Raw genomic sequence first — 57,527 nt, forward strand, 5'->3', positions numbered from 1 at the left:
TGGTGAATATGGAACCTCAGCTACCTACCTCAGCGAAATGGCCACCAAAAAACACCGTGGATTTTATTCGAGTTTTCAATATGTAACCTTAATTGGTGGACAATTATTGGCGCTGGGCATCCAGTTGATTTTGCAGAACTGGTTGCTTACTCCGGTCCAATTACACAATTGGGGCTGGCGGATTCCCTTTTTTATTGGTGCTGTCCTCTCTTTTATTGCTTTGTATCTGCGCAGACATATAGATGAAACGGCTGCCTTTCAAGGTAAAAATGCAAAAGACAAAAAAGGAGGCATTGCTGTATTGCTGAAGTATCCGAAAGAGGTTTTTACGGTAGTGGGCTTAACATTGGGTGGAACCATCGCCTTTTATACGTTTAGTACTTATATGCAAAAGTTTCTGGTGAATACCGTTCACCTGAGTAAAGAAACTTCCACCACATTATCATTTGTTTCGTTGCTGGTTTTTGCCGTTATGCAGCCGTTGTTCGGTCTGTTATCTGATAAAATCGGGAGAAAGCCCCTGTTAATCGGTTTCGGGGTAATGGGTACTTTATGTACCTATCCCATTTTAACAGGCCTCGCTGGCGAGGCCAATACTACAATCATATTTTTATTGATGATCGGTGCCTTGATTATAGTGAGTGGCTACACAAGTATTAATGCGGTGGTTAAAGCTGAACTTTTTCCTGCCGAAATCAGGGCTTTAGGTGTGGGTTTACCTTATGCTTTAACCGTTGCCATTTTCGGCGGAACGGCAGAATATTTTGCACTTTGGTTTAAGAATATCGGTCATGAAAATTACTTTTACTGGTACGTAACCGGATGTATTTTGATTTCGCTGATTTTGTATACTACGATGAAGGATACCAAGCACCACTCTAAGATAGAGGATTAGATCTTTGTGCCATCTGTTGTTATTTCGACTGAAGTGTAGCGGTGCATATTTCCCGAATCGGTTAATAATTTTAAAACTGCTATTTTTTTGGAAAGCAGTTTCAGTGGCTTTTGGTTAAGCGCAGTCCCGCTCCCGCTTCTGCCGATGAAATATCGGCATCTCGCTTTGATCGGGGTTAGGTTGTACATGCAGCTGTAGTTAGGGAAATTAAACCCAACAGTAGCGAAAATCCAGATAGCCAAATAATCCTCGTTTTTACGAGGATTACCGAGATCTGCATTACAAACTCGGGCGATAAAAGAGTTTTACCTCCATGTTAATCTGTGCATCCGTAGCAAACTTATCCCACACCTATTTGGTTAGTAAATTATCTACAAACAAAATATTCAATTTTATATATTTACCCTTATGCAAAACCTGCCCCCTTTAGCCGAACGTATGCGCCCTCAAAACCTCGATGAATATGTAGGGCAAAAACATTTAGTTGGCGTGGGAGCGGTGTTGCGTAAGGCCATTGAAAGCAGTCAGCTGCCATCAATGATTTTTTGGGGGCCTCCGGGCGTTGGAAAAACCACTTTGGCCTATATTATTTCACAGGCTTTAGACCGGCCTTTTTTTAATTTGAGTGCCATTAACAGCGGGGTAAAAGATATCCGGGAGGTAATTGACCGTGCCGCACAGTTAAAAGATAGCTTTCTGGGTTTGCCCATTTTGTTTATAGATGAGATTCATCGTTTTAGTAAATCGCAGCAGGATAGTTTGTTAGGGGCAGTAGAAAGGGGTTTGGTTACTTTGATCGGTGCCACCACAGAGAATCCATCTTTCGAAGTTATTTCCGCTTTGCTTTCGCGTTGTCAGGTTTATATTTTAAAATCCCTTACCGAAGAAGAACTGGTCGGTTTGTTGCAAACAGCCATCAAAAAGGATGCAGTTCTTGCAGCGAAAAAAATCACTATAAAAGAGCATGAAGCCTTAATTCGTTTATCTGGTGGCGATGCGAGGAAATTATTAAACGTACTCGAAATCGCCATAAATGGTATTGGTGGCAATAAAATTGTACTCACCAATGAAAATGTGCTGGCGCATGCACAACAAAACCTGGCTTTATATGATAAAGCCGGGGAACAACATTACGATATCATTTCAGCATTCATCAAATCAATTCGTGGCAGCGACCCAAATGCTGCGGTTTATTGGTTAGCCAGGATGATTGAAGGCGGAGAAGACCCGTTGTTCATCGCCCGCAGGCTCTTGATTTTATCTTCAGAAGATATCGGTAACGCCAATCCGAATGCGCTGTTATTGGCCAATAACTGTTTTACTGCCGTAAATGTAATTGGTTATCCGGAAGCGCGGATTATTTTATCGCAGTGTGTGACTTATCTGGCCAGTTCGCCAAAAAGCAACGCGGCTTACGAGGCCATAAATAAAGCGCAGGCACTCGTTAAACAGACGGGCAATCTGCCAGTGCCTTTACATATCCGTAATGCACCCACCAAACTGATGAAAAACATCGGCTATGGAAAAGATTACCAATATTCACACGGTTATGAAGGCAATTTTTCGCCCCAGGAATACTTTCCTGAAGAATTAAGCGGTACAAAACTCTACGATCCGGGTAAAAACCCTGCAGAAGAGAAATTGCGTGAAAAATTAAGGCAAAACTGGAAAGACAAATACAAATATTAGTGTAACATTTTCTTATAAATGCATACTAATAGGTATATTAAATAAAAAATCAAACACCTAAACTAAATATGCTGAGTACTTTTTTAAGTCACCAAAGAAAATCTTTCTGGCGTTCGCGGAACCGGGGCAGTAGTATTGCTGGCCAGATTGTTTTAGGTTTCTTTATGCTTTACTTCTTTGCCATTGCTGTTGGCGTAGGTTTTGGAATGTCACATTTTCTGCCACAAATTTTCCCAAATAAAGATGTGATTTCCAGTTTCAATGGTATCATCCTTTATTATTTTGCATTCGATTTTATCATGCGTTTACAGTTTCAGGAACTGCCCACACTGAGTATTATTCCTTATCTGCATTTGAGGATTTCGCGAAGCAAAATCATCAGTTTTTTAAATGTTAAAGCACTATTTTCTGCCTTTAACCTTTGGCCGTTTTTTATTTTTCTACCTTTTTGCCTTACTAAAATTGCTCCGAACTTAGGTGCTGTTACCACCATCATGTATATCGTTTCGATACTTTCAATAATGGTGTTTAACAATTACCTGGTGTTGTATATTAAGCGGAAATCCATCACCAATACCCTTTATACCTTTTTCGGACTGGTTGTCATTGCTGCTTTTGCTGCTTTAGAGTATTATAAGGTTATTTCTATTATGGCAGCTTCTGATTTCGTATTCAGGGGCATTGCCGCACATCCTGCATATGGCTTTGCGTTTACACTCGCAGCTATTGCAATATTTTATTTCAACGCTGGTTTCCTGCGTAAAAACTTATATGTGGAAGAACTGAGCACCAAACAGGAGAGAAAAGGCAGTACTGATTATGCTTTCCTTAACCGCTTTGGTAAAGTTGGGGAGTTGGCTGCTTTAGAATTAAAATTAATTCTCCGCCATAAACGCCCACGTTCAGCAGTAATTATGGGTTTCTTTTTCCTTTTTTACGGGTTTATTTTTTATAAGGAAAAAGCGATCAATAGTGATGCCTTTGGACAGATGATGTTTGGTGCCATATTTATGACGGGTATCTCGATCATTATTTATGGGCAGTTCATGTTTGCCTGGCAAAGTGCCCATTTTGATGGCATATTGGCCAACAAAATCAATTTTAAAGATTATATCAAAGCTAAATTTTTGCTTTTTACTATTGGTTGTACCATTATTACCGTATTGGCTAGTTTTTATGGGTTTTTAAGCCCAAAATTATTGCTTCTGCACCTGGCTGCTTATTTCTATAACATCGGGTTTGGGACAGTAGTGGTGCTTTATCTGGCTACTTTAAATTATAAAAGATTAGATATTACTAAAGCCGCAAGCTTTAACTACCAGGGAACCGGTGCTACCCAATGGCTTTTGATGTTCCCTTATGCGCTTACGCCCATTATTATGTATGTGCCGTTTGGCATTTTAAATAAACCTTACTGGGGCTTGGCTGTAGTGGGCGTATTCGGTTTATCCATGCTGTTGTTAAGAGGCTTCTGGGTAAACTACATTGCAAAACGACTTGAAAAACAACGATATAAAATAGCCGAAGGCTTTAGAGAATAATTATGATTTTAGAAGTTAAGAAATTACAAAAAGTTTATGGCGATAAAACCGTTGTAAACATCGAAGATCTACAGATTGCTGCCGGTGAAACCGTAGGTTTAGTGGGGAATAACGGTGCAGGTAAAACTACTTTCTTTAGGATGCTTTTAGATCTGATCCGCCCAACCACGGGCGAGGTTTTATCGAAAGGTGAAAATGTAATGCAAAATGATAACTGGAAAAATTATACTGCATCCTTTTTAGACGAAGGTTTCCTGATCGATTATTTAACACCTGAAGAGTATTTTGTGTTTATTGGCAGTTTACATCAGTTAAGCGTTGCCGATGTTTCTGCATACCTTAACCAATACGGAGAGTTTTTTAATGGCGAAATCCTGAACAGTGGAAAATATATCCGCGATTTTAGTAAGGGAAACCAGGTTAAAGTAGGTATTGCTGCCGCTTTAATGCAAAAGCCCGAAATATTAATTTTGGATGAACCGTTTGCCAATCTCGATCCAACCACGCAGATCCGTTTAAAAAACTTGTTAAAGGCACAGGCCGGCAATATGACAACTTTTATCTCCAGTCATGATTTAAACCATGTTACCGATGTTTGTAACCGCATTGTGTTGGTAGAAAAAGGGCAGGTCATCAAAGATTTTAAAACAGATGAAAATACTTTAAAAGAGTTGGAGAGTTATTTTTCAGCTTAGTTTTTGTACTAAGAATGATACAATATATGTGGAGGGTCCTGATTTATCGGGACTCTTTTTTTGTAAAAACATTTGTGAATACAATGGATAACGATAAAATTGGATCGAAAACAGAGCACTATCAGTTTTTGGCATTGTGTTTGAATATATTGGTGGAAATTATAAATCTAGCATATCATGAGTATTTCAAAAGTAAGAATAGCCACATTAAGTATAGGATTAGCCGTAGGATCAATGGCATTCCAAAGTTGTGATAGTTTAACTAAAACACAAAAAGGTGCTGGTATCGGTGCAGCAGCAGGTGGTGTAATTGGTGCATTGATCGGGAAAAAAGCAGGTAATACAGCTGTAGGGGCCTTAATTGGTGGTGCTATAGGTGGTACAGCCGGAGCTTTTATCGGTCGTAGAATGGACAGACAGGCTGCTGAAATTCAAAAAGCTATTCCTAATGCTGAAGTGATCCGCGAAGGCGAAGGTATTATTGTAAAATTTGATAGTGGTATTTTATTCGATTTCGACAAAACTGCTTTAAAAGATGCAGCTAAGACTAACATTCAGAGTTTAGCCTCATCATTAAATCAATATCCTGATACAGATATCAAAATTATCGGCCATACGGATAACAAAGGTACTGAACAATATAACATGGGGCTTTCAGAAAGAAGAGCAGCTGCTGTTAAAGCTTATGCCGTTTCTCAAGGTGTGCCATCATCAAGATTAGTGACCATTGGTAAGGGTTTTGCTGAGCCGATTGCTGATAATACTACTGATGCAGGCCGCGCAGCTAACCGTCGTGTAGAAATCGTGATTGTTGCCAACGATGCTTTAAAAGCCACAGCACAAAAACAAGGATAATATCGAAAATTCCCTCTACCTATGAGGTCATTATATATGCAACCCTGGTGTACATCCACCGGGGTTTTTTTATGGTGTGATATTACTTTCTGACGCTGCTAGTTTTTATATTATTTAGTTTTTTTGAAAATCAAGTTCCTGCGTTCGGTGCCCGCTACTGTCGGATTTAATTGACTTGGGTTAGTACAACAGACAAAGTCAAACTTACTAAGTTTCGCTTAGGCCAAGCCGGGGCCAACTTCGTAAGTTTTTCCAGCGCATATGCAGCCCAGGTAGCCGTACTGGCCACCGAAATTAAACGGGGTCCAATAACTATCAAATGATTTGTGCCGGCAATCTGATGTTACCATCTGACTGATTAGATCTGTGTCAGATAGAAATATCTGACACCACGGATAGGACAATTAAAATTTACGAATAAATATCCTCAAAATAACTCACTACCAGCGATTTCATCAGCATTTCCTGCTCCAGCATGGTATAAGGTGGAATCGCTTTGATTAATTTCCAGTGCGGCCAGCCATCCTGGTCTAACCCTTCCAGTTCATAGAATCCCATTTCACTCAATAAACGGCAGGTAGCAATGTGCATCAGCTCTTCTTTCTGGCGTTTACTGTACTTCTTGGGCCCTTTGCCCAGTTCCTGAACGCCGATGAGAAAAAGCATGACCTTTAAATCAGGAAAGTCTGATTCAAATTCAGTTGAAATTCTTTCCTGTAAAACTTTCCACTTGGCATTAATCTCCGACGGTTTCATGCCTGCAAAGATAGTGTAAAAACGTGTAAGCCTTAAGTAAAACGTTTAGGCTTTTTAACACTTATGCTTGAATGGTAATGGTATTTTTGGTTACATTTATAACCTATGGATACCAATAGTAACAAAATAATTAAGGCAGGTTTATTAGCTTACGGCATGTCGGGGAAAGTTTTTCATGCTCCTTTTTTTCAGGCACACAGCGGATTCGATTTAAAGGCTGTAGTAGAACGCAATCATAAAAACGCAGTAAATGATTATCCAGCTATTATAAGCTACAACAGTGTTGATGAGCTATTGAATGATGAGGAAATAGAGCTTGTCGTAATTAACACGCCAAACAATCTCCATTATGAACATGCAAAAGCAGCTTTAGATAAACGCAAACACATTTTGGTAGAAAAGCCTTTTACGGCAACAACCGCAAAGGCAAAAGAACTTTTTGAATTGGCGGATAGCGTAGGTAAACAAATCTTTTTTTACCAGAACCGCCGTTGGGACAGCGATTTTGTGGCTGTACAAAAGGTGATAGAAAGCGGTAAACTAGGTAAACTGGTTGAAGTTCATCTGCGTTACGATCGCTACCGCAATGTTATTGGTCCAAAAGTATTTAAAGAAACCCCTGTTGAGGCCAGCGGACTCCTATATGATTTAGGACCACATCTTTTGGATCAGGTCATCAGCCTGTTTGGCAAGCCGTTAAATTATCATAAAATTTTAGGTAAAAACAGGGAAGGTACTTTAGTGGATGATTATTTTTCAATCCAACTCACTTACCCTGACAGTCTTCATGTTTTTGTTACTTCGAGTATGCTGGTGGTAAACCCGCAGCCGGGATTTGTTTTGCACGGTGTAAAAGGTAGCTTTATTAAGCAAAGAACCGATATTCAGGAAGAACAGTTGTTAGGTGGCATGAAACTAACCGATTCTGGCTATGGCATTGAGCCTGCAAATAAAGAGGGTGTATTAACAACTATTGATGCTAATGGAAAAAAATCCGAAGAGCGCATTCCTTCTGAAGTAGGAAGTTATCTGCCACTTTTTGAAGCCGTTTATCAGGCGATAGCAAATAATCAACCTTATCCGGTAACAAGAGCGGATGTTTTAACGCAAATTGAAATTATAGAAAGCCCGGCAACAACATAATCCTGAGCATGAATTCTCTTCCTTTTATATACCTGATTCCAATTTTTCTGATCGCCCTTTATTTAATTCTGAAGAAAAAGAAAGTGGCATTAACGCCTTTAACCGATGTAGACAAAAAAATACTAGACGATTATGTAAGTTATTACCATAATCTCGATTCGACGGATAAACTTAGGTTTGAAGAAAAGGTAGCTACATTTTTCAGTACCGTTAAAATCGAACCGGTAGGTTTAGAAATGACGACACTAGATGAATTGCTGATTGCCTCAAGTGCGGTGATCCCTATTTTTGGTTTTGACGATTGGCAATACAAAAACCTCACCAGCGTTTTATTGTACCCCGATACCTTTAACAAGGATTTTCAATTTGATGGTGGTGAAAGAAATATCATGGGCATGGTGGGCACAGGATACATGAACGGACAAATGATTTTATCGCGTTCGGCATTGCGCCATGGTTTTTCTAAAAGTGCAGGCAAAGAAAATACGGCTATACATGAGTTTGTACACCTTCTGGATAAATCGGATGGTGCCACAGATGGCATTCCGGAGAATTTGCTGGCGCATGAATACACTTTACCATGGATTAAAATGATGCATGAGGAAATGGAAAGAATTGAGGATAATAAGTCGGATATTAACCCTTATGCCATCACCAATCAGGCCGAGTTTTTTGCCGTGGCTTCTGAATATTTCTTTGAAAAACCCGAGCTGTTAAAAGATAAACACCCCGAATTATATTTTCAGTTAAGCCGCATTTTTGCCCAGCAGCCTGCCGGATAGTTTGATCAATAAAGAAAAATGAAAATAATATTCACATTGCTCTGCAGCTTGGCCGCACTTGGTGTATGGGCACAAAAAACATATTCACTTAAGCAGAATTATCCGACAGGCAATAAGTATGATTTCTCGTTTATTTCCGATCAGATCATCAATCAGAAAATTGCCGGTAGAAGCATTAACTCCACGCAAACCATAGGAACAGATTATATTTTTGATATCACCGAGGGGCACAATGGCGATAAAGATATCAAGGTAACCTACAATAGGTTGTTTATGAAATCGAATGCGCTGGGAAATGCGATGACATTAAGCTCCGATGATCAGGATAGCACCAAAAAGAATCCTTTTAGCGGCTTAAAGGGCGCATCTTTTTATATGACGATAAGCCCGAACGGTGTGGTTAAAACCGTTGCCGGTATAGATAAGATGTTGGATAATATGGCGGTAAGGATGACAAAAGATACCAGTCAGGTTAAACACATTAAAAATGCTTTGAGTAAACAATTTAGCAATGAAATAGTGAAGCAAACAATGGAATCTTCATTTAAAATTTACCCGGATAAGGCAGTTAAAATAGGCGATAGCTGGACCGTTGATACCAGAATGCAAATGAGTATGCCCATTGAAACCATTACACAATACACTTTGAAAGAAATAAAGGAAGGCATCGCTATATTGAGCGTAAAAGGGACATTGGTTTCAAAAGGAAATTTTGAAGCCATGGGCAACAAAATGGAAACAGATTTACAGGGAACCAATTCTGGAGAGGCTTCTGTTGATATCAGGACAGGCATTGTGCTGAACAGTCACCTACGTGTAGAGTTGTATGGAAAAATGAAATCAATGGGTCAAGACATCGATTTTGAAATGCAGGGCATTAATAAAATTGTGGGGAAAGAGATTAATTAATTTAGTGTAGTCGTCATTCTCACCTTGATTGGGAATCATAATGCTTTATATATGCACTTATCATAAAGCATTAAGATTAGCTTCGCTACGCACTGTGTGTGGTTCCCGCATGCGCGAGAATGACGATCACTCAAGTATTATATCAGAGGCTTCCCGTTAATGCCACCAAAAACTCCGTCGGGATTTCGATATGTGGAATGTGCCCGCAGGCATCGAATTCGATAATTTTAGCACCAATAATTTTGGCGGCAGTTTGTTTACCTAATAGCTTATACTGGCCATGTAATGCCTGCTGATCTGGCGTAAGTAAGCCTTTGCCCACAATGGTTTTGTCTTCCTTGCCGATAAATAAGACAGTGGGCACTTTTAGATTCTGAAATTCGTATAGCACAGGTTGCTCATAAATCATGGTATAAGTTAACGCAGCAACTTTGGCCCAGCGTGGATAATCTGAACTATTGGTAACGCCTCCGGCAATGTTTACTAAAAATTCATATTCAGGTTTCCAGTAGGTAAAGTAAGAACCCTGATAGTATTTCCTTACACTTTCTGCGGTAGTTTTTAGTTCTGTTTGGTATTGCTGGGCAGTGGTGATGTATGGAATAAAAGTTTTATAATCCTCTAATCCGATCGGATTTTCAAGTAAAAGCTTTTCTGTTTTTTCAGGATACATCAGAGCGAAACGTGTGGCCAGCATACCGCCCATACTGTGGCCTAAAACCACGGTTTTTTGAACGCCCAGTGTATCTAAAAGCCTTTTGTTCCAGGTAGCCATTTGGTGGAAACTATAATGGATAAATGCTTTTGATGATTTACCAAAGCCAATCTGATCAGGAACAATAACCCGGTAACCAATATTGGTGAGGGCTTTGATTACGTTGGTCCAATAGTAACCGCCAAAATTTTTTCCATGAAAAAGGATAGCTGTTTTGCCATTGGCATTAGAAGTGGGTGCAACATCCATATACGCCATTTTAATGTCCTGTCCTTCGGTATTGATCGGGAAATACTTAACCGGGTAAGGATATTTTACATTATCCAGTGTAATGGATAGCGTGTCTGTTTTTTGTGCTTTAAGCTGGCCAAAAAAGAATAAAGAAAAGGCAATTAAAAGGAGAAACTTCTTCACGGATTGTGTATTTGATATAAAAACTAAACTAACTGGCCCAAGTGTAACCTGAGCCAGTTAGTTAGCTTAAAAATCATGCCTTTTTTAACGTGATCAGCGATTAAATGCGTAATCGCTATGTGCTTATTTAATCTTTAAGCATCTGTTTCAAATATTTTACAGGCATCTGAACTTTTGTTTCATCTGAAAGGTTTCCGGAAATGTGATTTATCTTCACGTTTTCTACCGAAAGAGTTGTGCGATCTGACGTGTTGATTTTAAAATGATCGATTCCATATTTTCCAGGCGATTCTTCATCGCCGCTTATCTCGATTTTTGATTCTCCCTTAGCATTAATTGCTAACCCATTATAGTCGATTTCACCCGTTCTAAATTCACTTTCATTAATGCTGGATTCTATTGTGTTGATATTTTTGCTTCCCGGTACAATATCTTTGACATGATCGGCATTAATTTTCAGGACTTTTAATTTCGATGTAGATTCAAAACTTAAGTGGTTCATATCCTTTGCATCTAGCGTCAATGAATCGGCATTGATGTCAATATAGAGTGCACCGGCCTTTGCTACGCTGATTTGTGAAACATTGTTGCTGTAAATAAAAATTATTGGTGAATAGGGTAGTTTTTGATCACCGTTTTTCATTGTGATTTGCAACGTACCATTGTTATCTACTATGAACCCGAAATTATCTGCAATGTCGGTTGGAATTTTAATTCCATTTTTTTCATCTTTAATTATTTTAATGTTCAGGTAGGCACCATTAGCATTAGGAATATTTATGGCTGAGAACTTACTTGTTTCCAAACTTTTGGTATCTGGCGATTTTTGATCAAAACTTTCATAATTTTCAATATCGTCTTTTTGGGAGGTGTTAAGGTCCCGGTAATTTATTTTAACATTTACCGCCACAACAATTATTGGGATAATGATCAGCAGTGCTGCAAGTGTGATTAATAATTTATTACTCGTTTTCATTCTTTTAGGCGTTAAAGTTTTCTTTTACAAATGTTTTGTATTGGTCTTCCAGTTCGTCAAAACCAATGTTAAGCAGATAAATATTCCTGAATAATACAGGTAATTCATCTGCAATAAACTGTTGCTTGCGGTAGCTTTTTACATGCTCCGCTGCATCTTCATCTACAAAAAAGCCTATTCCTCTTTTATTTTTGATGATGTTTTTATTTTGAAGCAACTCGTAGGTGCGCATGACCGTATTGGGGTTTACTTCCATTTCTACAGCTAATTCCCTTACCGAGGGAACTTTCTCATCGGCCTTCCATTTTCCGAGCAAAATATGTTCGCAAACGTATTCTGCAATCTGAAGGTATATCGCCTTATTATCTCTAAATTCCATATCTATACCTTTTAATTAAACCTCTTTTTCTTTTAAGCGGATGTAAGTAATTGCCCAAATGATGACCGTGATGATGCTTGTTATCAATAAAATTGCCAACAAAATCTGATCCTTACTATCATTCCTGAAATTATAGTGGTTGCGAACTTTATTATCCATTAGCCACCCCGAAAATTTAACAATTACGTACGATGCCAAACCAACAAAAAGCATAACAGATAAGGCTGTTTTAATATAATGGAAACGATTAAAATAAATGGATCCGAGCAAGAAAATACTGGTAATGAGAAAAGGAAAAGCAAAAAAATAGCTCCAATATTTTCCGAATCCTCCGGCATCAGATACCTCTTGGGTTATAGATTCGACTTTTTTAATGCCTGGATGGTTAAAAGCATTAAGATGACCGTTCAGGTATTTTACAAAGGAAAGGTCGGTCAGATAAAAGATCAATAGATAACTGGATACACTTATTAATGCCGTGTAAACAACCCCGGCCAGAAATTTTTCAAATATTGATGCAGGTGTCATCAGTTCTAAAATAGTCCTCGATTTTTGTCCGAGGATATTAAAATAGCTGCTGGCCACTATACTGATAAAAACAAATCCTAAAATCAGGAAAATGGGGTAGCGAAATCGCATATCAAGGTTTCCGTCATAGTCAAAATTATTATCTTTAAGGGGTGAGGGTATATTGTAGCTGTAAAATCCTATTGCAATTCCCAATAATACCACAAGGCTGATCAGGTAAATTTTTCCAAATTCGAGCCATTGTCTTTTAAGCAATAAGCCAAATCGATTTATATTAAAAGTGTTGTTCATGGCTTAGCTGAATAAGGGTTTAAATTTGATTTTTTCTGCAAGGATGGCATTAAAAAGTAGCTCCATATCTAATTTGCTTTCTTCCTGATGATAATTGGGCATGACGGCATTGTAACCAGAAAGGGATGGCTCAGCATAAAAAATGCTGTCATCAACTTCCTTTACTTTTTTAAAGGTCAGTTTTTCAGTAATTTCTTCTACTGTGGCTTTAAGGGCGATGTCATGTTCATCAAGCATAATTACGGTGTCAATCAGGTTATCAAGGTCTCTAACCTGGTGGGTAGAGATGATGATGCAGCGTTCATCCGTCATGGCTGATGCCATAATTTTCCTGAACTGCGCCTTTGATGGAATATCCAGGCCATTGGTAGGCTCATCCATAATCACCAGTTTGGCCTGGGTAGCGAGTCCGAAGGCAATAATTACTTTTTTCTTCTGGCCGTAACTCATATGGATGAGTTTCTGTTCAACCGGAATATCAAATTCCTTGATCAAATCGTTGAAATAATCATGATCGAAATTTTTATAGAAAGGCGCATTGGCTTTTAGGTAGGTGCCAATTTTTACCGATGGCAAATAAAATTCTTCCGGGATAAAACAAATCTGCTCCAGAAGCGCTGGCTGCCTTTTTGCAGGATTATAACCCATTACATCAAGTGTGCCACTTTGGGCATAAACCAAACCCGCAAGATTTTTTAATAAAGTTGATTTCCCGGCACCATTTTTACCCAGCAAACCATAAATATGGCCGTTGCTTAACCGCATGCTCATATTTTTAAATAATGGCTTATGCTTGCTATAGCCAAAATTAAGATTGTTAATATTGATCATATCTACTGTATTAGTTAAATAATACACTAAAGTATCATCTTGTTTTGTCATCTCCAAATTTTTAGAGAAAAAAGTTTAGCGCCAGGCGAATAGCGTTAGGCATTTCCAGTCATAAGCCCAACGCCTAACGCTCCACACTCTTCGCTCTTCGCCCTCTGCTCTCCGCCATCGAAAGGTAAAATATCAGTTTAATTATTATAGCACTAAAACATCCTTAATGCTCAGATTGTATGTTTGTAGTAGATCAAATGTAGTATGGATACAAAATGGGCATATCTGCTAAGCCGATTAGCCATTGGTTTAAGTTTTTTCGGACATGGTTTGGTTCGTTTACCTAAACTTGCCGGTTTTAGCCATTGGATGGTCGGGCAATTCTCGAAATCGTATTTGCCTGATGCATTGGTTATTCCTTTTAGTTATGTTTTGCCATTTGCCGAATTTATAGCAGGCTTAATGATTATCCTGGGTTTATTGACCAGACAAGGTTTATTATTTGCCGGAGTGATTTCGTTGATGCTGATTTTTGGAACAACATTGATTGAGAATTGGGAGGCACTTCCTTCTCAACTTATCCATGTGGCATTTTTATCCGCACTACTCGTTTACTTACCACATAACAGCTATGCTGTTGATCAAATCATTAAAAAATAATTATGGAATACAGAAAAATTGGAAATTCAGATTTATCATTATCAGTAATCACGTTTGGTGCATGGGCCGCTGGCGGCTGGATGTGGGGAAGCACAGACAGAAACGATGCTATTAACGCCATTAAAGCCAGTTACGATCTAGGGGTTACTTCCATTGATACCGCACCCATTTATGGCCAGGGAGATAGTGAAGAAATCGTGGGGGATGCGATAAAAAGCATTTCACGTGATAAACTACAACTGGTAACCAAATTCGGAATGCGTTGGGATCTGGACAAAGGCGATTTTGGTTTTAAGAGTAAAAACAATGATGGAAAAGAGATTGATATTTATAAATATGCCGGAAAGGAAAGTGTGATTTACGAGTGCGAACAATCTTTAAAACGTTTGGGTACCGATTACATCGATCTTTACCAGATCCACTGGCCAGACTCCACTACACCGATCAGCGAAACTTTCGAAGCGGTGAGCAGGTTAATTGAGCAGGGTAAGGTGCGTTATGCAGGGGTATGTAATTACGATGCAGCGCAACTAAAAGAGGCCGGTCAGACTTTGGAAATTATTTCCAACCAGATTCCGTTTAGTATGGTAAACCGCGGCGTTGAAAAGGAAACTGTTCCATATTGTATTGAAAATAATAAAGCTGTTTTGGCTTATAGTCCAATGGAGCGCGGTTTATTAACCGGAAAAATGACTGCCGATTATCAGTTTGAAGAGGGTGACCACCGTCAGGGGAATAAATTTTTCTCTCCAGAAAGCATCGAAAAAACAAATGCGTTTTTGGCTAAAATAAAACCTTTGGCAGATGAGAAAAATGCCACCTTATCTCAGTTGGTGTTACGCTGGACAGTTGAACGCCCGGGCATTACCATTGCTTTGGTTGGCGCAAGGAATGAAAAGCAGGCTGTACAAAATGCAGGAGCCATGAACGTAAAATTAAACGCTGAAGAAATTCAGTTCATTAATACCGAATTGCAGCACGCTGGTTTTTAAACTTCAACCGCAAAGAAAAGAAGGAATACGCAAAGTACACAGCTGTTAAGGTCTTCAATTTCTTTGCGAAAAAACTTTGCGCCCTTTGCGGTTAAACAAAACAAGATATGTCTAAATTATTTTCTCCTTTTACTATAAAGGATGTAACCTTAAAAAATAGAATTGTAATTTCTCCGATGTGCCAGTATTCTGCTGTTGATGGCTTTGCCAACGATTGGCATTTAGTGCATTTAGGGAGCCGTGCCGTTGGCGGTGCAGGATTGATTATACAGGAAGCTTCAGCAGTAACAGCTGATGGAAGAATCACCTATGCCGATTTAGGGATCTGGAAAGATGAACATGTAGAAAAACTGAAACAAATGGTTTCCTTTATACATGATCATGGAGCTATTGCGGGCATCCAGTTGGCGCATGCGGGCAGAAAAGCGAGTTGTGAGGTACCCTGGAACGGTGGCGAGCAAATTGCTGCAGGTGAAAACAGCTGGAAACCGGTTGGCCCATCGCCAGTTCCTTTTAAACCTGGACAGGTAGAACCGCACGAACTAACGATTTCAGAAATTCAGGATATTGTTTTTGCTTTCAGGGCGGCCGCAAAACGGGCACTTGATGCGGGCTATAAAGTAGTAGAAATACACGCTGCGCATGGTTATTTACTGCATCAGTTTTTTAGCCCATTGAGCAATAAACGTACAGATGTTTACGGTGGAAGTTTCGAAAACCGGATCCGTTTAGTCATCGATGTAGTTGAAGCGGTGCAGTCGGTATGGCCAGATAACCTGCCGTTATTCGTCCGCATTTCGGCAACCGATTGGACAGAAGATGGCTGGAACGAAAATGACTCTTTGCAATTGGCTGCAGTACTAAAAGATAGGGGAGTGGATTTAATTGATACTTCATCTGGTGGAAATGTACCTGATGCCGTTATCCCTGCCGGACCAAATTATCAGGTTCCCTTTGCAGATAAAATCAGGAACGAGATCGGCATCTATACCGGTGCAGTAGGTGTAATTGTTGAAGCCCGCCAGGCTGAAGAAATTTTAGAACAGGAAAAAGCCGATTTGATTTTTATAGCCAGAGAATCATTACGTGATCCTTACTTCCCAACACATGCGGCACAGGTTCTAGGTGATGATGTGGAATGGCCAAACCAGTATGTAAGGGCCAAAAGGGAAACGTTTAAGAAGTAGTTGAGGTGGCAGCGACTCTCCCTCAGGTTACCGTCCTTTCGAGCGGAGTGAAACGCAGTCGAGAACCCGAAGGCTCTGCGAAGCAAAATCTGTCTAGATAGATCTCTCCATTTCGCTACGCTTCAGTCGAGATGACGACGATTTATCGTAGAACATACTTAAACAAAAAGCGGAGTGATCTCATCGATCAGCTCCGCTTTTTAGTTATAATGAGATTGATAGGCTTATTTAACCACCTGGAATGGAATATACAATCCAAAAGTGATGTTCCTACCTGGGTTGTAAACACCTAAATTCGGGTTTTCCTGGTCAAAACGACCTGGTTTAAATCTGCTTAACGCATCATAATATTTCTGGTTCAACAGGTTATTGGCCGAAACGGATAGCTTGACAGGTTGTTTGCCCAAATTAAAGGTTGCACCAATACCTGCATTTAACAACGTATAACCGCTGGTTGGTGTTTCGAACACTTCATCAACACGGGTTTGTTTAAATGCCGAGTTAATGCCTACAGATAGGTATGCATCATTTGTACCTTTAAGTTTAGGTTCGAAACGCAGCTCATTTCTCAATGTTCCGGCAGGAATAAATGAAAGCGGTCTGTTTAAGGTGTTGTTCTGTGCGTGCACGTATCCAAAAGTATTTTCGAAGTGGATAAATGGCACTGGGTGAATGGTTAAACTGGCCTCTGCGCCGTAAAGGTTTGCATTTACCTGTCCGTAGCGGTAAACATCATAAAGCGTACCGTCGGCTATTCTTTGTTCGCCGTTGTTTGATGCATAAATATAGTTATGGATATAGTTGTTATATATGCTTGCACTGGCGCTCACAATTTTTCCTTCATATTCTAAAGCCGCATCTACCTGATAACTGCGCTCAGGATTTAAGGCAGAATTACCAATCTCATATCTGAATGTACCTTCATGCACACCATTAGATCCTAATTCGGCAGGGTTTGGTGCGCGGAAAGCAGAACCTGCATTGGCTTTAAAGTTCCATTCTTCGTTAAATTGGTGGGTAAAGCCTAAGGCACCGCTTACATTAGAAAACTGATTTTTAAATGGTGCGAATCTTTCTTCGTCTTCTTCAAGAAGTTGCTTTCCGTTGTTTTTTCTAAAATCGTAACGGGCGCCGATACTAAAAGTACTATTTTCCCAGTTTTTTTTGGCGTAAGCAAAAGCGCCCAAACCAAAGGTATCATAAGCTGGAATTAAAAACTCTGTTCCTTTATTTTGGCTATGTGCATCATCTATACTGATGCCAAAAACAGGCTGCCATCCATTGGTTTCATGGATATAATACTTTAGGTCGGCATTGTAAGTTTTAAGATCGAAAAATAATGCGGGGTCTGGTCCGTCGAGTTCGCGGCGCTGGTTTTGCTGATAACCAAAATCAGCCTTTAAATTACCATTACCGAGGATGAAATTGTTGTTCAGGGCGATTTTAAAGTGCCTGATGTCCTGACGTGGATATTCCAGACTACGGTTTTTATTATCATCATTGGTGAATGGGCTACCATCTTCTCTTACAAAATTCCCATTGTCATCTAAATGCGGATCGTAAAAGCCAATATTATTATGGAAGTTGGAAACGTTTAAGTGAGTATAACCCCAGCTTTTGTTCAAGCCCACCATACCACTTAAATCGGTCTCGTTAAAACCCGAATTAGGGAAATAACCCGTAGGCGTTTTAAAAGAATAAGCATTTTTGTAGGTTCCACGGGCCCTCCAGACAAAACCGTTTTCGTTACCGTTTAACATCAATGAGTTGGCGGTAAGTCCGTTGTTGGTAGAATAATTGGTAATAAATTCTCCGTTTACCTGTCCTTCTGGTGCCGAACTTGGCTCTAATAGGTTAATTACTCCTCCAAGTGCATCAGAGCCGTATATTAATGATGCTGCGCCACGTAAAATCTCCACCCGGTCTGATTTAAACTGATCGATTTCGATGCCGTGCTCGTCGCCCCATTGCTGGCCCTGTTGTTTAATACCATCATCTAAAGTTACAATACGGTTATAGCCCAAGCCCCTGATCACCGGTTTAGAAATAGAAGGACCAGTAGTAATCTGCGATACACCAGGTACTTTAGCTAATGCATCGATTAAATTAGTGGATGGTTGCAATAACTGATCTTTGCCCACTATGGCTGATGACGCACTATTCCTTTTGCTTGTGCTGCTGATTAAACTTCCCGTGATTACGATCTCCTTTGTTTCTATAGCGGTAGGCTGTAGGGCAAATTCTAATCCGGCTGCGCTGGCCAGGTTTACCACTTGTGTAGCGGTTTTATAGCCTATGTAGTGTACCTCAACCAGGTAACTTCCTTTAGAAGGAAGGTTATTCAAGGTAAACTCTCCATCATTATTGGTTACAGAAGAAACTTTTAGGTCGGGAATAAAAATGGTAGCGCCAGGTAATGCTTGTTTTGTACTGGCATCAATAACCTTACCTTTTATATCCTTTAATAAGGAAGCGAAAGCAGTATTGCTTAATAATGTATATAGCATTACCAGGCCAATAAGCTGTAATTTTTTCATGTGTTGTGTGTAAATAAAATGAACGAAATACCAAAACAGAAGCTTAAATACAGCTGTTTTTAGTTTATCGGATAAATAATTTGATCAGCGCGGATGCGCTATAAGAAAAAAATTAAGCTAAAGGAGGGCCACGTAAACAAGTACGCTTTATTTCGGTAAAGGCATTTTTTAACGTAGGTTCGGTACGGTTGAAAATCTTGGCTGATAAAAAGATTCTGTAAATGTGGTGCGTTTGCACATAATTTTTTTCAAAACTAGCATTACAGATCAAACAGGTATCGCCATGTGCCTGTACGTGGCTAACATGTTTACAGTTGATCTCTTTCTGTATAATAGGAAGAGGATTATGGTGGTGAAGTACACTCCAAGGAGTTAAAGCAATAGCAAATACGATCAGCATAAATGCCGATAAATACTTGTTAATGTTTTGTCTATGCTTTTTCAATAGGCCAAAAGTAGTAATTCTTAAGCAATTATATATATTTACAAAGTAACATTGTATTTATAAGTGGTGTGACCTTCTATTTAATCGATAGTTTAATGTAAGAGGTACATAAATCTCATGATAAATTATTCAAATATCAATTGCAAGCCTGTTTTGTTATGATTTTCGATACAGAAATAAATAATTAATGAAATTCATCAGGAAAAATATATTCAACGCAGTATTGATCATTATCTTTTTGGTAATTGTTTTTGTTCCGGGTGCAAAAGCATTTTTTATTAAAGGCTTAATGGAGATCGGTTTTTATAAACTCAATGTTGAAACACCAAAAGAAAATGTTGTGGGCCTCAACGGTATCCGGTTTAAAGATGTAAAAGGGAATCTCATTGATCTTGGCGATTTAAAGGGCAAAGTTATTTTTCTCAACTTTTGGGCAACCTGGTGTCCGCCATGCAGGGCCGAAATGCCTTCGATTAATAAGCTTTACACACAATTTAAAGACGATAAAGGTATTGTATTTATTTTTGCTGATGCCGACGGTGATTTTGCTAAATCGGGCAGGTTTATGGCTGATCGTAAATATGCAATGCCAATCTATAAAGTAGAAAGTGATATTCCTGAAAAAGTATTTGCTGGTGCCTTGCCGACAACTGTTATTTTTGATAAGCAGGGCCGATTATCTTTCAAACATGAAGGTGTAGCCAATTATGCAGATCAAAAGATCATTGATTTCCTAAATCAGTTAAAAAGTACACACTAACTTTGACCGATAAAACCGCTCTTAATTCTAACCTCAATTAATAAATGACTGAAGAGAGAACAGCAGTTAATGCGCAAATTTTGACTACAGGGTAATCAATGATTTTGCTATTTTTGCCCCTATGATTTCATTTTTCGAGGCTTCGCTTAAGCAACTTTCCATCCACCACACAGGCAATAAATTACTTGAAGAGTACTACAGATTATCTGATGCCCCTCTTAAAATCGAAGATGAAATGTTGAGTAACCTGTTGTTGCAGTATTTCTTAAAGCCTTTCGAAAAGGTGAATGAAGTCTACCGGTTTTATCACCCCAATGATAATTTGGAATTGAACGAAGTATTCCATTTCGTTCATGAAATTTTCGAGAATAACGAACTTTTTCACGAAGATTCGCAGCAACTGGCCAAACATTTATACGATGTGGCTAACCATCCAAAAATTAAATCGGGCGAATTATATGTTGCCTATTTTGAAAAAGTGCAGATCGAAGGCGAACAATTGGATGTGGTTGGGATTTTTAAATCTGAAACGAAAGATACCTACCTAAAAGTTTATCCGGAACAGGATGGCTTTAATGTAAGTTACGAACAGGAAGCGATTAACATTAATAAGTTGGATAAAGGCTGTTTGATTTTTAATGTAGAAAGAGAAGAAGGCTATAAAGTGGTAGTACTGGATCAATCTAAGAGTAGCAGCGATTCTGCCGTTTATTGGAAGGATGAATTCTTAAAAATGAAAATCAGGAACGATAGTTATAACCAGACCAATAATGTTTTAGGGGTTTATAAAAACTTCGTCACGCAGAAGCTTGATGATGATTACGAAATCAGCAAAGCAGACAAAATAGACCTCTTAAACCGTTCAATGAAGTATTTCAAAGAAAAAGAGACTTTTGATATTGAAGAATTTGGAAATGAGGTAATTGGCAATGCCGAAGGAATCGAATCTTTCAAAAACTACAAGAAAAACTACGAAGAAGAGTACGAAAGCCCAATAGCCGATCATTTTGAGATTGCCGAATCTGCCGTTAAAAAACAGGCGCGTGCCTATAAAAGTGTATTAAAATTGGATAAGAATTTTCACATCTATATCCACGGCAATAAAGACATGATCGAGAAAGGTTATGACGATGATAAATCGATGAACTTTTATAAGGTATATTTTAGGGAAGAAGAGTAGGTGTTTGGAGTTGGGCGTTTGGAGCTTGGAGTTACCGGGCACGGTCTGGTAACTCCAAGCTCCAAACTAAATCCTGATTCCCCGTTCTGTGTCCTTGCCTGTCAGGAGAGTTCTAATTCCTCAGTCTGTGTCCTCAAAGACCAAGGATGCCGTGATAAGTCGTCTACATACTCAAGACTCCGGACTAAATCCGCTGTTGTGCCTTCAGTGCCAGATATTGATTGATTACATTTACGGTAAGCTTTTGTGGTGGTGTAAGGATAGCCAGAATACCATGTTGGTTCAATTCTTTAACCATTAGTTTTTTCTCGTAGATAAATTTCTCTGCAATGGTTTTATGATAAATGCCTTCTACATCTTTAGCCGGTTCCGTACTTAATCCTTTTAGTTCGGTATTTTCGAAAAACACGACCAAGAGTAAATGGTATTTGGCAATTCTTTTTAAGTATGGCAACTGTCTTTGTAGTGCCGATAAACTCTCAAAATTGGTAAAGAAAACCAAAAGACCGCGTTGTTTAACAACCGAACGGACTGTCGTATACAGAGCCTCGGGATTACTTTCCAGGTATCGTGTTTTTTCTTTGTAAAGTACGTTCATAATGTTGCCCAGCTGAGAGGCTTTACGGTCTGCAAGTACTATCGAACCGATCGTTTCGGATAGGGTCATTAAGCCCGCTTTATCTTCTTTAAGCATGGCTACTTTCGAAAGTGCAACGGTAGCGTTGATGGCGTAATCGAGTAAGCTCAGTCCTTCAAAAGGCATACGCATTACCCGCGATTTATCGATGATACAATAAATATGCTGCGATTTCTCATCTATATAAGTGTTTACCATTAAACTGCTTTTTCTTGCAGTAGCTTTCCAGTTAATGGTACGGATATCGTCGCCCCCAACATAATTTTTAATCTGTTCAAATTCACTACTTTGTCCTACCTTTCTGATTTTTTTAATCCCAAATTCGGTTAAATAGCGCGATGCTGCCATCAGTTCGTATTGGCCGAGATTGATGAATGAAGGAAAAACAGGTAGAATTTTGGCGCCATCAAAATTGTACCGGCGACTAATTAAACCCAAAGGCGAGCTAATATATGTTCTAATGAATCCAAAATCATATTCACCACGTTTGGTTGGGCGAAGATTATAATAGATCGATTTTATTTCTGCAGGTTTTAAATGAAGCTTAAAATCTTTATCCCTGATCTGAAACTGAAAAGGTATTTCGTCAATTACCCTTGCATTTACCCCAAAGCCATAATCATTTTTTATTTCGATCTGTATGGGGTTTTCATCACCATTGCTTAAACGTTTAGAAGTTAATCTTCTGGCTTCAATCCCCTGGTTATTACGGTATAGTATAAAAATATCGATTAAGAATAAAAGGATAACAACGCCTGTTGCAATTTCGGGGATATCGCCTAGCCAGTGAAAAAAGAACTTCAACAAAAAAAGTAGAATGCAGCATCCTAAGGCCGCAAATAAACGGTCGGTCAGGAACAGGTTGCTGTAATATTGCTGAAAGAATTTTTTCAATGTTATTTAATCGGTTAATTGTTTAAATTGGTTAAATGGCAACTGCCAACTGACAATCGGCAACTGATCATTTGCAATCACCTAATGTTCAACTCTGCTCAGGGCGACTTAAAGACTAATGACTACAGACTAAAGACTTTGAGCCTACCTTGGTATTTCTAATTTTTTAATAATCTGGTGGATGATATCGCTTGTGGTTAATCCTTCCATTTCCTTTTCAGGAGATAATAATACTCTATGAGCAAGTACTGGACTTGCAACGGCAATAATATCATCCGGTGTAATAAAATCGCGGCCTTGTATCGCAGCAAAAGCTTTGGCACTATGTACAATGGCTAGTGATGCCCTGGGCGACGCACCTAAGTAAAGCGACGGGTTGTTGCGTGTTTCGCTTACGATTTTGGCAATAAATTCCAATAGCTTCGGTTCCACAAATAAATTACGGATAACAGCCCTGGCCTCTAGGATCTGTTGAATGGACAATGCCGGTTTTACATCGCTCAGCAATGTTTTATTAACCAGATTGTGTTGTGCCATTAAAATGGCGGTTTCTTCCTCCAGTGACGGGTATTTAACCTCTATTTTAAATAAAAACCTGTCTAACTGCGCCTCAGGTAAACGGTAAGTACCTTCCTGTTCAATCGGGTTTTGAGTGGCCAGCACCATAAAAGGCTCATCCATGATATAAGTTTGCCCATCAATAGTTACCTGGCGTTCTTCCATCACTTCGAAAAGTGCGGACTGGGTTTTGGCCGGTGCACGGTTAATCTCATCAACTAAAATAATATTACCGAAAATGGGACCTTTTCTAAATTCAAAATCTCCTGTTTTGGTGTTAAATATTGGAGTTCCCAAAACATCAGATGGCATTAAATCGGGAGTAAACTGCACCCTTGAAAATTGGGCCTCTATTGATTTGGCAAGCAATTTTGCACTAAGCGTTTTAGCAACCCCTGGTACACCCTCAATTAAGATGTGGCCATCGGCAAGCAAACCAACAATCAAGAAATCAATAACCTGTTTTTGTCCGATAATGATATTTCCAAGTACCTGTCTGATCTGATTTACCGCTTCATTTAAGGCGCTTAAATCGGTGCGTGGGTTAAACTGTTCTTGTTCCATTGCTTTGCGTATTTTTATAAAACTGTTCTATACTTTGGTTTAAATAAATCAATTGGGTATCACTTAAGGCGTCCATGGTTGGCGTTTGCATAAAATGATTGGTAAGGGTTTTGGCCAGCGCTTCATTAATGCCTGTTTTCTCCATGAGTAACCGGGCAAAATTGCCGTCAATATCGTTGGTTTTCAGATAATATCTTGTTCTTAAATATTCCAAAAAATAGTTGATCTTTTTTAAGGCGATATCGAGGTTGTTGCGTTCGTGATAATAAACACTACCCACTACATGAACAAATGCCAACGAAGAGTTGGTAAGCGGATCGGCAATTGGGATAATTCTTTGCCTCCGTTTGATATCGTATAACACAAAAATGATCAAGCTGAATATGGCCAGATAATATGCGTATTTGAGTTCAGGGTGTTTAAAGAATACCCTAAGCATATCGGTAGTGGTGGTTTTTTGTGCAGAAAAATACTCATCAAAAATGAGCTGCCGGGTTCCATGTAAATAACTTAAGGTTTTAGCCGCATATTCTGCACCATACTTATCCAGCAGATTAAAATTAGTGTAAAAACCGGGCTCGGCAATTAAGTATAGATTTCCTTTGCCATAGCTGTAACGGACAAAGTTAGGTTTCCTGTCTCCATTTATACCGAGTACAGTAGCCTTGCTGGTATCGACTTTATTGTAATATTGACTACCGATCCCTCTTTCAAAACCATAGTTTGCCTCGGTTTTCAGGTTTGGATTAGTAAAATTCAGCGTGTTCCCTTCAGCAGACATGGAGCTAAGCGCTTGTAGTTTGAGGTTTTTTTCTATTTTCCCCAGATCATAACTGGCAATAAAAACATCATTACCAGTCTGCATAAATTTAACCAGCTGATCAAAGTCTGTTTTGCTGATCTCTGCCTGTTGGGCAACGATTAAGTATGCCGTTTTGTTAAAATTTTTGTCTTTTAAAGTATTGTAAATGGCAGTTTTAGCTTGTCTAATCGTTGCTCCTGGTAAAATATCCTTTATCCGGTGGTACAAAATATATGTTCCATACGGAATTTTATCCTTTACTGCGTAGGTGGGTGCCCAGTTTGTGGGGGTGGGTTTGTTGTACTGGGCAACCAAATAAAGGAGGATCAGTATAACACCAATAATCAAATATATTTTATACCCTTTCATTTAATCTGGCTGTTAAACTGGTTAAACGATTGGTTAATAGGTTCAAATTTTACTTCATCAATAGGGAAATCGCCATACCAAATATAATCGAACTGCAGGGTAAGCTTACCAAAATCATTTCTGAGTTCAGGTTTATTAATTTCCATTAAATAATTGTAATTGGTTTTATCGGGCTGCCAATGGATGATTTCGGCATCACTTAGTTTTTTTAGTGCCCTTAAATATAAAAGCCTAACAGCCAGGCGGAATTTTCTTTCGGCAACCAATCTTTGCAGTTCCTGTTCATAATCAATCTCATGGATGTTTTCGGTAATCACATCGTATGGAAGGATTGTTGCTTTCGATTTTTTCCTGAATATGTTCTCCGCTCCAATAGCTTTGATTACGATAAACAAAATAAGCGCTATGCCTAGTCCGATAAAAATATACCTCGAAACTAAATTAGAGGTTGCACCCTGAATAAATGAGCCAATCAAATGCCAAAACCACCTCCACCATTTATCCCACCACGACAGTTGCTGCTCCCCAATTTCATCATATTGAAATTCCTTCTGCTCTTTATAACTGCTGATAGAATCTTTATCGAATTTTGATGGGGTAATTTGAGCACTGTCAATCCTGATTGCCTTAATAATAGGTTTAGGCTGAATATGCTGTGCTTTGCTGATTACAGGAATAAAAAACAAAAGAGAAGCAAGAAGATATCGGAATAGTGCGCGCTGCATTTTAATATTCTTCAGGTCTGGTGTCAATAGGTTTTTCGGTATCACCAAAATTAGAAATCCTTTCCATTAATCCCGTGTTTTCCTTTTGCTCCACCAAACTGAAATAGGCCAATGAAATGGTAATAACGGGGATGATGGTAAACACCTGACACAACGACTGCAAAACCGTTGTAATCATGGTGAGTGTTAATGACATGTGCGGACTTTTATGGGTAAACATCCCAATCATATTAAACAGGCTGGTAGGCAGAATAATCATGCTCATGCAGGCATAAACAATAATCCATACCACGATCAGCGTGCCAAAGGTAATCCAGAAATTATCTTTTATAATATGGAAACTTCTGCTAAAAGAATAGCCAAAGGAGCCATTTTCAATAACCATTATGGGATAAATCATGGTCACATAGGGAAATAACCAAAAGCCGGGCACAAGGCAAAACATAAAAGCGATGAGCAACATGATGATCAGTAAAACAGAACTTCCAAAAATCCTGAAGAAGTAATATTTAAAGTATCCCCATACCTCATCCGTTGTAGGTGCCTGGTTGCCTTTTTTTACGTATATGGCTATATAAGAAAGTATGGCAACACTCATACTGGTATACGAGGCCAAAGAGAACAAAATAGAAAGAAAATATTCTATTCCATATAATGAAGAGAAACCTAAGCCATTGCTATTTCTACCATTACCGATGGTATTGATAATATTAACCATTTTGTATTGTTGCATTAACATGGTTAACATGCTGGCCAGTACAAATAAACCGCAAAATGTAAAGTATATTTTGATCAGCGGCTTAAAATTTTGGCGCATAAAAGTAAAAGTATCATTGATCACCTGTCCGAAATCTCTTCTTTTCTTGAATTCAATTTTCCCTAACATGTTCGCGTTGCTTGTTATGATAGATTTTAATGGGATAAATAAATATATACCAGATGATAAAAGCTGCAGATGATAATAAAATCAGTGCACTTAGCCATACAGGCATTTCAGTATGCCGGGTAACAAAGCTTTCAAAAAATGCGGCCACGATAAAAATTGGGATCAGACCTATTACAATTTTTAATCCATCTTTAGCGCCTTTTAATACAGAGGCCATTCGGGTATAGGTTTTAGGGAATAAAAGGCTATTGCCCAAAACTAAACCTGCTGCACCCGCCAAAACAATTGCGGATATTTCCAATGTCCCGTGAATCCAGATTACCAGAACCGATTGAAAGCCCAGGCCTTTGCTGAAAAAGAAATACTGGAACGAGCCGAGCATAATCCCGTTCCTGAATAACGAAACAATAGATCCAAAAGAAAATATGATGCCCAAAACAAAAGTATATAACGCAACGAAGATGTTATTGGAGCCGATCTGCAAAAACATCATCAATTCATTGCGCTGCTTATATACCCCAAAAGGATCGCCTTTTGCAATGTTTTCGTTCGTCATATTTACATAGGCGTCGCCCATAATCAAACGAACAAAAGTATCGTCGTATTTGGCCGATAGGGCGCCAATGGCACAGGAAACCAGGAAAAATGCCAGCGCATAAAACACCTGTTTTCTGTGTTGCAAGAATATTAAAGGAAGTTCGGTTTTCCAGAAATGAATAAAGCGGTTCGATTTTTCCTTTTTGTTTTTGTAAACAGCTTGATGTAATTTGGAAGCTAAGCCATTGAGATACGCGGTAGTTTTCGAATTTGGATAAAACGTTTTTGAGTATGCTAAATCGTTGGTGATCTCGATAAACTGATTGGCCACCTCATCAGGATTTGCCTGTGGCATGGAATCGTAGTGCTGCCACTTCTTCGAATTCTGTTTAACAAATAATGCTTCTCTCATTTAAAGGCGTTACCAAATCGTGGGTTAAAATAGCTAAATTTTTACGGAAATAAAACCCGAATCATTCCCCGATGTTTTACCTCGTCAAAATAAATATACATAAATGAACAAGCTAAGTTGAAAATATAATAAAACTTTAGTTTAAAAAAACAATGATTTGTCTGCAGCTATTATCTTTAAAAAAAATTATGTTTGAATAATATGGATAGCATCAGAATTAGCACGGCTCAGAATATTGATATTGATTACGAAATTGCTGGTCTCGGAGAACGGATAGCTGCAAGGTGTATCGACCTGGCCGGATTTGCAATCCTTGCAATAATTACCCTGGTGGTTACGGGCGCTGCTCAAATGGCAATGTCGGGAGGTGCAGCAATGGTTATTTTATTTATTTTCCTGGCCGTTTTTGTTTTTTATGATCTGGTTTGTGAGATCACCATGGATGGGCAAACTTTTGGAAAAAAGGTGCTAAAAATCAAGGTGATCAGCATAGATGGTACCCAGCCAACCTTTGGTCAGTATATTTTTAGATGGTTATTCCGGATGATTGATTTTGGCTTTCCTTTTGGCTGGGGCGTTGTTGCACTGGTTTCGGTTGCGATTACTAAAAACCACCAGCGTTTGGGAGATTTACTGGCCAAAACAACCTTAATTAAAACCAAACCCCGTACGGAATTGGCCAATGTAGCATTCAGTTTTAATTTGCCTGAAGAATATGAACCGCAGTTTAAAGAAGTGCTGCATTTAAATGATCGGGACGTAGAACTTATTCATGAAGTGTTAACCAGTTATTATCAAACAGGTAATGCAGATTTAATTTATGCCATGGCGGCTAAAACCAAAGCCCATATTTTGGCAAACATTCCGGCAGGAATTAACGAGTTACAGTTTTTAGAAACGGTGTTAAAGGATTACAATCACCTTACGGCTAACATGAGTGTTTAGCTAAAAAACATTTTTTGTAAATAGCAGATCATTACAAAATTACCAACAACCATAACCAATATTTTAATGGTAAAGGAACGCTGTTTAAACTGAAATTTATACAATAGACCAGCTGTGATAAATAAAAACAGCAGGGGAATGGTAGGAGGGTAAAGTGACCAGCTTTTGGATAAATCGCCTTGCATAAGCGCGATAAAAGATCTTTGAAAGCCGCAACCCGGGCAGTCGATTCCGGTTAAAGCTTTAAATGGGCAGGGGATTAAATGATTTTGCAGCCAACCAACCAGGTTGATTAAGCTGCAAAATATAAATATGATAAACATTCTAAATTATACTACTGGTGGAGTATCATTGGGATTGTTTTGATGATCGGTTGGTTTGTTAAAAGGATTGTTGGTGCTGTTAAACGGGTTGTTTGGATTATTAAAAGGATTATTTCCAAAACCACTATTTTGCGCTTCTGCCGCAGATGGTCCTAGGTATTTAGCATCCCCAAAGCCTAAAATTGGCCAGAAAATGTAAGGGAAAATAACCATACCAACCGTAAAACCTTCTGATTTGCCAAAGCTTTTGCTCACCAAATTGTAAAGCCAGATGGCAAATACAATGTTAACACAAGGAATGATCAACCATAAAATCCAGATCATGGGTTTACCAACAATTTCTAATAAAATAATTAAATTGTAGATAGGGATAATGGCTGCCCAGCCTGGTTTGCCCGCTTTTTCGAACACTTTCCACATGCCTACAATCATGATTACGATTATGGCAAGATATACGATTGCAATACCCCCTCCAATGCCCGCGGCTACTCCGCTCGATTCATACTCATTCATAAATTACTGTTTTTAAAGGTGATTAATTTAAATTGTCGAACTAAAGTAATTTTTTTTATTCAAAAATGGAATAAATGAGTATTTAATTATTTCAACACGGCAGCTACCTTTGTTGATATCGAGGAAGCCCATTCAGCATACATTTTAGCGCTAGGGTGTAATCCGTCGTCTGCTACTAGTGACAGATCAGTTGCTGCATTTCTGGATGCAGGGGTAATGTTGGTATAGCTCACGCCTGCTGCCAGCGTTATTTCCTGATTTGCCGCGTTAAAACTATCAATTTCAGTGGCAACAGTTTGCGTGTTTCTTCCTGAGTTTTTGCCGAAAGGAGTAGCGCCCCAATCGGGTATGGAAACCACAAAAACCCTGGTTTTATTGCCACCTGCATAAGCAATTGCCGTTTGTAACAATTCTGAGAATTCCTTTTTATAGGTGCTTAAAGGGTAACCCCTATATTGATTATTTACACCAATTAAAAGCGTAACAAAACTGAAAGTGCCGTTTAAATTTTCCCTTTTGATGGCCGCCTGAAGCTCGTCGGTTGTCCAGCCTGTAGTGGCAATAATTTTAGGATTGGCTACGGTGATGTTTTGGGCTTTTAATAAACCTTGAAGCTGGTAAGGAAAAGATGCTGCCTGCTTAACCGACTCACCGATTGTATAAGAATCGCCAAGGGCTAAATAAGTGAAATTTCCTGTTCCGTTTGAAGGAGTTGTAGTTTGATTAGTTGCCGGCTCGTTAATCATGGGGGCTTGTTTTGTACAGCCCGAAGTTAAGAAAGAAAATAAAATGGCGCTTAATAAAATCTTCATAACCTGATCTACGAAGTAGCCCCGAGCCTGGTTTTATCGTTTATTCAACCAGATTCATCTTAAACAGTCCGGCAATATGGTTTTTCAGTTTGCTTTTTACTTCTTCCATATCCAGCTGATAGCCCAGTTCCTGAGCTAAAGAAGTTACCGCTTTATCATCAATACCGCAGGGAACAATATTTTTGAAATAATCTAAATCTACATTTACATTAAAGGCAAAGCCATGCATGGTAACCCAACGGCTGCAGCGCACGCCCATGGCACAGATTTTACGTGCCTTTTCATTGTCGGCATCCAGCCAAACTCCGGTAAAACCCGGATAACGGCCGGCTTCTATCCCGTAGTCCTTTAAGGTAAGGATAATGGCTTCCTCCAGTGTACGTAAATATAAATGGATATCGGTAAAGAAATTATCGAGATCGAGAATAGGGTAACCTACAATCTGCCCCGGACCATGATAAGTAATATCGCCACCCCGGTTTATTTTGTAGTAGGTGGCTTGTTTATCTTTTAATCCCTGCTCATCCAATAATAAGTTTTCGGGATGCCCGCTTTTGCCTAGCGTATAAACATGCGGATGTTCGCAAAATATAAGATGGTTTGGCGTAGGCTTATGGGTGTTATTTATGCGGTTTTCTGTTTTAATGGCCACCGTTTTGTTGAGCAGATCTTCCTGTTGATCCCAGGCTTCCTGATAATCTGTTAAGCCCCAGTCTGCAAAGGTGGTTGGTTTTAAACCTGTGGCAATTGCTTTGTCCGCTGTCTCGTTCATCTCCAATATATATTAAGAATTGCCGGCTACATAGCCCAGCATGTAACCGTCTTTTGTTTTAAAGTAATTAATGGTCAGCTCCCGCGTGCCCGAAGGCAGTTCTACCAATGCATTTAATGAGCCTTCGTTTTTTAGCTTAAAAGGTTTAATATGAATATGCTGCTTAAATTCCAATCCTTTTTTGCCATGCCACTTATAAACAGCTTCTTTGGCACACCAGGCTACGTATAAGCCATCCGTATTATCGCCAATCTGTTTTTGGGCAAGTTCTAAATCACTTAAAAACTTATGTTTAATGCTTTTTATTTTATGTTTAATGAGTTCGATATCGATACCAACGGGGTGGTCTTTGCTAATCATTACAGCAGCATAATCATAAGAATGGCTTAATGAGATATGGTAATCGAAATTAACCAGATAAGGTTTGCCATGCTCATCAAACTGACAGTCGATATATTCTGTTGTATTCAGCATTGTTCTCAACAGCAACCTTGTACTTAACCAGTGCAGTAACCTTTTGCCGCTGTTTAACGATGAAATAATATCATGTTCATGCTGCTTAAGCTGCAGCCCGGCCAACAACTCTTCTTCCGTTTCCTCAATTTTCCAAATGGCTAAAACAGAATGCTGATCAATATTTTTGTGGTAAATTATTGGCATTGATTAAATTGGAGATTACATGCAAAATTATCTTAAATAAATGATAATTTAGGCCAAAAATACGTATAAAAATGATATTATCTGATAGCAGGATATTAGAAGAAATGGAGAAGGGAACAATCATCATTGAGCCTTTTAAACGCGAATGTTTAGGAACCAACTCGTATGATGTTCATTTAGGGAAATATCTGGCTACCTATAAAAGCCGCGTGCTTGATGCAAAGGCACATAACGAAATCGAACATTTCGAAATTCCTAAAGATGGTTATGTACTTTACCCGGGCACGCTATACCTTGGTGTTACTGTAGAATATACCGAAACCCATGGACATGTACCTTTTTTAGAAGGCAAAAGCAGCACTGGTCGCTTAGGTATTGATATCCATGCCACAGCAGGTAAAGGAGATGTTGGTTTTTGCAATACCTGGACATTGGAAATATCGGTAGCACAACCTGTAAAAATTTATGCCGGAATGCCTATCGGGCAATTGATTTATTTTGTTGTTGAGGGTAAAATTGAAACGATGTACAATGCAAAAGGTAACGCAAAGTACAACAATAAAACTACCAGACCAGTAGAAAGCATGATGTGGAAGAATAAGTTCTAGACTTTATTTGAAGCATACCGCATGCCAAAAGCTTAAGGCTTGAAAGCAAAAAATAAACTTAATCGAATGGTCGTCATTATAAGGAGGAACAACAATGCAATCTTTCATGCTAACGATTTATTTGATAAAGATTGCTTCGTCGGCTGAAGCCCTCTTATAATGGCTTTTATATGAGCGTCTGGATAATCAAAGTGATTTTCAACATATAAGATATATGAGCGCATATAAGTTTAAAACGTCATCTTCATTTTTTCAGGACAGCGCCCTGATGGGTACTCGCAATGAAGATTTTTTATAGAAAACCGGAGCCGCCGCTGCTGTCGGTTTTATCATTGGTGGTCAGTTCTCCAGGCACAAACCTTTGTTCCTAAATCCGATTAAGCGGAATAGCCCGGAGCGTAGCGAGGACTATAAGCGAAAGCGGGACTGAGGCTGCCAAGTGTTATGGACTGCTCATTTCCACGTCTTTTAATATATAATATTTCAAAGAAATGAATGGCGCTTTTAATTACACTGATGGCGCTTTCATTTAATGAATAAAACATTTTTGAAATGGTTAACTAAAAACTTAGAAGTGAAACTAAATTTCATGCTTACTTCATAAAAGTATGCCTTAGGTTTTGTACCTTGACACGTATTTATTTGTACCCTAACCACATGAAACTTAAAATTACTCTCGCCATTAGTTTTCTATCTGTGCTTATTATTTTTGGCGCATTTAAAATGGATGATGATCCATTTAGTCAGCTCTTACAGAAGCTAGATGATTATACCAGTAAATATCCTCAGGAAAAAGTCCATCTTCATTTAGATAAGCCATATTATGCCATTGGAGATGATATCTGGTTCAAGGCTTATGTGGTGAACACTAAAACCTCGGCTCCCTCTGGTATCAGCAAAATCCTGTATGTAGAGCTGATCAATGAAAAAGATTCGCTAAAAAAACAAGTTAAATTACCTATTATGGGCGGAATTACCTGGGGCGATTTTAAGCTAACCGATTCACTTGCCGAAGGTAATTATAGAATCAGGGCCTATACCAACTATATGCGCAATTTTGGCACCGAATTCTTTTATGATAAGACCATTAAGATCGGAAATAGCTGGGCTAACAAAGTTTTTACCAAAACCGCTTATAATTTTACCAAAGAGAACAATGCCGATAAAGTTACTGCAACCATTCATTTTGAAGATAAAAATGGTGTTGCTTATAGCCAGAACGAAGTAAGTTATGATGTACAGTTGGATTACCGCTCGGTTAGTAAAGGGAAAGTTAAAACCAGTTTAACGGGCGATGCCGTGATTAATTTTACCAATAATCAGCCCTTTCAAAATAAATCCGGAAAAATTATTGCCACCATAACACTCGATAATAAACAAAAGGTGATCAAATCTATACCGATTACCTCAACCTCTAATGATGTAGATGTGCAGTTTATGCCAGAAGGAGGCACCCTTGTTGAAGAACTTCCACAAAAATTAGCCATCAAAGCGGTAGGATCCAATGGCCGTGGTGAGGATGTGCAGGGTAGCATTATAGATGAAACGGGAAATGAAGTAACTACTTTTTCTACCGATTACCTGGGGATGGGAAGTTTCGTATTTAATAGTCAGGCAGGTAGATCATATTCAGCAAAAATTAAGTACAAAGATGGGTCTGAAAAGACGCTTAAACTTCCGGTAGCTGTTAAAAGCGGTTATGCGCTTTCTGTAAATGCTTTAGATACGGGTAAGGTAGTGGTTAAAATTATGGCCAGTGCAGATCTTACAAACGGAACTGAACTAAAAGTTGTCGCCCAGCAAGGTGGCAATGTATATTATGGCTCCAAAGCCAAAATGGATAAGCAAGTATTGATAGCCAGTATTCCAAAAAAGGATTTACCGGCAGGCATTGTTCAGTTTACTTTGTTTTCGAGCAATAATCAGCCTATGGCCGAACGTTTGGCTTTTATAAACAACAAGTCAGAATTAATTGACGTATCGCTTAATTCATCTGGTGTATCATCCTCAAAAAGAGGAAAAGCGACTTTTACTTTCAATGCAAATAATGATAACAAACCCGTTTTAGGTAGTTTTTCGGTAGCAGTTACCAATGCTGCAAAAGTTACTCCTGATGAAAAAAATGAATCGAATATTCTTACTTCACTATTACTTACTTCTGATCTGACAGGGTATGTAGAGCAGCCCAACCATTATTTTCTAAAAGATGATCTCCAAACACAAAAAGAACTTGATAATTTAATGCTAACCCAGGGTTGGAGAAGATTTCTTTGGAAGAACATTATCAATAATGTTGGTCCTAACATTACGTATAAGCCTGAGCAGTCTATTAGCATTAGCGGAACGGTGATGAAAGGCAATAAGCCTGTCTCTGGTGGCAAAGTGATGCTTATGGCCACAAAAGGCACCATGTATATTTTGGATACAGTAACCAATGCCGAAGGTAAATTTGTTTTCGATAATTTAAGTTTTGGCGACAGTACAAAATTTGTAGTTCAGGCAAGAACTAAAACGGAACGGAAATTTGTTGACATTAATGTTGATATTGTTCCCGGGCAGATTGTAACAAAGAATAAAAATGGAGCCGATGTTGATATCAATGTAAACAATACTTTAATGAAGTACATTAAAGAAAGTGATAACTATTTTAATGAGATGACCCGTTTGGGCTTACTGGAGCGAACCATTAAACTTGAGGAGGTGACCATTACCGAAAAGAAAAATCCGGCTAAAAATTCATCAAACCTAAACGGAGCCGGTAGAGCCGATTTTGTAATGACGGCCGACCAGTTATCCACCTGCGTTACCTTATCTCAATGTTTGCAGGGCCGTTTACCAGGTGTGATTTTTAGAGGCAATGTACCATACCTGATGCGCAGTCAAGATACGCCGATGGGTATTATTGTTGATGGGATGCAAATGGAGGCCGATTTTCTGGATAACGTTTCCCCTATGGATGTAGAATCTATCGAGCTGCTAAAAAGTATTGGTAATACCGCCATCTATGGTTCACGGGGCGGCGGCGGGTTACTTATAATCACCACTAAACGTGGTGATGGTGGCAGGAGTGTAGATCGGTATGCGCCTGGAATTGTAACACTTAATCCTAAAGGATTTACGGTTTCACGAGAATTTTATTCGCCAAAATACGATACAGCAAGCCCTGGCAACAGGCCCGATTTAAGGACAACCATTTATTGGAACCCTCAGGTTGTTACAGATAAAGACGGTAAAGCACAATTCGAATTTTATAATGCAGATGAGCCTGGTACCTATCGCGTAGTAATAGAAGGAATAGACGCTGCAGGGCATCTGGCCAGAAAAGTTTACACTTATGATGTTAAATAGAGAAAAATAGATAAATTTGAATTAGTATGCATGCATAGTTTATGCTGTGCTATATTCGTCTTGATACTGGATTCTTAAATCTTGATACTATTTAAATATGAATACAATAAAAGTAAGTGTTAAAGATCGCCTGGCAACCATCACATTAGATAGAGGTAAATCAAATGCCTTAAACAGGGAGTTGATTACCGAGCTAAACGATATGCTTAAAAATATTGCTGCCGATGATAACATTGGTGGTATAATATTAACCGGAACAGCACCTTTCTTTTCTGCTGGATTGGATTTGGTCGAACTTTATAACTACAACGAAGAAGAGGCTAAATCTTTCTGGCAGTTGTTTTTGGATTTTACAGCCAATATGGTTTCCTTTAAAAAACCGATGGTTGCTGCGATTAGCGGGCATAGCCCGGCAGGCGGTTGCGTAATGGCATTAGCCTGCGATTACCGGGTAATGGCAGAAGGGCAATACATTATAGGCTTAAACGAAGTTCCGGTAGGTATTATCGTACCCAATAGTATTTTTCAATTATATGCTTTTTGGATCGGTAAAGCTGAAGCCACCCGCAGTTTGCTTTCTGGTAAATTGTATAATCCTGAAGAGGCGTTAAAAGTTGGCCTGGTAGATGAATTGGTTAAAAACGAGAGTTTATTAACAGCAGCCGAACGCAAGATTAAAAAATATATGGAACTCGAAAGCAATACCTGGTCGCAAAGTAAAGTAAATATTCGCGAAGAGCTGATTGCTGCAGTATCTGCTGACCAATCTGCTACTTTAGAAAAAATGCTGGCACAATGGTGGTCGCCCGCAACGCGCCATATTTTACAAACTATTTTAGCTAACCTGCAGCGGAAGTAGTGAATAGTTTTCAGGTGGCAGTTCACAGTTGGCAATCCGCTTTGAACAGTCAATCATTTGCAACAATTGATTAATTTTAACATATAAATCTTTCAGCAATTAACCGATTTCAACACTTAACCATTTAACCAAATTATGATGTTCAACTATAACTCGCCAATGCTCAGAGAAGATGCTTTAAAAGGAAAAACCATTGTAATTACAGGTGGCGGAACGGGACTTGGTAAAGCGATGGGTGTTTATTTTTTGAAGTTGGGCGCTAATTTGGTTATTACCAGCCGCAAGCAGGATGTGTTGCAAAAAACTGCTGATGAAATGGAAGAAAAAACAGGCGGCAAAGTGTTGGCGGTAGCCTGCGATGTGCGGGAAATTGAACAGGTAGAAAATGTACTGGCAAAAACGTTAGCTCGGTTTGGTACTGTGGATGTATTATTGAACAATGCTGCAGGTAATTTTATTTCTCCTACAGAACGATTATCAGCCAATGCCTTTTCGTCCATTATTGATATCGTGTTAAAAGGAACGGTTAACTGTACACTTACCTTTGGTAAACATTGGATTAAGGAAAAACAGGCAGCAACTGTTTTAAATATTGTTACTACTTACGCTTTTACAGGCTCCGCCTATGTTGTGCCATCGGCCTGTGCAAAAGGTGGTGTGTTAGCCTTAACAAGATCTTTGGCTGTAGAGTGGGGCAAATATGGTATTCGTACCAATGCAATTGCTCCGGGTCCATTTCCAACCAAGGGCGCCTGGGAGCGTTTGCTGCCGGGCGATTTAGCTAAAAAATTCGATTTTAAAAACCGTGTTCCGCTAAAAAGAGTTGGCGATCACCAGGAACTCGCCAATTTAGCTGCATTTCTGGTAAGCGATTTTTCGGGCTACATTAATGGTGAAGTCATTACTATTGATGGTGGCGAGTGGTTGCAGGGGGCAGGCCAGATGAATGGTTTGGAAGCAATCCCGAATGAAATGTGGGATATGCTGGAGCAAATGACGCGAAGCGCGAAATAAGCAAAGACCTAAGATGGGAAATGGAGGCCGATGGTTACATCATCCATCTTACCTTTACCATCTTACATTTTTATTTATCTTTGCCGGTATGAATATCTTACTTTTAGGTTCAGGCGGCAGAGAAAGCGCATTCGCTTGGAAAATGAGCCAGTCATCGCACTGCGATAAACTAATTATTGCTCCCGGTAACGGTGGTACAGGGGCTTATGGTACAAATATCAACATTAATGTAAACGATTTTGATGCCATCAAAAAAGTAGTGCTTACCGAAAACATCGGACTCGTTGTTGTAGGCCCTGAAGAACCTTTGGTAAATGGTATTCATGATTTTTTCCTTGCCGACAAGGCCATTGCACACATTCCCGTTATCGGACCTAAAAAAGAAGGTGCTATTTTAGAAGGGAGCAAAGATTTTTCTAAACAGTTTATGGAGCGTCATGGTATTCCTGCTGCGGCTTCAAAATCTTTCACGGCAGAAACTTTGGAAGAAGGCCTGATTTATCTGCAAAACCATGCTTTACCCGTTGTTTTAAAGGCTGATGGTTTAGCAGCAGGTAAAGGGGTGTTAATCTGTACCGAAACCATCGAAGCCCAGGAAGAATTAAAGCAGATGTTGGGTGGTAAATTTGGTGCAGCCGGGGCAACGGTAGTAATTGAAGAGTTTTTAAGCGGTATAGAACTTTCGGTGTTTATTTTAACTGATGGTGAAAATTATATTACATTACCTTCTGCTAAAGATTATAAAAGGATTGGCCAGGGCGATACCGGTCTGAATACCGGGGGTATGGGGTCAGTTTCTCCCGTTCCTTTTGCTACACCGGAATTTTTGGCTAAAGTGGAAGAACGTATTATTAAACCAACGGTTGATGGTTTAAAGAAAGATCATATTGATTACACCGGTTTCATCTTTTTCGGACTGATCAAAGTAGGGGAAGATCCATTTGTAATCGAATACAATGCACGCATGGGCGATCCTGAAACCGAAAGCGTGATCCCTAGAGTGGAAAACGACTTGGTGGAGCTGTTTGTAGCTACTGCTCAAAAGAAATTAAATCAGGTTAATCTGGTTATTTCTGAACAAACAGCTGCTACTGTAATGATTGTTGCCGGTGGTTATCCGGGCGATTACCTAAAAGGTAAAACCATTACCGGAATCGAGAACCTTCGTCATTCTAGTGCATTCCACGCCGGTACGTTGTTAGAAAATGATGTGGTAAAAACAAATGGAGGCAGGGTAATTGCCATTACCAGTTTACAAAAAGACTTATTTACTGCTTTACAGTCGGCAACCGCTGATGCAGGCAGGATTTATTTCGATGGTAAATATTTCAGAGAAGATATCGGGTTCGATTTGATTTAATGTAAGATAGTTTGAAAAAAATACTCAAGAAGATTTCCGAAACGGCAATTAAACAAGGGGAATTTAGTTTTACTACTGAACAGGTCGAAAACAAGTGGTTAGGTAATCCACCAGCCGCCCCAGCCGAAATAACAGCAGCTGAAACAAGATTAGGAATAACGTTTCCGGCAGATTATAAAGAATTTCTGCTGATTACCAATGGATTTAAGACACCAAATGAAAATGTTGATCCATCGTTTTCCAAAATAGGTGATGTAGCATTTTTAAAGAATGTAGATTCACAGTTAATTGAAATCTGGGCAGAAAATGAGGAGTTGCTGGATGTAGCGATTAAACTTGCCAGGAGTATTATTGTGGGTGGAGTAGAGGAGGAGCAGTATTTTCTGTTAATCCCTCCTTTAAGCGAAAACGCCGATTGGGAATACTGGAAATTCGCATCATGGATTCCTGGAGCAGACCCCTACGAGGGACTTGAAAATTATTTCATTAATGTATTGGATTTCTTAAAATCCGCTTAATAACTTTTTCTTTAAAATGAAGAAAGTCCCGGTTTTAGCTGGGACTTTCTCTTTTAATGCGAATTTTTTATTTCGATTTACTTCCTAATAATTCCTGAAGTTTATCTTGTAAAGCTTGTTCTCTTAAACCTTTAGCGATAATTTTACCTGTTGGATCAATTAAGAAATTAGCCGGGATTGATTGGATACCATACATTTGAGCCACTTCATTGTTCCAGCCGTTCAAATCAGATACATGTGTCCAGGTTAACTTGTCGGCCTCAATGGCTTTTTGCCATGCTGCTTTGGTTGTTCTGGTATTTCCTCCATCCAACGAAACACCCAATACAGTGAAGCCCTTATCTTTAAATTTGTTGTAGGCTACTACTACATTTGGGTTTTCCTGGCGGCATGGGCCACACCATGAGGCCCAAAAATCTACCAGTACGTATTTGCCTTTAAAATCGGATAATTTAACCGGTTTTCCAGCCGTATCAACCTGAGTAAAGTCCATCGCCATAACGCCTACAGCCGTTTTTCTGCCAGCTTCAAATATCTGAGCAATTTTTTTACCTGTCGGGGTTGCCTTTAATTCTGGCGACAATGCAACAAAAGCCTTTTCTGCAGCGGCAGCCTGATCAGGATCTGAAGTCAACTGGCTTATTGAAGTTAGGCTTATAAATGATTTCGGGTTGCTGCTAGCAAACTGTAACAATAATGGGGGCATGGCTGCAGCTTCCTTTTCATAACGGGCGCCTAAAGCTTCCATAACAGCCTTGTCTTTTTTTTGCTCTGGTGTATAACCTGCGTATTCCGCATTAATTGCGGCAAGTTTATCGGCCACTGGTTTTGTTAATGTTTTTAATTTCTTTGCATCATCATTAACAGCAGAACCTGTAATTGTTGCATTTTTTAAAGAATCTGCCGCAGCCAGTTTTATATTTCCCGGTTCTACATAAAGTGATAAACCATCTAATTTTTCACCTTGTGCAGGGCGGTTTACATAAGGGTTTTTGTTTAAAAAAAGACTTCCCTGTACAGGGTTCATCAATGTTCCTTTAAATGCAAAGGCACCATTTGTCACTGTTGCAGAATCTGTGACATTTTTGCCGTCACCCTGATAGATCAAATAAACCTTATCTCCGGTTTTCAATCCTTTGATGTCGCCGTTAACTGTGAATGGCTTCTGCGCCAATGCTGCAAATGGCAACAAAGCCATTGCTGATAATAATATTTTTTTCATCTGTATTAATTATTTTCATTAGTTATCATGATTTGTAACTTAGAAAATCATGATGTTTTTTATGAGGTTGGTTTATTCCTATTCAAATATAGAAAATCTGTATCGCTAAAACGTAAATAGCTGTGTAAAATTATGGCAGGCTCTTTAGATCATCATTTAAGCCCCGATCTTATGGATTTCCAGCGCACGTATATCTTTAATATTTAAAATCTCAGTTACATCTTTTTCTACATAGGTTTGTATATAATTGGTAAAATATATATATGGTGCTATATCACGATCGTAAATAGCAGGATAGAAACCTTTAATACAGGCCCCTGCAAATGAATGTTGAAGTAAGTTGACCTTAAGCTCAGATAGATCAAAAGGTAAAAGTTAAAATAGTGCCACCCTGCCCGCAAGACTTTGTGTGATGCCATGCATTAAATGGAAATTTTGTGAGCCCGATAAAATAAACTGTCCCATTATTTTAGATTCATCGACTATGCCTTGTAAGTAAGAAAAAAGTAATGGGACTCTTTGCACTTCGTCAAAAATTACCTTATCATGATATTCAGTTAAAAAGCCATTAGGGTCTTCGGTTGCAAAAGTCCTAACATCTGGGGTTTCAAGCGAAACGTATTGTAATCACTAAATATATTCTTTAATAATGTGGTCTTTCCTGATTGCCTTGGACCGGTAACTGCAATAACAGGAAATTTACTTTTTTGTTGATCAATATGTTTTCTTATCTGCCTTTTAACTAATTGTTGCATAGCAAGTTGTTTTAGTAAAAATTACTAAAAAAAAGTAAATACATACTAAAGCTACTTTGAAATTACACGGCTTTCATTTTGAAATTACACAAGATCAACTTTGAAATTACACGGATTTAACTTTGAAATTGCACAAATGCTAATTCAGCTTTTGATAGGTTCTCCACCACAAATCGGGCATATCGCCATTTACAGCAACCTGGTAATCATCATATCGGCAAGGTACCAAATGGTAACGTTCGTTTTTGGACTGGCCGGATGGATAAGGTACCTGCATCCACCAGCGGTCTGATTTTTTACTTTTTACAAACGTCATTTCTCCCGAGCCATCTTTTAAACTGGTTCTATAGATGATATACTGCGATTTCGGTGTAAGCGGGAAATCTTTTTTACGGGCGTAATATCCATCTACAAAATACCATACCATTTGGGCGAGTAAAAAGGCAGTTTGTCCATTATTATCGTAAGCAGGGTTAAATTCATAAAACCCTATTGACGTTAATTTATCATTCATACCGGCGTAGCGGGAAATACGACAGGCTTCTTCGCCATCAAAACCGTTTGGCGTGGTATTGGCATTTGCTGCGGCATCAGCAGAACGGATAGCACCAATATCAAAGCTGAGCATGTTGGCATTGCGGATGATGGGCTCTGTTAAGGTGATATCCTGGGCAAATTCACCCAGGCGGTGTACATCAAAATATAATTTATCCATTACACTCAAACTTTCCTGATTTACAAAATAAGTTTGATAACCCACATTGCTAAAGTTGAAAAGGTAATTGGGCTGATGTAAGAAAATCTTGTTCAGGTAACAATCTGATCGGGTGGCAATTCCTCCATGATCGTCGTCGCCAATATCAAATTGGTTATCAATGATCACGAGATCTACTTTTTGCTCTAAATCTTCATAACCCAGGTATTGACCATAGGTTAGGTCTTGTCCGCCGCCAATAATGATTGGGATAATATCTTTTTTAATGAGTTCCGAAACCACCATTTTGATGGCGATGTAAGTATCGGCAATGGTTGCACCATGTTTAATATTGCCTAAATCAACAATCCGGCTGTTAAAAGCACCTTCATTCAGCTTGTAAAATTTCTCTCTGAAATAATCAGGAGCCAGGGCACAGCCTTCATTGTTAACGGCACCTCTTCCATCAAGCACCCCAAAAATGGCCAGATCGTAGGTATGTTCCTCGAAATCAGGAAACGATTCAGTGTAAATCTGCACTTTTAACCCTAACTGACTTGTGAAAAAACCTTGTTTGGGCGTAAAACTATCGGGGTTTATTGGGGAAAAGAAATCCGTTAATGACATATATTTAAAACTCTCGGCTCAAATATCTATTTTTGAATGCGTATTTCCACATATAGCCCGAAAAAAATAAAATGATACTGGTAACCGGAGGAACTGGATTTTTAGGATCTGAATTAATTAAGCAGTTAACTGATAGTGGTTTAACTGTTCGGGCGCTCAGGCGGGAGAAATCTAAAATCCCTTTACTGATTGAAAATATTCCATTGATTGAATGGTTTGAAGCCGATATTAATGAGCCAGCTGCTTTAGAAGATGCTTTTACCGGGATTACCAAAGTTTACCATTGTGCGGCATTCGTATCCTTTAACCCGAAAGATAAAAAGCAGCTTTTTCATGTAAATATTGAAGGTACATCGAACATGGTTAACCTTTGCGCCGAAAATAATTGCAGACTATTGCATGTTAGTTCGGTTGCCGCCCTGGGCAATGCAAAAAAGGGTCATAAAATTACCGAAAAAGATTTTTGGGAATATGATGCAAAAGCACATGCTTACGGTTTATCCAAATACGAAGGAGAAATGGAAGTTTGGCGCGGTATTACAGAAGGATTAGACGCCATCATTGTTAATCCATCGGTAATTATTGGTAAAAATGCAGGGTTTGAAGGCAGTGGGGCAATTTTTAAATTGGTAAAAGGCGGTTTTCCATTTTATACTGATGGTGCTTCGGGTTTTGTTGATGTTGAAGATGTAGCTAAAGCGATGATCCTGTTAATGGATGCGGAAGTTTCAGGAGAAAGGTTTATCATTTCTGCAGATGATTATCATTATAAAGATTTATTCAGCGAAATTGCTCAGGGTTTTGGTGTTAAAGCGCCAACAAAAGAAGCAAAGCCATGGATGCTTGGAATAGCCTGGAGAGCCCTTAAATTTGCCTCTATATTTACGGGTCAACAGCCCTCCATCACCAAAGATGCTGCAAAAAGCAGTTTAACCTTAAGTTATTATAATAATCATAAAGTAAAAACAGCAACAGGCATTATCTTTAAGCCGGTTGCCGAAAGCATAAAAGAAATTACCCAACATTTAAAATAATGCCCAAACAGAAAGCTTATTACATCATCGATTTTGATAGTACCTTTACACAGGTAGAAGCCCTTGATGAACTTGCCCGAATTTCGCTAAAGAACCACCCGGATAAAGAGGCGATTTTTCAAAAGATCGAAGATTATACGAATTTTGCCATGGAAGGAAAACTTTCCTTCTCCGAAAGTTTAGCGCAACGTGTTAAACTGCTCGAAGCGAATGAAGATCATTTAAAACAGCTCATTAAACATTTAAAAAAGAAGGTATCTACTTCTTTTTCGCGTAATGCCGAGTTTTTTAAGAAACATGCGGATGAAGTACTGATTGTATCTGGTGGTTTTAAGGAATTTATTACCCCGGTAGTAAGCCAGTACCACATCAAGAAGGAAAATATTTATGCCAATACATTTGTAACCACTGGCGATGGCAAAATTATAGACTATGATCATGCCAATCCTTTAAGCGAAGAAGGTGGTAAAGTAAAATTACTTCAGCATTTAAAACTCGAAGGCGAGTTATTTGGCATAGGTGATGGCTATTCCGATTTCCAACTGCGCGAAAGCGGGATCATCAATAAATTTTTTGCCTTTACAGAAAATATCGCCCGCGAAAGCATCGTTTCCAAAGCAGACCATGTAACACCAAGTTTCGACGAGTTTCTGTATGTAAATGATCTGCCACGTGCCATTTCCTATCCTAAAAATAGAATCCTTTGTCTGGTAATTGGTGAAGTTGACCCTTTAACGATTTCTATCCTTAAAAATGATGGCTTATCAATTAGACATAAAACCTCTTTTGAGGATAAATACTTAAAAGATGTAGGGATTATTGTTTTAGCAGATGGTGAAAAAATAAGCAGGGAGCAGTTGAAAAATGCGGCAAAACTAAAAACTATTGGCTATTTAGGGAACGCAAAAAATAAAATAGATCTCAGTTTATGTACCACACAAGGTATTGTGGTTTTCGATGATCCTAAAAATAACCCGCGTAACATCGATTTTATCCCGAAGCGTGTGGCCGATTTTATGAATACCGGTGCAACATATTTAAGTGCTAATTTCCCGAATCTGCAATTGCCAAAAATTGATAAATCACACCGCTTAATTCATATTCATAAAAACGTTCCCGGTATTATGGCGAAAATCAATACTGTTTTTGCCAGGCATGATATTAATATTGTGAGCCAGTTTTTAATGACGAATCCCGAAATAGGTTACGCGATTACCGATATTAATGCGCAATACGATAAACAATTATTCAAATCGCTTAAAAAGATCGAACAAACGATAAAATTTAGAGTGCTGTATTAGATGTAAAATGCAAGAAGGATAAGGGAATCACCTAAATATCCTCATCTCGTAACGAAGTCTAAAAATCTGTCTAGATCGATCTCTTTCTAGAAAGTTCCGGACTGCGTTTCAATCGGGAGGACTGATTTTATACAGCATTTTGTCATTCTGAGTGTAACGAAGAATCTTTTGGTCTCTTCTAATTTCCTTCATTAGGTTAGGCTTCCTCGAATCATTGTTTTGTAATTAAGATTCTTCACTGCGTTCAGAATGACAAAAATGGATAGTGCTTCTCTGTGGATATTAAGGGCCTTTTGCCTCACGCAAAACGCTTTACGCTAATCGCTACCCGCTTACCGTCTCCTCAACAACAAATGCTTCGGTGCCCCGATGGTCTGCGATTTATAAATCCCCGTATGGCCTGAAAATAGATAAGCGGTAACGCAGGCCAGGGCAATATAAATTCCTGACGATGCACCAAATAACTCTATCCCCATAAAAATACAGGCTAAAGGAGTATTCGCTGCCCCAGCAAAAACAGCCACGAAACCCATGCCCGCCAACAGGCTAAGCGGTAAAGGAATCAAAAAACTCAAAAAACTACCCAGTGTGGCCCCGATAAAAAAAAGTGGCGTAACTTCACCCCCCTTAAACCCTGCACTCAGGGTAAATGCAGTTAAAAATAATTTAATTGCAAAGGTATAATAGGCCTCTTGCTTGATAAAAGATTCCGAAATAACCGGAATACCCAAACCGATATATCGTGTATTTCCAATCAGATAAATAATGGCTACCAAAATAATTCCGCCAATAAACGGTCGTAAGGGTGGATATTTAATTTTGGCAAAAAAACCGGATAACGCATGGTTTAAGGTTGAGAAACTTCTGGCTGTAAGGCCAAACAATATGCCTGCTCCTAAAGATAACAATAGGTTTATCGAGTTTATTTCTGGTACAGCGGCTATAGAATAATGGGTATGCCCAACGCCCCAGGCTTTGCAGGCATAATCGGCAATAATTGCCGTGATAAATGAGGGAAGAATTGAACTGTAAGTTAAACTTCCAATCACAAAAACCTCCAATCCGAATACGGCGCCCGCCAAAGGTGTTCCAAAAACAGAGGCAAAACCTGCACTGATCCCGCAGATGAGGATCACTTTGCGGTCCCTGTTCTTAAGTTTAAACAGTTTTGTAAACTGGTCGGCAAAAGCTCCGCCAATTTGTACAGCTGTGCCCTCTCGTCCAGCCGATCCGCCAAATAAATGAGTGATAATTGTGCCCGCATAAATGAGCGGTGCCATAATCAGCGGAATCATATTCCTGGGCGATTGTAATTCCTCGATCAAAAGGTTGTTTCCTTTGACAACCTTTGCACCCCAATAATGGTAAGCTAAACCAATAATTATACCTGCAATTGGTAAAAAAGTGATTATCCAAAGGTGTTGCTCACGATAATTTGTGGCCCAGTTTAAAGTTTCTAAAAACAGGGCAGAGGCTGAGCCGATAATTCCACCCAATATTGCAGAGATTAATAGCCATTTTACTGTACTCGTTAAGAGTAATCCGAAGTCAGGTTTAATAAAGTGTTTGATAGACAGAAGAAATCCTTCTGTTAATTTTTTAACAGGCATTGTATTCAATTTTAAATAAAAATCGCAGGAGTCATCAGCCTGTTTGGGCGGTTTTGGCGGTACCCCATCGCCTTTGTTTCAAATGTATAAATTTTAGTTATTTGTTGCAAAATCTTTATCACCTTTGTGCAGCTAACTTAAAATCATGGATTTTACACCTGAAATAAAAGACAAACTACACCGGCTACAGGAAAAGTATACCGCAATGGGGCAGGATATGGCATCATACCTTGATGGACTTCTATATGCTGATTTCTTGACCTATTGGGATTACATCCATTTAGATACCTTGCTAAGCCTGCAAAATCCTAAAACACCAATCCCTGATGAAGAGATTTTCATCATGTACCACCAGATTACCGAACTTTATTTTAAGCTTGCATTGCATGAATGCAGGCAGATTGCGGAGCATGAAAATTTAACCGTCGAATTTTTTACAGCAAGGGTAAAACGGATCAATGCTTATTTCAACGCTTTAACCACTTCTTTTGAGGTGATGGTTGATGGTATGGAGAAAGAACAGTTCCTGAAATTCCGCATGTCGTTACTGCCAGCCAGTGGATTCCAATCGGGCCAGTACCGGATGATCGAGATCTGTGCTACGGATTTTATCCGGTTGGTAGACAAATCGAGGCGTGAGGAGCTAAGCACTGCAACAATAGAAGAACAGTTCGAAAATATTTATTGGAAATTCGGTGCAACCGAACTGGCTTCAGGTAAGCAAACTTTAACTTTAAAGCAATTTATTAAAAAGTATGCAGCGCAGTTTCTACAGCTGGCAAAAGATCGTACTTTGACCAATTTCTCCGCTTTATATCACCAACTACAAGCCAATGGAGCCGATGTTTCTGCCCTTGCTGATGAATTACGTAAACTCGATCTTTATGTTAATGTAGAATGGCCTTTGTCTCATTACAAATCTGCTGTACGTTATCTGGAGAAAGATCCGGTTGATATTGCGGCAACAGGTGGAACCAACTGGCAAAAGTACCTGCCTCCACGTTTTCAGAAGCGAATCTTTTATCCGTTTCTATGGACAGATGTGCAAATGGAAGAGTGGGGTAAAGGGTGGGTGCTTAGTGTACTTAAAACACTCAAAAACAAAGATTAATATTGCAAAAAACTATTAAAAAAGCCTGTTTTTTCTTAATTTGCGCGAAATAATTAATGATTGAATTAGAGAATGACAGAATGATTGAATTGCATGATGCAAATCAATCACTCATTCAAAAATCACTCACTCCAAATTAATAAAGTATGACCGAGACATTAGATATAAAAATCACTAAAACAGACCAGACACGTTTAACTGTTACTGATTTTTCGCAATTACCGTTCGGTAAGGTTTTTACCGATCACATGTTTACTGCCGATTACGAAGACGGTGAATGGAAAAATTTACAGATTCTTCCTTATGGCCCTATTCCGATGAGTCCGGCAATTTCTGCTCTTCATTATGGACAGGCAATTTTTGAAGGACTAAAAGCTTATCGTCAGCCAAGCGGAAAAATCAGTGTATTCCGTGCCGATAAAAACTTCGAACGTTTTAACAAATCAGCAGCAAGAATGTCGATGCCGGGTGTTCCTGAAGAGATTTTTATGCAGGGTTTGGCTGCGCTGATCAATGTTGATGAAAAGTGGGTGCCAAATCAGGAAGATTATGCTTTGTATATCCGTCCGGTAATGTTCGCCATGGATCCTTATTTGGGTGTTAAGGCATCAGATACCTATAAATTTGTTTTGTTAACCACACCAACAGGTCCATATTACAGCAGTGCATTAAAAGTTAAAATCGAAACTGAATTTACACGTGCAGATGAAGGCGGTGTGGGTTTTGCCAAAACTGCTGGAAATTATGCGCGTTCGTTATACCCTTTTGAGCAAGCTAAAAAAGAAGGCTACGATCAATTGATCTGGACAGATTCAGTAACACATGAATTTATTGAAGAAGCCGGAACAGCCAACTTGCTTTTTGTGATTAATGGTAAACTGGTAACACCATCAGTACGAAGTACTGTTTTAGATGGTGTAACGCGCGATACAATTATCAAACTGGCGAAAGAGGCTGGGGTAGAAGTTGAAGAACGTAGGGTTTCTGTTCAGGAAGTAATTGAAGGAATTGAAAACGGAAGCTTAACTGAAGCTTTTGCTGCCGGAACTGCAGCTACTGTAACACACGTGGGCGAAATGGGTTATAACGGTCAGATCTATAAATTAACTGATCCCGCTACAAGACATATTTCAAACGGCATTGCTAAAAAACTGAACGATATCCGCTACGGTTTAGCACCTGATGAATTTGGCTGGAACTGGGTTTTATAAGCTGAAATCCTGTTAAAAAATAAAACCCCGATGCAGATTCTGCACCGGGGTTATTTTTTGTCTCGTTTTCCTGTTTCGTCATGCTGAATTTATTTCAGCATCTTTAAGACCCTGAAATAAATTCAGGGTGACGAATACTATCATGTTTAATTCTGCGAATTACTTATCTAAAATCACTACCCCTTTAGCTTCAAAAGCCAGTTCTTTTTTAGGATCAGTAATTTTTGCTACTTCTTCAGGAGATTTTTTAGCGTCTTCCGCATAATGGCGTAAGGTTTCTACTGAAATGGTCTGTTTTTTTGCTAAGCCATCCAAAACTACTTTTTTGCCTACAATATCCATTGGCATAAAGAAAGCATAATCTTTAAAAGTTACCCGCATAGGGTCGCCATTTGGCATTTCTAACGTCATCCAGCAACCCTTTTTCTTACATACATCTACTACTTTGCCTTCGATTTTCATGTCCACCGTTTTTTTATCGCCCATGGCAGCTTCCATCTTGGCAGCAGGTTTTACATCACCTGGTTTAACTTCTTCTCCAAATTTTTGACCAGTATATACCGCCTGGCCAAATGAAAGTGCCGTAAACAGGCAAAAACTTAAGCTTAGAATAATTTTTTTCATGATTTATAATTGATTTGGTGATGGTCTGATCAAAGTTATCTAAATTTTTTCTAAATATTAAAAACAAAAAAGCCCCGCTAACATCCGTTAGCGAGGAAAATCATCCCTAATATTATGTAGATCAAAAGCTATGATTTACATATCTTAGTATTTTAGGCAAACCAGAAACCAAAACTTTAATCTTTGTTTCTGTTGTAGTTAATATTCTTATATTCAGTGAGTTATTTTGTTTTTCTTGTACGGTTAATGATCAATGTTTTGATAAACCTGTGGAATATTATCTCCTTTGTGGGGCATGTTGTTGAGTTATTTCCACACCTTTTATTGTTATCCAAAAACAAGGCTGAATACTTCTTCAATTTTACTTACAGCTTTAATCTCAAGGTTGTATTTTTCTAAAGAAATACCCTTCAAATTATATTTAGAAATATAAATGGTTTCGAAACCCAGCTTGTCTGCTTCGGCAATACGCTGTTCGATTCTGTTTACCGCTCTAATTTCCCCGGATAGGCCTACCTCTGCAGCGAAACAATTTTTTGAAGACACCGCAATATCCTGATGAGATGATATAATAGCAATCAATACCGCCAGGTCAATGGCAGGATCTTCTACCCTAATTCCGCCTGCAATATTTAAGAAAACATCTTGTGTACTTAACCTAAAGCCACAGCGTTTTTCTAATACAGCTAAGAGCATATTCATTCTTTTGGTATCGAAACCTGTTGCAGAGCGTTGTGGGGTTCCATATGCTGCTGAACTGACCAGGGCCTGTGTTTCAATTAACATCGGTCTTGCGCCTTCTAAAGTTGCAGCTACGGCTATTCCGCTCAGCTCTTCATCCCGTTGCGATAATAAAATCTCAGAAGGATTGGAAACTTCCCTTAAACCACTTCCCTGCATTTCATAAATACCCAGTTCTGCAGCTGCTCCAAATCTGTTTTTAATCGACCGCAGAATACGATAAACATGGTGCCTGTCGCCTTCGAACTGCAAAACCGTATCAACCATGTGTTCAAGTATTTTAGGTCCTGCAATGGCGCCATCTTTAGTGATGTGGCCGATCAGGAAAACTGGTACGCCCGTTTCTTTTGCAAAACGCAATAATTCGGCGGTACATTCCCTTACCTGTGATACGCTGCCCGGAGTAGAATCAATATGTGCTGAATGGAGCGTTTGAATAGAATCGACTACCAAAATTTCTGGTTCTAAAATTTCGATCTGTTTAAAGATATTTTGCGTCGATGTCTCTGTTAAGATGTAACAGTTAGACGAAGGACTTTCCTGAATCCTTTCCGCCCGCATTTTTATCTGTTGTTCGCTTTCTTCTCCAGAGATATATAGTAGTTTTTTGCCTTTTAAATTTAAGGCCAGTTGCAGCATCAGGGTAGATTTTCCAATGCCTGGTTCACCACCGATTAATACCAAAGATCCTTCTACCAATCCACCACCTAATACACGATCTAATTCTTTATCGCCGGTTAATATCCTACGCTCGGTTGATGATTGTATTTCATTAACCTTGCTCGGCTTGCTTAGCTTTCGGCTGGCAGTCTCGCTTTTCCAGGTAGGAACTGATGCCGGACTTTTTTCTACAATTTCTTCTACAAAGGTATTCCATTGATTGCAGGAAGGACATTTTCCCAGCCATTTTGCCGATTCGTAGCCACAGCTCTGACAGAAATATGCAGTTTTTGATTTTGCCAATTGATTAAATTTTAGATTACGAATTTAACCTTTCTCGTTGATAAACCTCGCAGGTTTTTAAAACCTGCGAGGTTTGAAATTACACCTAAGCAAAAAGCCCGGATGAGTATCCAGGCTTTCAGTTAAATGTTTTTTCAGTTACAGTTTAATCTCTTCGTCTTTCGCAGAGATAAAGTGGAACTCAGTTAAATGATAAGATGATTGTGCTTTAACTTTAATCCACTGGCCGTATTTAAAGAACCAGCGGCGTTGAAGGTTGAAAATACCTTTTGTAATATAAGCTTCTATATAAGGGTGTACACAGAGTGTTACACCTTTTTCATTCTGCTCTCTTAGTATATAATTAAGGTTGTTCTCAATATCATCCATTAAAACGATACTCGCTTTAATTTCTCCGGTCCCATCGCAGGCCGGGCACTTTTCTACTGTAACAATGTTCATTTCCGGACGAACACGTTGTCTGGTAATCTGCACCAAACCAAATTTGCTCGGAGGCAATATCGTATGTTTGGCTCTATCCAATAACATCAGCTCACGCAAATAATCGAATAGTATTTTACGGTTTGTTGGTTTGTGCATATCGATAAAATCGATGACCACAATGCCGCCCATATCGCGCAAGCGCAGTTGACGGGCAATTTCTTTAGCCGCCTCTTTGTTTACCTGTAAAGCATTCTCTTCTTGATTTTCCTTACTGGCAGTACGGTTTCCACTGTTCACGTCTATGACGTGGAGTGCTTCAGTGTGCTCAACAACAAGGTAAGCGCCACCGGGTAAGTTTACTGTTTTTCCGAAAGCGTTTTTAATTTGCTTTTCTACACCGAAATGATCGAATATCGGTTCCTTCTGTTTGTAAAGTTTAACGATTTTTTCCATTTCAGGAGAAATATCGTGAACATAAGAACGGATATCATCATACAGATCCGGAGTACTGACGTAAACGTTTGTAAAATCAGGGTTCAGAATATCACGAATTAACGTTGATGATCTGTCCATTTCTCCCCAAACTCTTTTTGAAGGTTCGGTAGACGGCATTTTTTTAATGAAGTTCTCCCATTTGGCAATTAAATCTAGAAGATCTTTTTGCATTTCGGCAACTCCTCTGCCTTCAGAAACGGTTCTGATAATGACCCCAAAATTTTGAGGCTTAATACTTTCGATAATCTTTTTTAAACGATTACGCTCGGTATTACTTTTAATTTTTTTTGATACGGATATGGTATTGGAGAATGGCACCAGTACCACATACCTGCCGGCAATCGAAATGTCGGAACTTAAACGCGGACCTTTTGTAGAAATTGGTTCTTTGGCAATTTGTACAGGTAGGAGCATGTTTTTACTGAGCACATCAGAAATTTTGCCTGCCTTATTAATATCGGCTTCCAGCTTTAAATTATCTAATAATGTGCCTGTAACCGAGCCATTACGCTTGATCTTCGTTAGCTTAATTAAAGATTGCACCTGAGGGCCCAAATCAAAGTAATGCAAAAACGCATCTTTTTCATAACCAACATCCACAAAAGCGGCATTCAGACCCGGCATAATTTTTTTTATGCGGCCTAAATAAATATCGCCTACGGCGTAATTAATATTGATTTGTTCTTTGTGAAGCTCAACAAGTTGTTTGTCTTCAATCAACGCTATGGTAACTCCGGCAGGAGTCGAATTGATAATTAATTCTTTTACCAACAGCTACAGATTTAAGGCTTTCGCCTATTAACAAATGGATAGTAAATAAAACATTGACGTAGCCAAAAAATATACAATTAAAAAAATCATATAAATTGTTTAAACCTCATAGCGTTTACTATGAGGTTTAACTGGCTTAATCAAAATAAGAAACTATTTTTTCTTATGTCTGTTTTTTCTTAAACGTTTTTTACGTTTGTGGGTAGCCATTTTATGTCTCTTTCTTTTTTTACCGCTTGGCATAGTTTTAAGTTTTAAATGTTTTTATTAATCTGTTAATTAATTTTTATTCTTTAGTTCAGCTACCTTCTTATCAATAAAAGAAGATAAGGTTGGGTTAGCCGCTAATTTTTTGCTTGATAGGTAAGCATTTACTGCTTCTTTGTTTCTGCCTAAATTTTCTAAGGCTGTACCCAAATAAAAATAGGCTTCAGGGGTTGGTGCTGCAGCAATTACCGTGTTAAAACGGGGAATTGCCTTGTCAAACTGACCTGATTTTATTGAGAACAACCCCAAATTCATATTGGCCTTCACATTTTTAGGTTCTTTAGCCACAACTTCCAGCAACATTGCAATACCTTGCATTGGTGCACCTAAGCCATTAACTATTGTTACACCTAAGCCCGTTTTAGCTTCAATGTTTGCAGAGTCTTTCTCTAATGCATTTTTGTAAGCCATATTCGCTTTCTGCAATAAAGCAGGCTGCGCGAGGCTGTCTTGTGTGCTTTCAAAAGCTTTTATAAATTGATTTCCGGCAGCTAACCAAGATTTTGTTGATGGTTCACCTTCGGCTACAACTTCTAAATATAGGGCAGAAGGAGTAATTTGTTCAACATCGTCCCATTTCTGGGCGAGTTGTTTGGCAAGTTGAATCTTTTCTGCGCCATTTGCGCCTTTGTAACTGTTTTCTAGAACTGTAATATCTGTGGCCAAATTCTTATTGATCACATTTTTTGCAGCTGTAGATGAAGTTTCGAGGTTTAATACCGATGTTGATGATGGAGAAGTTGCTCCGGCCATTTGGCCACTTGAAGGCATTTTTCCGTTTTCTTCCGTTGGTTTAACTAAACCCTTAATGTCTCTTGTAAATAAGAATGCAACAAGCAATACAATCGCTCCAATAACAATGGTTTGTTTTGATCTGATGTTGCTATTCATATATTAAGACTTAGGCTTCTACTTTAATTTTTTTTGAGTTACTTTTTACTTTATCAACAAATACTTTTGCTGGTTTAAAGCTAGGAACAAAGTGTTCAGGGATAATTATCGCAGTGTTTTTTGAGATATTTCTCGCAGTTTTTTGCGCTCTCTTTTTAACAACAAAGCTCCCGAAGCCTCTAACGTATACATTTTCACCGCCAATCATGCTGGTTTTGATAACCTTGAAAAATGCCTCCACTGTTTCCTGTACATCAACCTTCTCAATTCCGGTTTTTGTTGATATTTCTGAAATAATATCTGCCTTAGTCATATTTTATTATTTATTATATATTATGTTTTAATATTACTACTGTTTTGGGGTTGCAAAAGTATTGCTTTTTAATGAGATAGGGAAATAAAAGATGATTTTTTTATCGCCAGACTTATCAGACTATTGCAAGTTTTTTTTAATTGGATAAATAGACCGTAATTTGCAGCAATGACATTTCAAAATGAACTCATCAATTGGTACCTGATCAATAAAAGAGATTTACCATGGAGACACACCAATGATGCTTATACCATCTGGTTATCAGAGGTTATATTACAACAAACAAGAGTAGAGCAAGGGCTTCCTTACTTTAACCGGTTTTTAGAAAATTTCCCTACAGTGGCAGATTTTGCCCGTGCTACCGAAGCCAAAGTTTTAAAGCTTTGGCAAGGCCTGGGTTACTACTCGAGAGGAAGGAATATGCATGCAACTGCTCAGATTGTGGTGAAAGATTATGATGGAATCTTCCCAAATCTGCATGATGAGCTCATAAAATTGAAAGGAATTGGTGAATATACCGCTGCTGCAATCTCTTCATTTTCTTCAGGAGAAGCTCGCGCGGTGGTAGATGGAAATGTATTTAGGGTGCTCTCCAGGTTTTATGGTTTAGCTACCCCAATAAATAGCCCTGCCGGTAAAAAAGAGTTTTATGCGCTGGCTAATGAATTGTTATATAAAGAAGACCCTGCGCTGTATAATCAGGCTATTATGGAGTTTGGAGCCATACAATGTAAGCCAAAATCGCCCAATTGTGGTATCTGTCCGCTCAATCAACATTGTTATGCCTATAACCACGGCCAGGTAAATACATTGCCTGTTAAAATCCGTAAAGCTGAACAGAAACATCGGTATATCAATTATTTTATTTGTTTTAAAGAGGAGAAAGTATTGATCAGGGAACGGCAGGCAGGAGATATATGGCAGCATTTATATGATTTCCCGACTATAGAAACAACTGAAAAATACGAGTGGAGCGATTCATTATTCATTGACCAGGTAAAATCTGCATTTGGAAATGAGGTAGATTTTAGCTTTATAAGTGCTAAAAAGCATGTTTTGACTCACCAAATAATCCATATACAATTTTTTGCATTAAAAAATTATATATTTAACTTTAATAAACAAAAGGAACTTAATTGGGTTTCTTTAAGTAAATTAGATGAGTTACCGCAACCAAAAGTAATCCATGATTTTGTTCAGGAATATTTTTACCAGGATAAAATGGAATAACTAACCATTTTATGCAGCACATTTACAAAAGAAAACAACTAACCAAAAATATTTATGTCTGGGATTAACAAAGTTATTTTAGTAGGCCACTTAGGCAAAGACCCTGAAGTGCGGCATTTAGACGGTGGCGTAACAGTAGCCAGCTTTCCATTAGCGACTTCGGAAACATACAACAAAGACGGCAAGAGGGTAGAGCAAACAGAGTGGCACAATATTGTATTATGGCGCGGATTGGCCGAGGTGGCTTCCAAGTACCTGCAGAAAGGGAAACTGGTTTACATAGAGGGCAAACTAAGAACAAGATCCTTTGAAGATAAAGAAAAGGTTAAAAAATATGTAACTGAAATTGTGGCCGAAAACTTCACCATGTTAGGCAGAAAAAGCGATTTCGAGCAAAGTCCAGCAACACCGGCCCATCAAAACACGGAGACAAAAATTGATGATGAATTTACAATTGGTCCATCTGATGAAAATGGCGATCTTCCGTTTTAAGTAGACGTTTAATGTGATATTGAAAAAGCTGCCTGATGAGAGGGAGCTTTTTTTATGCGCTTATTTTTTGGACCTTAAACAAAAAACTCCTGCCGGTTTACCGGCAGGAGTTTCCTATGATCTCACTAAAATTATTAATTAATCTTCGTGTAATAAATATTTAACTTTATCTTATTTGCAGTTGTACTGCTCGCGCCAATAACCGATCTTTCGGCAGAAATAGCAGTAGGTACCTTCTGAAAATCAGTATAAGATGTAGGTGCCAGGAATGTGCCATAGTCTTCCATGTTTTTATCAATTAAGCTTTGTACATAGCTGGTTATAATAAAGATGTATCGTTTCTTTAACGAATCGAAATAACCGCCAAAAAGTGCCCCGCCACCAGAAGCGTTTGCAGAAAATGTTGTATAATCAGGTATATCTGCAGGTTGCTGTGCAATATCCCAGCGATATAAAGAAAGACGTTGGGCAGCGTTAAAAGGGTATGCTGGTGCACTCTCACCAATCTCTACCACTAATTCTGCCTTATTGATAATGGCTTTTCCATAAGTACTGGTAAAGTTGGTCAATTGAGGGAACTTTAATTTGGTTTTTAATCCAGCTAATCCCTGTAAATAAGTTACATTATATTGTTGAGCTGGATCTGCCGGAATAGGAACATCAATTTGCTTTTGCACTTCTGTGCCTGCATAATCGTGTTTAATGTTGGCGGCTACGCCCGAAATTTCAGAACCGCCGTTACCGTTTGAAACCAGCTTTCCGACAGGGAAATTTACACTTGTAGTATCTACGCCGTTGGAAGTATTCGTTTTTTTCCAAACCAGTTGCAGGTAGGAATCAGTTCCCGAAAAATTAAAAAATGCAATTCCGCCAACGCCTGTAGAAGATGTTTTATTGATCTGCGCATACAAACCTTTAAACGATTCAATAAACTTGGTTTCCGTTGCGGTTCCTGCCGTACCCTGGTTCAGTATGGCATTTTGTATAAACGCCTTATTTAAAGGTATTCTGATCTGCGCAGGAACTGTTTTTAGGGTGTCTTTACCAGGTATAACATCAAATATCTTTGGTTTGGTATTCGGTGCCAATTTACCGGTAAAATTCCCTAACAGGGTATTGTTGATGGCCTGAACATCTGAGCTTTTATAACTGGTTACCTTATTGGCCAGTTGAAATACATCTATACTGTATTTGGAATTAGTCGTATCACCATAAAATTTGGTCACTGTGCTGGATGCATCGAATTTTAATACTAAAACGGCTGAATCAAGTTGAGGTGCAGTTCCAAAATCTGTGTTAACGATAGGATAAACGGTCATTGCGATACCTGCCTCTGTTTTACCAAAAACCGGATCAGTCATATAACCTAATGGATAACGGCTTAATCCTGATGTATTCGCTGCCGTTTCCTTTACTATTTGTGTGGTAACAGGAGATACCACCAAAGTTCCGGTAATGGCGGTATTGGGATCAACATCTAAACCA

The 57,527-nt window shown here is 38.8% G+C and carries 56 protein-coding genes, 1 pseudogene and 1 riboswitch (2 of these 58 cut by a window edge); of the genes and pseudogenes, 26 read left to right on the forward strand and 31 right to left on the reverse strand.

The window, feature by feature from the left end; genetic code table 11:
- Window positions 1–895, forward strand: partial view of an MFS transporter gene (locus tag ABEG20_RS19450; RefSeq protein ID WP_406824891.1) — the 3' portion only. 404 nt of this gene lie to the left of the window's left edge; the window shows 895 of its 1,299 coding nt (coding positions 405–1,299); the start codon falls outside the window, past its left edge; its stop codon occupies window positions 893–895.
- On the opposite strand, the gene ABEG20_RS19455 is transcribed toward ABEG20_RS19450, so the two are convergent.
- Window positions 892–1,083 carry a hypothetical protein gene (locus tag ABEG20_RS19455; protein WP_406824892.1) on the reverse strand — a complete coding sequence of 64 codons (192 nt, stop codon included), beginning with the start codon at window positions 1,081–1,083 and terminating at the stop codon, window positions 892–894. The two genes, ABEG20_RS19450 and ABEG20_RS19455, sit on opposite strands and share 4 nt — an antisense overlap.
- A 220-nt stretch (window positions 1,084–1,303) precedes the next feature.
- On the opposite strand from ABEG20_RS19455, the gene ABEG20_RS19460 reads away from it, so the two are divergent.
- From ABEG20_RS19460 to ABEG20_RS19475, 4 genes are all read left to right on the forward strand, one after another.
- Window positions 1,304–2,584 (forward strand): replication-associated recombination protein A, encoded by a 1,281-nt coding sequence (locus ABEG20_RS19460; RefSeq protein ID WP_406824893.1) that lies wholly within the window; start codon window positions 1,304–1,306, stop codon window positions 2,582–2,584.
- A gap of 68 nt (window positions 2,585–2,652) precedes the next feature.
- Complete coding sequence (locus ABEG20_RS19465; RefSeq protein ID WP_406824894.1) at window positions 2,653–4,125, forward strand: DUF5687 family protein; 1,473 nt, start codon at window positions 2,653–2,655, stop codon at window positions 4,123–4,125.
- A 2-nt stretch (window positions 4,126–4,127) separates the two neighbouring features.
- Entirely contained in the window at window positions 4,128–4,820 is a 693-nt protein-coding gene (locus tag ABEG20_RS19470; protein ID WP_406824895.1) for an ABC transporter ATP-binding protein, read from the forward strand.
- Between the two features lie 177 nt (window positions 4,821–4,997).
- Window positions 4,998–5,675 (forward strand): OmpA family protein, encoded by a 678-nt coding sequence (locus tag ABEG20_RS19475; protein ID WP_090504031.1) that lies wholly within the window; start codon window positions 4,998–5,000, stop codon window positions 5,673–5,675.
- Window positions 5,676–6,086: 411 nt separating this feature from the next.
- Here ABEG20_RS19475 and ABEG20_RS19480 read toward each other — a convergent pair whose 3' ends face one another.
- On the reverse strand, window positions 6,087–6,431 hold the full coding sequence (locus tag ABEG20_RS19480) for a hypothetical protein (protein ID WP_335318916.1): 345 nt from the start codon (window positions 6,429–6,431) through the stop codon (window positions 6,087–6,089).
- Window positions 6,432–6,536: 105 nt separating this feature from the next.
- Here ABEG20_RS19480 and ABEG20_RS19485 point away from each other — a divergent pair, with 105 nt between their 5' ends.
- Genes ABEG20_RS19485 through ABEG20_RS19495 form a run of 3 tightly spaced genes read left to right on the forward strand, consistent with a single transcriptional unit; the run spans window position 6,537 to window position 9,265 of the window.
- Window positions 6,537–7,574, forward strand: a complete 1,038-nt coding sequence (locus ABEG20_RS19485) for a Gfo/Idh/MocA family oxidoreductase (protein WP_406824896.1) — start codon at window positions 6,537–6,539, stop codon at window positions 7,572–7,574.
- 8 nt (window positions 7,575–7,582) lie between these two features.
- Window positions 7,583–8,356 carry a zinc-dependent peptidase gene (locus tag ABEG20_RS19490; RefSeq protein ID WP_406824897.1) on the forward strand — a complete coding sequence of 258 codons (774 nt, stop codon included), beginning with the start codon at window positions 7,583–7,585 and terminating at the stop codon, window positions 8,354–8,356.
- Window positions 8,357–8,374: 18 nt separating this feature from the next.
- Window positions 8,375–9,265: a DUF6263 family protein gene (locus ABEG20_RS19495; protein ID WP_406824898.1), complete on the forward strand. Its 891-nt coding sequence runs from the start codon at window positions 8,375–8,377 to the stop codon at window positions 9,263–9,265.
- Window positions 9,266–9,407: 142 nt separating this feature from the next.
- On the opposite strand, the gene ABEG20_RS19500 is transcribed toward ABEG20_RS19495, so the two are convergent.
- From ABEG20_RS19500 to ABEG20_RS19520, 5 genes are all read right to left on the reverse strand, one after another.
- The gene (locus ABEG20_RS19500) at window positions 9,408–10,394 is read right to left on the reverse strand and encodes an alpha/beta fold hydrolase (RefSeq protein WP_406824899.1); all 987 of its coding nucleotides are present in this window, start codon (window positions 10,392–10,394) and stop codon (window positions 9,408–9,410) included.
- Between the two features lie 127 nt (window positions 10,395–10,521).
- Window positions 10,522–11,370, reverse strand: coding sequence for a hypothetical protein (locus tag ABEG20_RS19505; protein ID WP_406824900.1), 849 nt, complete (start codon window positions 11,368–11,370; stop codon window positions 10,522–10,524).
- 4 nt (window positions 11,371–11,374) lie between these two features.
- On the reverse strand, window positions 11,375–11,749 hold the full coding sequence (locus ABEG20_RS19510) for a GntR family transcriptional regulator (protein WP_406824901.1): 375 nt from the start codon (window positions 11,747–11,749) through the stop codon (window positions 11,375–11,377).
- A 15-nt stretch (window positions 11,750–11,764) separates the two neighbouring features.
- On the reverse strand, window positions 11,765–12,568 hold the full coding sequence (locus ABEG20_RS19515) for a hypothetical protein (protein WP_406824902.1): 804 nt from the start codon (window positions 12,566–12,568) through the stop codon (window positions 11,765–11,767).
- Between the two features lie 3 nt (window positions 12,569–12,571).
- Window positions 12,572–13,450 (reverse strand): ATP-binding cassette domain-containing protein, encoded by an 879-nt coding sequence (locus tag ABEG20_RS19520; protein ID WP_406824903.1) that lies wholly within the window; start codon window positions 13,448–13,450, stop codon window positions 12,572–12,574.
- A 204-nt stretch (window positions 13,451–13,654) separates the two neighbouring features.
- Between ABEG20_RS19520 and ABEG20_RS19525 the strand changes: the two genes are divergently transcribed.
- From ABEG20_RS19525 to namA, 3 genes are all read left to right on the forward strand, one after another.
- Complete coding sequence (locus ABEG20_RS19525) at window positions 13,655–14,050, forward strand: DoxX family protein (protein ID WP_406824904.1); 396 nt, start codon at window positions 13,655–13,657, stop codon at window positions 14,048–14,050.
- A 2-nt stretch (window positions 14,051–14,052) separates the two neighbouring features.
- Window positions 14,053–15,042, forward strand: coding sequence for an aldo/keto reductase (locus tag ABEG20_RS19530; protein ID WP_406824905.1), 990 nt, complete (start codon window positions 14,053–14,055; stop codon window positions 15,040–15,042).
- Window positions 15,043–15,149: 107 nt separating this feature from the next.
- Window positions 15,150–16,229 (forward strand): NADPH dehydrogenase NamA, encoded by a 1,080-nt coding sequence (gene namA, locus ABEG20_RS19535; RefSeq protein WP_406824906.1) that lies wholly within the window; start codon window positions 15,150–15,152, stop codon window positions 16,227–16,229.
- Window positions 16,230–16,453: 224 nt separating this feature from the next.
- Here namA and ABEG20_RS19540 read toward each other — a convergent pair whose 3' ends face one another.
- Window positions 16,454–18,766 carry a TonB-dependent receptor gene (locus ABEG20_RS19540; protein WP_406824907.1) on the reverse strand — a complete coding sequence of 771 codons (2,313 nt, stop codon included), beginning with the start codon at window positions 18,764–18,766 and terminating at the stop codon, window positions 16,454–16,456.
- Window positions 18,767–18,878: 112 nt separating this feature from the next.
- Window positions 18,879–19,211 (reverse strand): hypothetical protein, encoded by a 333-nt coding sequence (locus ABEG20_RS19545; protein WP_406824908.1) that lies wholly within the window; start codon window positions 19,209–19,211, stop codon window positions 18,879–18,881.
- A gap of 187 nt (window positions 19,212–19,398) precedes the next feature.
- Between ABEG20_RS19545 and ABEG20_RS19550 the strand changes: the two genes are divergently transcribed.
- Both ABEG20_RS19550 and ABEG20_RS19555 read left to right on the forward strand, forming a co-directional pair.
- Window positions 19,399–19,971: a TlpA family protein disulfide reductase gene (locus tag ABEG20_RS19550; RefSeq protein ID WP_406824909.1), complete on the forward strand. Its 573-nt coding sequence runs from the start codon at window positions 19,399–19,401 to the stop codon at window positions 19,969–19,971.
- Between the two features lie 121 nt (window positions 19,972–20,092).
- A complete protein-coding gene (locus tag ABEG20_RS19555) occupies window positions 20,093–21,151 on the forward strand; it encodes a nucleoid-associated protein (RefSeq protein WP_406824910.1) in 1,059 nt (352 codons plus the stop codon).
- Between the two features lie 184 nt (window positions 21,152–21,335).
- On the opposite strand, the gene ABEG20_RS19560 is transcribed toward ABEG20_RS19555, so the two are convergent.
- The 6 genes from ABEG20_RS19560 to ABEG20_RS19585 all read right to left on the reverse strand — a co-directional run bounded on the left by ABEG20_RS19560 (window position 21,336) and on the right by ABEG20_RS19585 (window position 27,535).
- On the reverse strand, window positions 21,336–22,682 hold the full coding sequence (locus tag ABEG20_RS19560; protein WP_406824911.1) for a DUF58 domain-containing protein: 1,347 nt from the start codon (window positions 22,680–22,682) through the stop codon (window positions 21,336–21,338).
- Between the two features lie 144 nt (window positions 22,683–22,826).
- Window positions 22,827–23,804, reverse strand: coding sequence for an AAA family ATPase (locus ABEG20_RS19565; protein ID WP_406824912.1), 978 nt, complete (start codon window positions 23,802–23,804; stop codon window positions 22,827–22,829).
- Window positions 23,785–24,975 (reverse strand): DUF4350 domain-containing protein, encoded by a 1,191-nt coding sequence (locus ABEG20_RS19570; protein WP_406824913.1) that lies wholly within the window; start codon window positions 24,973–24,975, stop codon window positions 23,785–23,787. The genes ABEG20_RS19565 and ABEG20_RS19570 overlap by 20 nt, the downstream gene beginning before the upstream one ends.
- Window positions 24,972–25,700, reverse strand: coding sequence for a DUF4129 domain-containing protein (locus tag ABEG20_RS19575; protein WP_406824914.1), 729 nt, complete (start codon window positions 25,698–25,700; stop codon window positions 24,972–24,974). The genes ABEG20_RS19570 and ABEG20_RS19575 overlap by 4 nt, the downstream gene beginning before the upstream one ends.
- Window position 25,701: 1 nt before the next feature.
- Entirely contained in the window at window positions 25,702–26,586 is an 885-nt protein-coding gene (locus ABEG20_RS19580; protein ID WP_406824915.1) for a hypothetical protein, read from the reverse strand.
- Entirely contained in the window at window positions 26,570–27,535 is a 966-nt protein-coding gene (locus ABEG20_RS19585; protein ID WP_406824916.1) for a stage II sporulation protein M, read from the reverse strand. Before ABEG20_RS19585 ends, ABEG20_RS19580 begins: the two co-directional genes overlap by 17 nt.
- Before the next feature lie 201 nt (window positions 27,536–27,736).
- Between ABEG20_RS19585 and ABEG20_RS19590 the strand changes: the two genes are divergently transcribed.
- Window positions 27,737–28,480, forward strand: coding sequence for an RDD family protein (locus ABEG20_RS19590; protein ID WP_406824917.1), 744 nt, complete (start codon window positions 27,737–27,739; stop codon window positions 28,478–28,480).
- Here the strand turns inward: ABEG20_RS19590 and ABEG20_RS19595 are convergent.
- From ABEG20_RS19595 to ABEG20_RS19615, 5 genes are all read right to left on the reverse strand, one after another.
- Complete coding sequence (locus tag ABEG20_RS19595; protein ID WP_406824918.1) at window positions 28,477–28,803, reverse strand: DUF2752 domain-containing protein; 327 nt, start codon at window positions 28,801–28,803, stop codon at window positions 28,477–28,479. The two genes, ABEG20_RS19590 and ABEG20_RS19595, sit on opposite strands and share 4 nt — an antisense overlap.
- A 6-nt stretch (window positions 28,804–28,809) precedes the next feature.
- Window positions 28,810–29,316 (reverse strand): DUF5684 domain-containing protein, encoded by a 507-nt coding sequence (locus ABEG20_RS19600; protein ID WP_406824919.1) that lies wholly within the window; start codon window positions 29,314–29,316, stop codon window positions 28,810–28,812.
- 86 nt (window positions 29,317–29,402) lie between these two features.
- Entirely contained in the window at window positions 29,403–30,128 is a 726-nt protein-coding gene (locus tag ABEG20_RS19605) for an SGNH/GDSL hydrolase family protein (protein ID WP_406824920.1), read from the reverse strand.
- A gap of 40 nt (window positions 30,129–30,168) precedes the next feature.
- Complete coding sequence (gene lipB, locus ABEG20_RS19610) at window positions 30,169–30,900, reverse strand: lipoyl(octanoyl) transferase LipB (protein ID WP_406824921.1); 732 nt, start codon at window positions 30,898–30,900, stop codon at window positions 30,169–30,171.
- A 12-nt stretch (window positions 30,901–30,912) separates the two neighbouring features.
- A complete protein-coding gene (locus tag ABEG20_RS19615) occupies window positions 30,913–31,560 on the reverse strand; it encodes a 4'-phosphopantetheinyl transferase family protein (RefSeq protein WP_406824922.1) in 648 nt (215 codons plus the stop codon).
- Window positions 31,561–31,631: 71 nt separating this feature from the next.
- Here ABEG20_RS19615 and dcd point away from each other — a divergent pair, with 71 nt between their 5' ends.
- A complete protein-coding gene (gene dcd, locus ABEG20_RS19620; RefSeq protein WP_205057644.1) occupies window positions 31,632–32,168 on the forward strand; it encodes a dCTP deaminase in 537 nt (178 codons plus the stop codon).
- A gap of 377 nt (window positions 32,169–32,545) precedes the next feature.
- On the opposite strand, the gene ABEG20_RS19625 is transcribed toward dcd, so the two are convergent.
- Entirely contained in the window at window positions 32,546–32,713 is a 168-nt protein-coding gene (locus ABEG20_RS19625; RefSeq protein WP_406824923.1) for a hypothetical protein, read from the reverse strand.
- 112 nt (window positions 32,714–32,825) lie between these two features.
- Here ABEG20_RS19625 and ABEG20_RS19630 point away from each other — a divergent pair, with 112 nt between their 5' ends.
- The 5 genes from ABEG20_RS19630 (at window position 32,826) to ABEG20_RS19650 (ending at window position 39,267) form a co-directional block, all read left to right on the forward strand.
- Window positions 32,826–35,516, forward strand: a complete 2,691-nt coding sequence (locus ABEG20_RS19630) for a TonB-dependent receptor plug domain-containing protein (RefSeq protein ID WP_406824924.1) — start codon at window positions 32,826–32,828, stop codon at window positions 35,514–35,516.
- Between the two features lie 97 nt (window positions 35,517–35,613).
- Window positions 35,614–36,375: an enoyl-CoA hydratase/isomerase family protein gene (locus tag ABEG20_RS19635; RefSeq protein ID WP_406824925.1), complete on the forward strand. Its 762-nt coding sequence runs from the start codon at window positions 35,614–35,616 to the stop codon at window positions 36,373–36,375.
- 138 nt (window positions 36,376–36,513) lie between these two features.
- A complete protein-coding gene (locus ABEG20_RS19640) occupies window positions 36,514–37,389 on the forward strand; it encodes an SDR family oxidoreductase (RefSeq protein ID WP_406827404.1) in 876 nt (291 codons plus the stop codon).
- A gap of 88 nt (window positions 37,390–37,477) precedes the next feature.
- The gene (purD, locus tag ABEG20_RS19645) at window positions 37,478–38,749 is read left to right on the forward strand and encodes a phosphoribosylamine--glycine ligase (protein WP_406824926.1); all 1,272 of its coding nucleotides are present in this window, start codon (window positions 37,478–37,480) and stop codon (window positions 38,747–38,749) included.
- Between the two features lie 11 nt (window positions 38,750–38,760).
- On the forward strand, window positions 38,761–39,267 hold the full coding sequence (locus ABEG20_RS19650) for an SMI1/KNR4 family protein (RefSeq protein ID WP_406824927.1): 507 nt from the start codon (window positions 38,761–38,763) through the stop codon (window positions 39,265–39,267).
- Between the two features lie 67 nt (window positions 39,268–39,334).
- Here the strand turns inward: ABEG20_RS19650 and ABEG20_RS19655 are convergent, their stop codons facing one another.
- The 3 genes and pseudogenes from ABEG20_RS19655 to ABEG20_RS19665 all read right to left on the reverse strand — a co-directional run bounded on the left by ABEG20_RS19655 (window position 39,335) and on the right by ABEG20_RS19665 (window position 42,565).
- Entirely contained in the window at window positions 39,335–40,489 is a 1,155-nt protein-coding gene (locus ABEG20_RS19655; protein WP_406824928.1) for a redoxin domain-containing protein, read from the reverse strand.
- A 375-nt stretch (window positions 40,490–40,864) separates the two neighbouring features.
- Window positions 40,865–41,244 (reverse strand): annotated as a pseudogene (locus ABEG20_RS19660) (ATP-binding protein).
- Window positions 41,245–41,383: 139 nt separating this feature from the next.
- Window positions 41,384–42,565 carry a formimidoylglutamase gene (locus tag ABEG20_RS19665; RefSeq protein ID WP_406824929.1) on the reverse strand — a complete coding sequence of 394 codons (1,182 nt, stop codon included), beginning with the start codon at window positions 42,563–42,565 and terminating at the stop codon, window positions 41,384–41,386.
- A 71-nt stretch (window positions 42,566–42,636) separates the two neighbouring features.
- On the opposite strand from ABEG20_RS19665, the gene ABEG20_RS19670 reads away from it, so the two are divergent.
- Window positions 42,637–43,599: an NAD-dependent epimerase/dehydratase family protein gene (locus tag ABEG20_RS19670; protein WP_406824930.1), complete on the forward strand. Its 963-nt coding sequence runs from the start codon at window positions 42,637–42,639 to the stop codon at window positions 43,597–43,599.
- Complete coding sequence (locus tag ABEG20_RS19675; protein ID WP_406824931.1) at window positions 43,599–44,900, forward strand: HAD-IB family phosphatase; 1,302 nt, start codon at window positions 43,599–43,601, stop codon at window positions 44,898–44,900. Before ABEG20_RS19670 ends, ABEG20_RS19675 begins: the two co-directional genes overlap by 1 nt.
- Window positions 44,901–45,232: 332 nt before the next feature.
- Here the strand turns inward: ABEG20_RS19675 and ABEG20_RS19680 are convergent, their stop codons facing one another.
- On the reverse strand, window positions 45,233–46,510 hold the full coding sequence (locus ABEG20_RS19680; protein ID WP_406824932.1) for a voltage-gated chloride channel family protein: 1,278 nt from the start codon (window positions 46,508–46,510) through the stop codon (window positions 45,233–45,235).
- An 18-nt stretch (window positions 46,511–46,528) separates the two neighbouring features.
- A riboswitch (Fluoride riboswitch) is annotated at window positions 46,529–46,591 on the reverse strand.
- A gap of 64 nt (window positions 46,592–46,655) precedes the next feature.
- On the opposite strand from ABEG20_RS19680, the gene ABEG20_RS19685 reads away from it, so the two are divergent.
- Window positions 46,656–47,621, forward strand: a complete 966-nt coding sequence (locus tag ABEG20_RS19685; protein ID WP_406824933.1) for a tryptophan 2,3-dioxygenase family protein — start codon at window positions 46,656–46,658, stop codon at window positions 47,619–47,621.
- 146 nt (window positions 47,622–47,767) lie between these two features.
- Window positions 47,768–48,832, forward strand: coding sequence for a branched-chain amino acid aminotransferase (locus ABEG20_RS19690; protein WP_406824934.1), 1,065 nt, complete (start codon window positions 47,768–47,770; stop codon window positions 48,830–48,832).
- 159 nt (window positions 48,833–48,991) lie between these two features.
- Here ABEG20_RS19690 and ABEG20_RS19695 read toward each other — a convergent pair whose 3' ends face one another.
- The 5 genes from ABEG20_RS19695 to ABEG20_RS19715 all read right to left on the reverse strand — a co-directional run bounded on the left by ABEG20_RS19695 (window position 48,992) and on the right by ABEG20_RS19715 (window position 54,320).
- Complete coding sequence (locus tag ABEG20_RS19695; protein ID WP_406824935.1) at window positions 48,992–49,456, reverse strand: DUF4920 domain-containing protein; 465 nt, start codon at window positions 49,454–49,456, stop codon at window positions 48,992–48,994.
- Window positions 49,457–49,783: 327 nt separating this feature from the next.
- A complete protein-coding gene (gene radA, locus ABEG20_RS19700) occupies window positions 49,784–51,160 on the reverse strand; it encodes a DNA repair protein RadA (RefSeq protein ID WP_406824936.1) in 1,377 nt (458 codons plus the stop codon).
- A gap of 138 nt (window positions 51,161–51,298) precedes the next feature.
- Entirely contained in the window at window positions 51,299–52,849 is a 1,551-nt protein-coding gene (locus ABEG20_RS19705; protein ID WP_406824937.1) for a ribonuclease E/G, read from the reverse strand.
- Window positions 52,850–53,128: 279 nt separating this feature from the next.
- Window positions 53,129–54,007 carry a tetratricopeptide repeat protein gene (locus ABEG20_RS19710; RefSeq protein ID WP_406824938.1) on the reverse strand — a complete coding sequence of 293 codons (879 nt, stop codon included), beginning with the start codon at window positions 54,005–54,007 and terminating at the stop codon, window positions 53,129–53,131.
- Window positions 54,008–54,017: 10 nt separating this feature from the next.
- The gene (locus ABEG20_RS19715) at window positions 54,018–54,320 is read right to left on the reverse strand and encodes an HU family DNA-binding protein (RefSeq protein ID WP_055909222.1); all 303 of its coding nucleotides are present in this window, start codon (window positions 54,318–54,320) and stop codon (window positions 54,018–54,020) included.
- A 168-nt stretch (window positions 54,321–54,488) separates the two neighbouring features.
- On the opposite strand from ABEG20_RS19715, the gene mutY reads away from it, so the two are divergent.
- Together mutY and ABEG20_RS19725 are read left to right on the forward strand one after the other, a co-directional pair.
- Window positions 54,489–55,550 (forward strand): A/G-specific adenine glycosylase, encoded by a 1,062-nt coding sequence (mutY, locus tag ABEG20_RS19720; RefSeq protein ID WP_406824939.1) that lies wholly within the window; start codon window positions 54,489–54,491, stop codon window positions 55,548–55,550.
- A gap of 54 nt (window positions 55,551–55,604) precedes the next feature.
- The gene (locus tag ABEG20_RS19725) at window positions 55,605–56,042 is read left to right on the forward strand and encodes a single-stranded DNA-binding protein (RefSeq protein ID WP_406824940.1); all 438 of its coding nucleotides are present in this window, start codon (window positions 55,605–55,607) and stop codon (window positions 56,040–56,042) included.
- A 134-nt stretch (window positions 56,043–56,176) separates the two neighbouring features.
- Here the strand turns inward: ABEG20_RS19725 and ABEG20_RS19730 are convergent, their stop codons facing one another.
- A protein-coding gene (locus tag ABEG20_RS19730) for a DUF4270 domain-containing protein (RefSeq protein ID WP_406824941.1) crosses the window boundary here: on the reverse strand, window positions 56,177–57,527 show its 3' portion. Its footprint extends 80 nt past the window's final position; 1,351 of the gene's 1,431 nt are visible here — the last part of the coding sequence; the start codon falls outside the window, past its right edge; its stop codon occupies window positions 56,177–56,179.

Origin of the sequence: Pedobacter sp. KACC 23697, from assembly GCF_045348445.1 — a bacterium.
Taxonomy (GTDB): domain Bacteria; phylum Bacteroidota; class Bacteroidia; order Sphingobacteriales; family Sphingobacteriaceae; genus Pedobacter.

Excerpts from the sequence above, each read along its gene's own strand:
- ABEG20_RS19455 (WP_406824892.1), bottom strand. The coding sequence starts at position 1,083 with ATGTACAACCTAACCCCGATCAAAGCGAGATGCCGATATTTCATCGGC.
- ABEG20_RS19460 (WP_406824893.1), top strand. The coding sequence starts at position 1,304 with ATGCAAAACCTGCCCCCTTTAGCCGAACGTATGCGCCCTCAAAACCTC.
- ABEG20_RS19465 (WP_406824894.1), top strand. The coding sequence starts at position 2,653 with ATGCTGAGTACTTTTTTAAGTCACCAAAGAAAATCTTTCTGGCGTTCG.
- ABEG20_RS19470 (WP_406824895.1), top strand. The coding sequence starts at position 4,128 with ATGATTTTAGAAGTTAAGAAATTACAAAAAGTTTATGGCGATAAAACC.
- ABEG20_RS19475 (WP_090504031.1), top strand. The coding sequence starts at position 4,998 with ATGAGTATTTCAAAAGTAAGAATAGCCACATTAAGTATAGGATTAGCC.
- ABEG20_RS19480 (WP_335318916.1), bottom strand. The coding sequence starts at position 6,431 with ATGAAACCGTCGGAGATTAATGCCAAGTGGAAAGTTTTACAGGAAAGA.
- ABEG20_RS19485 (WP_406824896.1), top strand. The coding sequence starts at position 6,537 with ATGGATACCAATAGTAACAAAATAATTAAGGCAGGTTTATTAGCTTAC.
- ABEG20_RS19490 (WP_406824897.1), top strand. The coding sequence starts at position 7,583 with ATGAATTCTCTTCCTTTTATATACCTGATTCCAATTTTTCTGATCGCC.
- ABEG20_RS19495 (WP_406824898.1), top strand. The coding sequence starts at position 8,375 with ATGAAAATAATATTCACATTGCTCTGCAGCTTGGCCGCACTTGGTGTA.
- ABEG20_RS19505 (WP_406824900.1), bottom strand. The coding sequence starts at position 11,370 with ATGAAAACGAGTAATAAATTATTAATCACACTTGCAGCACTGCTGATC.
- ABEG20_RS19510 (WP_406824901.1), bottom strand. The coding sequence starts at position 11,749 with ATGGAATTTAGAGATAATAAGGCGATATACCTTCAGATTGCAGAATAC.
- ABEG20_RS19515 (WP_406824902.1), bottom strand. The coding sequence starts at position 12,568 with ATGAACAACACTTTTAATATAAATCGATTTGGCTTATTGCTTAAAAGA.
- ABEG20_RS19520 (WP_406824903.1), bottom strand. The coding sequence starts at position 13,450 with ATGACAAAACAAGATGATACTTTAGTGTATTATTTAACTAATACAGTA.
- ABEG20_RS19525 (WP_406824904.1), top strand. The coding sequence starts at position 13,655 with ATGGATACAAAATGGGCATATCTGCTAAGCCGATTAGCCATTGGTTTA.
- ABEG20_RS19530 (WP_406824905.1), top strand. The coding sequence starts at position 14,053 with ATGGAATACAGAAAAATTGGAAATTCAGATTTATCATTATCAGTAATC.
- namA (WP_406824906.1), top strand. The coding sequence starts at position 15,150 with ATGTCTAAATTATTTTCTCCTTTTACTATAAAGGATGTAACCTTAAAA.
- ABEG20_RS19540 (WP_406824907.1), bottom strand. The coding sequence starts at position 18,766 with ATGAAAAAATTACAGCTTATTGGCCTGGTAATGCTATATACATTATTA.
- ABEG20_RS19550 (WP_406824909.1), top strand. The coding sequence starts at position 19,399 with ATGAAATTCATCAGGAAAAATATATTCAACGCAGTATTGATCATTATC.
- ABEG20_RS19555 (WP_406824910.1), top strand. The coding sequence starts at position 20,093 with ATGATTTCATTTTTCGAGGCTTCGCTTAAGCAACTTTCCATCCACCAC.
- ABEG20_RS19565 (WP_406824912.1), bottom strand. The coding sequence starts at position 23,804 with ATGGAACAAGAACAGTTTAACCCACGCACCGATTTAAGCGCCTTAAAT.
- ABEG20_RS19570 (WP_406824913.1), bottom strand. The coding sequence starts at position 24,975 with ATGAAAGGGTATAAAATATATTTGATTATTGGTGTTATACTGATCCTC.
- ABEG20_RS19575 (WP_406824914.1), bottom strand. The coding sequence starts at position 25,700 with ATGCAGCGCGCACTATTCCGATATCTTCTTGCTTCTCTTTTGTTTTTT.
- ABEG20_RS19580 (WP_406824915.1), bottom strand. The coding sequence starts at position 26,586 with ATGTTAGGGAAAATTGAATTCAAGAAAAGAAGAGATTTCGGACAGGTG.
- ABEG20_RS19585 (WP_406824916.1), bottom strand. The coding sequence starts at position 27,535 with ATGAGAGAAGCATTATTTGTTAAACAGAATTCGAAGAAGTGGCAGCAC.
- ABEG20_RS19590 (WP_406824917.1), top strand. The coding sequence starts at position 27,737 with ATGGATAGCATCAGAATTAGCACGGCTCAGAATATTGATATTGATTAC.
- ABEG20_RS19595 (WP_406824918.1), bottom strand. The coding sequence starts at position 28,803 with ATGTTTATCATATTTATATTTTGCAGCTTAATCAACCTGGTTGGTTGG.
- ABEG20_RS19600 (WP_406824919.1), bottom strand. The coding sequence starts at position 29,316 with ATGAATGAGTATGAATCGAGCGGAGTAGCCGCGGGCATTGGAGGGGGT.
- ABEG20_RS19605 (WP_406824920.1), bottom strand. The coding sequence starts at position 30,128 with ATGAAGATTTTATTAAGCGCCATTTTATTTTCTTTCTTAACTTCGGGC.
- lipB (WP_406824921.1), bottom strand. The coding sequence starts at position 30,900 with ATGAACGAGACAGCGGACAAAGCAATTGCCACAGGTTTAAAACCAACC.
- ABEG20_RS19615 (WP_406824922.1), bottom strand. The coding sequence starts at position 31,560 with ATGCCAATAATTTACCACAAAAATATTGATCAGCATTCTGTTTTAGCC.
- dcd (WP_205057644.1), top strand. The coding sequence starts at position 31,632 with ATGATATTATCTGATAGCAGGATATTAGAAGAAATGGAGAAGGGAACA.
- ABEG20_RS19625 (WP_406824923.1), bottom strand. The coding sequence starts at position 32,713 with ATGTTTTATTCATTAAATGAAAGCGCCATCAGTGTAATTAAAAGCGCC.
- ABEG20_RS19630 (WP_406824924.1), top strand. The coding sequence starts at position 32,826 with ATGAAACTTAAAATTACTCTCGCCATTAGTTTTCTATCTGTGCTTATT.
- ABEG20_RS19635 (WP_406824925.1), top strand. The coding sequence starts at position 35,614 with ATGAATACAATAAAAGTAAGTGTTAAAGATCGCCTGGCAACCATCACA.
- ABEG20_RS19640 (WP_406827404.1), top strand. The coding sequence starts at position 36,514 with ATGTTCAACTATAACTCGCCAATGCTCAGAGAAGATGCTTTAAAAGGA.
- purD (WP_406824926.1), top strand. The coding sequence starts at position 37,478 with ATGAATATCTTACTTTTAGGTTCAGGCGGCAGAGAAAGCGCATTCGCT.
- ABEG20_RS19655 (WP_406824928.1), bottom strand. The coding sequence starts at position 40,489 with ATGAAAAAAATATTATTATCAGCAATGGCTTTGTTGCCATTTGCAGCA.
- ABEG20_RS19665 (WP_406824929.1), bottom strand. The coding sequence starts at position 42,565 with ATGTCATTAACGGATTTCTTTTCCCCAATAAACCCCGATAGTTTTACG.
- ABEG20_RS19670 (WP_406824930.1), top strand. The coding sequence starts at position 42,637 with ATGATACTGGTAACCGGAGGAACTGGATTTTTAGGATCTGAATTAATT.
- ABEG20_RS19675 (WP_406824931.1), top strand. The coding sequence starts at position 43,599 with ATGCCCAAACAGAAAGCTTATTACATCATCGATTTTGATAGTACCTTT.
- ABEG20_RS19680 (WP_406824932.1), bottom strand. The coding sequence starts at position 46,510 with ATGCCTGTTAAAAAATTAACAGAAGGATTTCTTCTGTCTATCAAACAC.
- ABEG20_RS19685 (WP_406824933.1), top strand. The coding sequence starts at position 46,656 with ATGGATTTTACACCTGAAATAAAAGACAAACTACACCGGCTACAGGAA.
- ABEG20_RS19690 (WP_406824934.1), top strand. The coding sequence starts at position 47,768 with ATGACCGAGACATTAGATATAAAAATCACTAAAACAGACCAGACACGT.
- ABEG20_RS19695 (WP_406824935.1), bottom strand. The coding sequence starts at position 49,456 with ATGAAAAAAATTATTCTAAGCTTAAGTTTTTGCCTGTTTACGGCACTT.
- ABEG20_RS19710 (WP_406824938.1), bottom strand. The coding sequence starts at position 54,007 with ATGAATAGCAACATCAGATCAAAACAAACCATTGTTATTGGAGCGATT.
- ABEG20_RS19715 (WP_055909222.1), bottom strand. The coding sequence starts at position 54,320 with ATGACTAAGGCAGATATTATTTCAGAAATATCAACAAAAACCGGAATT.
- mutY (WP_406824939.1), top strand. The coding sequence starts at position 54,489 with ATGACATTTCAAAATGAACTCATCAATTGGTACCTGATCAATAAAAGA.
- ABEG20_RS19725 (WP_406824940.1), top strand. The coding sequence starts at position 55,605 with ATGTCTGGGATTAACAAAGTTATTTTAGTAGGCCACTTAGGCAAAGAC.